The sequence below is a fragment of the Shewanella sp. SM74 genome, from assembly GCF_025653725.1.
GTDB classification, from domain to species: Bacteria; Pseudomonadota; Gammaproteobacteria; order Enterobacterales; family Shewanellaceae; genus Shewanella; species Shewanella oncorhynchi.
The window spans coordinates 1-57,671 of record NZ_JAKKRZ010000022.1 but is presented as its reverse complement, the minus strand read 5'-3'; the positions used below and the strand labels follow the sequence as shown (position 1 = coordinate 57,671).

Here is a 57,671-nt window from a genome sequence, read left to right as displayed (position 1 = left end):
AGAATTAAACCTGTAAAAATTCCATGTCATAAAGTGATATCATTATAGGCAAGTATAGGTAAAATATAAATTTTTTATAGTAACCTCGTTTTGCGAGTAATAAACAAGCACTTTTGTTTAAAAAAATAAGACCAAGTCACAGTGTCAAATTTTTGCTGAGTAACAGGCACAAAAATGGAACACTATTTGCTGATAATTCAAACATGACATCGTGTAAGCGACATATGAATCTGCTCTTAAGTGATTCGACCTAACCGAGGAAAATATGCAATTACAAACTAACATATTGAATAACTTTGCGATAAGTCGCTTCAATGAGTACTACTTACCTAGTATTAACCGCCACATGTTTGAGAGCATTGATTCTAAGAGCATTTACGATAAGAAGTTTAAAGCAACATTTTCAAAACAAGACAAACTCAATATTGTAGTTGGGATGGACTCTGGATTATTAGCAAACTATATTCTAGAAGAAGGTATTCCAGAGGGTAGTAAATTTGTTTTTATCGAGTTGTCTTCAATATGCCCTTTATTAGTGATTGACATTCCTTCTGAGTTGCAAAGTAAACTCGTCATTATTGACGAATTAGGATTAGACGACCTATTTAAACAAGAAGATATTAAGCTTTTCATAGCAAAGGGAGAATATACCCTCACATCATCACTTGCAGTAGTGTCAAGACACATGGAAGACTATAACGCACTATTTAATCTTGTAGAGTCAAGATTGCAGAATGAATATTTTGACAACAGAATCAGTTTCACACAAAAAATATTTGTTAAGACACAACTTGAAAATATTGCAGATAATCACACGCAAGTAAAACTCCTTAGAAATACTTTTAATGGAAAAACTTGTATTGTCATTGCTGGCGGACCGTCATTAGACAGTAACATCCAATGGATAAAAGACAACCAAAAAAATATTTTTATCATTGCGGTATCAAGAATTGCAGGAAAGTTAACAAATTTTGGAGTTTCCGTAGATATTGTTGTGTGTGTTGATCCGCAGGATGCTAGCTTTGATGTTAGCCGTGGCATGTTTGATTTAAATGACAAAACTCTACTTGTTCATTCATATCATGTAAGCCCTAAAATTCTTTCACAGTGGTCAGGGAAATGCATGTATATGGGACAGCGTTTTCCCTGGAAAAATGACGCTGACATCGACAATATCACAACAGTTGGGCCTACAGTAACCAACAGTGCCGTTCGTTTGGCTATAGAGATGGGATTTACCAGAATATTGCTTAGTGGTGTTGATTTCTGTTACTCAAAATCAGGATATAGCCATGCCAGTGGAACAATCGAAGCAAGCTTAGGCCCGAGATTAGGGCATAATACAATCTGGGTCGAGACATATGACGGTCATCAAGCTGAAACATTAATACAACTAAAGTATGCAATGGAGTCCCTTGAGTATGAAGCCAAAACCTATACTAATGTTGAAATGATTAATCTTTGCAGTCATGCCGCAAAAATCAGTGGGATCACTTATTGTAACCCCACAACTATTACATTGGATAGTTTTACGACAAAAAAAATAGCGTTAAGTTTACCATCACTAACAGATTTAAAGCTTGATTTATTGAGCACTAAAAATGAGTGTCTAAAAACAGTTAATGATACATTAGAATTATTAACTCTAATAAAAAAAGCAAAAAAATTATCAATAAACCTAAATACTAACTCAATAAAAAAAACCAATGCATTAGAAAAGATAAACACAATAGAAGATAAAATTAACAAAAAATATAGCCAACTAGCTAAGCTATGTAAGCTTTATGGATATTTTGAATTTTCTCACTTCTTATCAACGAGAGATATAGAGAGCTGGACTCAATCTCATATGAATAAGATGACAAAAAAATACTATGATGCTTTTCTAGAAAGTTGTATCAACATACTAAATTTAATTGAAAACTCTAGTTGTAAGTTACAATTTCGACTTACTGAAATGAGCAACACTCCACTTGCAGAATTAGCAAAAAAATGGAAACAAGATAATCAACCAGGAAGAAGTATTATTTGGAAAAATTGGCATCAGCCATGCATTTTATCTTCAGATGAGCAATTAATCTTGGCAGAGTTAGAGCATCTTTTTAAACAAAATCTGACGCAAGTAAGACAAGCTTTTGTTGAAAAGCTAAGTGCAGGGTCTGCGATGGAGAGGATCTACACTAAGATATTACGACTTAATCAGTCCCAAAATCATTACGGCTTATCTCACATAGTCAGTAACTTACACCAAATGATAGAAAATGATTCTGAGGCTAAGCGACTGTATTATTTAGCATTGTCATTTAAGCTCAGTCTTGAGCAACAACCTCAACAAGCCTTAGATGCACTATTAGTATTACCAGAAGATATCTGCACTGAGATGGAGTTAAAGCATATTATTTTACTGGCGCTCAAACTAAGTAACCTTGAGCTTGCAACAGCAACTCTAGTCAAAATTTTGGCTTATAGTGATGAGTACATGCCTCAGTATGCGCATATTTTAAAACTCCAAGGCAAGATTCAAGACTCAGTTAATGTCTACCTAGATTACTTAGAGAAGTATCCATCGGATACACAAACATGGATAAAACTTGGATTATTCATGTTTGAAATCAATCAAGTAGATGCTTCGCACACTGCATTTTCTAATGCAATTAATGCCGATCCCGATAATCAAGTGGCACGTGATTACTTATCTGAACTCACAAGACTAATGAACGTCTCACAATAACAGGCTCAAGATCACCGAACTCGCATATTCGTGTTCGGTGATTTCACTATTACCTCGCTAGACCGTATAATTAGCCTCGTTTCAGCATTGCTCATCTGCATATCCTAGGAGATTTTGTTTGGCTCATACCTATATACCTTTAGAAACTTACCGCCGTAAGTGGATTTTCAACCACAAAGACTTGCCTGTCACTGACGAGGACAAGGTGCATATCCTGCCGTTAACAGATAAAAGTGCGATGGAAATCTGGAATCAATGGATCAGCAACAAGAGTAGTCGTGCGGAACAATTTACTAAGGGAGATTGGGCGGCGAAGGCTGATGCTTGGGTGGAAACAGATCATTGGCAGAGCGCTTGGGATAGTGAAGATAGCAGTTTACCCACCATGTTAGCTGAGTTTATACAATGGCCCGATGAGACGCCGGTGTATTTTTGCTATGAAAAATATCAGATTATTGAAACTCGTTGGGATGTGTTCGTCCGCAATTGGAAGTGTTTTCTTTTCTTTGACGACGGTCCCATTTTGATCTCGCCAAAACAGAAACAAGCGGTGATGTTCGAACAGAGTGGTCAATACAAGCTAGGCACTCGCGGATAATTTATACAGGGCGCTTAACGCTGATGATTTCCCATCGATAGCTTTACGCCAACACTTTTACGCAATAGTTTAGCGCGAGGAGTCATCTTGTTGGCATGCTCATACTTAATGATGAGTATGCCATACTCGAAAGATACTTAAGCACAATTAGCCTATCTCTCCCCTCTTCTTTAGATTAACATCCATTTTCGGTGCCGAGTATTTGAGAAGTTGGGGTCAACTTTTTGCTGTAAATACTCATAAAAATCTGCTTTATACCAATCGAATTAAATATCTGTTCATTCAGCGGGAGTTCAACGCGCTTTAGACAAGGCGAAGGCTTGAAGGCATAGTGGTGCTCTGTCGAAAGCCTTGAACGCAGTATGAAGCGCGTTGAACCCGCCCTTCGGGAGCCTCACAGGCATCCGACTCCGGTGTTGCATTGACTTAAAAGGGAATAACCATTTCTACGTCAATGCACCTTGGATTGGGATGCCTGTGAGGCTCTGAACTGATTAGATATTTATTGTGATTGGTATGAAACCCAATAATTAAAATAGAAAAATGAGGTGTATTATGAAGTTACTCTCCACTCTTACCCTAGCAAGCGCGCTGTTATTACCCCACACATTAATGGCCAAAGAAGTCTCAGGAGTGCAAGTCGCCGAGACAGTGACATTAGATAGCCAAACATTACAGCTCAATGGCGCGGGCGTTCGCAGTAAGTTCTTTATGGATTTATACGTAGGTAGTTTGTATTTGCCAGCAGCATTGAGTAGCACAGCAGCGGTTATTGATGCACCAATTGCGGCAATCCGCCTTAACATTACCTCAGGCATGATCACCTCAGAAAAAATGCGCGATGCGATCACTGAAGGTTTTGAGCAAGCGACGGCAGAAAACACCGCCGATATTCAACCGCAAATAGATACCTTTATGGCGCTGTTTAAGGAAGAAATTAAAGAAGGTGACCAATTTACCTTAGTCGCCAATAAAGCCCGTGGCGTGACGGCCTATAAAAATGGTCAGGAACAAGCCACCATCGAAGGTGAAATGTTCCGTCAAGCACTGTTAAAAATTTGGCTAGGTGATAAGCCAGCCCAGAAAAGCCTCAAAGAGGCCATGCTGGGCAAATAACTGACATTAACGTTAGAATTTGAATTCGATATCCAAGGCCGCTGCGCCTTGGTTATCCATTTCAAGCGCGGCTTGATTTGTCACTTCTAACTCACCATCAAAGTAATAACCAGCATAGAGATTTACAGTTAAAGCAGGCGTTGCTCGCCAACCGCCACGCAGATAACTCACCCATTCGTTCGTTTCCACAGCAATATCATCATCCTCAATAAGGAATCGCTCAGTACGACGTGAACTCCCCAAACCAATATTCCAATCAGGATTGAATTGATAACTGAGCTCTAGTCCTGCTGGACCACTAAAACCAGCTTGGAATGGATTAGCCAGTGTCCAATGTTCATCTATCTGCCAACGCATGGCAAGATAAGGCACAGTGCGAACTTCATCGATATCATTAAGATACGCGACGCCAAAGCCAATCATGTTTCCCGAATCAAATGCATACATGGCCGATGCCACAATATCGTAACTCTGAGCTTGGCTAGCCGATGCAGTATCGGCGTAGGCATATTGGATCTGCGGCGCTAAAAAGAAGGCCCAATGTTTATCCATGCGATAATTTAACGACACTCCGGCACGGTAACGATTAATATGATCCCAATTCTGTCCGTCGGTGCCAAACAGCGGTGCGACATTGTTTGCGCCAGTAAGCGTGATGTTACGCCAGTCATAATCAAGTCGGTCATAGCCCACACGAAAGCCTAGCGACCATTGCTTATCCAGTGATACATTCATCCCAGCATTCAGTAATAAGCTGTCCCTTTGTAGCTCAGTATTGCCATTAGCTACCTCGGCGCTTTGGGTGCTGATCTGCGTGACACTTAATCTAAAAGGTTTGTATTCCTGCGAAGGTTTATCCGCTGCAATAGCGGCACAGCTCATTAACGGTAACAATAACAAACTGCCTTTCAGCAACCGCTGTTTTACGCTTAATGGTGCGAGTTTTCGATTAGCCACGCTAGCTCCTTGCATTTAAAATAATGGATAAATTTTTGTGCATAATACGCGCTATTGAATAAAAAGGTTCACACTTTCAAAATGAAGATACAAACTAATACCTTTGAAACAAACAAGCCTTTACTCTACCCTATGCGCCCTCAAGAACATGTCAGCACAACCCAATATATAATGATTCCTGTCGTCAAAAAGCTCATCGGCCGCTAACCCCAATTCTAATTTAAGTTTTAGCTCACCAAACAGCATTAAACATAAACGCACTGCACTATGGTGAGCATTACCAAATCGATATTGCCCTAACGCCTCTACAGCGACTAAATAATCCGCCAATAAGCCCACTATGTGTTTAGGGCCCGCGTCAAAGAACAATCGCGACACTTCAGGATGACTTTCGGATTGCGCCACACAGGCTTTGAATACGGTAATAGCTTCAGGACTGACGATCATTTCCCCAAATTGCAAAGCAAATTGGGTTAATGCCGATTCCGGCTTAGTGGGATCACTTAACAAATCATCATTAAGATTATGGCCAACACACTTAGATTCAATTGCCGCAACAAATAATTCATCTTTGCTGCCGTAATGGGAATATACGGTTTGTTTCGACACGCCCGCAAGCTTTGCAACCTCATCCATACTGGTATGAGGGAAACCTTGACGACAAAACAAATCAATAGCAGCCACAAGGACTTGCTGACGTTTTTGTTCACTACGGCTCAAAGGTAATTGCGTCTCAGAGGAATGCGTCATATCAACTCTCAAATAGATAGACATAATTAATTGGCATTAGTTAAGCACAAAATAGACTAGACAGTCTAGTTTTGTACAACTAGACTGGAAAGTCTAGTTACATAGTATTAACGTTTAACTTACAGCGGAAGCCTTTAAAATGGATCGAACTGCCCGACTTTCTTGGCGCACTCTTAGCGTCTGCGTGTTTGCTTTAGCCACATTATCCGCCTGTCAAAAGGAAGTGACTGAACACGCTACGACAGCCACGCTACCCACAGTCACAAGCCAAGCGTTGATCCAGACCCCAAGTTATGAACACTTTCAGACCTTCACTGGCACTATCCGTGCAGGTAACACCACAGGTGTAGGCTTTGAACTAGCAGGAAAGTTAAACAATTTACTGGTCGATTCTGGGAGTAAAGTTAAGCAAGGACAAATACTTGCAGTTCTCGATACCCGACTACTCGAAGCCGAGCGTCAAGAGATCCAAGCAAGTCTGGCACAAACCCAAGCCGATGTTGATCTGGCCACCAGCACTCTAAAACGTAATCAAGAATTAAAGAAATCGGGCTATGTCTCTGAACAGCTATTAGATGAAAACCGCTCACAATTAAATAGCTTAGCCGCAGCGAAAAACCGTCTACTCGCCTCGCAGCATGCCAATCAACTTAAGCTCGATAAATCCATCTTAGTGGCGCCCTTTGACGGCACCATAAGCCAAAGGCTACATAATCTTGGCGAAGTGATTGCCGCGGGCAGTCCTATCTTCACCTTAGTGGGTAACATCAATCCTGAAGCTTATATTGGTGTTCCTGTTGCGCTAGCGGAGCAATTTAACACCGAACAGCAAGTGCAAGTTAGTGTACGAGATCAAAACTTTACAGCTGAAATTGCCGGTATTAGCGCTGAAGTCAATCCCATCAGTCGTACCCTACAACTGAGAATAAGCCTGCCAAATGATGCCCATGTAATCAATGGCGAAATTGCGTATCTGCATCAACAACAGCAAATCCCGCAACCGGGCTATTGGGTACCCATTTCCGCACTGACGGATGGTATTCGCGGATTATGGAATCTCTATGTCATCGCAAACTATGAACAGCAATCCATCATAGAGCGCCGCGATGTGGAAATCCTCTACACCACCCAAGACATGGCCTACATTCAAGGCGCGATTCAGCCTAATGAAATCTATGTCAGCCAAGGGCTGCATAAGCTGGTCGTAGGCCAAACTGTATCTCCCATTGCTGCAGCTACGAGGTAATTATGATTAAAGCCTTTGTTGAAAACGGCCGCTTAGTCAGCCTCGTTATTGCGCTATTACTTGTCGCAGGCTTTGGTGCGATATCGAGCCTACCGCGTACTGAAGATCCCCACATAACTAACCGTTTCGCCTCTGTGATCACCCCTTATCCTGGCGCCTCAGCCGAGCGGGTCGAAGCCTTAGTGACTGAAGTCATTGAAAACCAGCTTAGACGTTTGGAAGAAATTAAGTTGATCCAATCAACCTCTCGACCAGGGATTTCAGTTATACAGTTAGAATTGAAAGACACAGTTAAAGAAACTGCTCCCGTATGGTCTCGAGCACGGGATTTATTGGCCGATACGAAAATTAATTTACCTGAGGGCATACAATCTCCCACACTCGATGATCAAATTGGTTATGCCTACACCGCCATCTTAAGTTTAGTGTGGAATAGTAATACGCCCGTACAAGTCGACATGCTAAACCGCTACGCAAAAGAATTACAGAGTCGGCTCAGGCTGTTATCGGGCACGGATTTTGTCAAACTTTACGGCGCACCGACCGAAGAAATGCTAGTGCAGCTTGATGGTAACAAGATGAGCCTGTTACAGCTCTCTCCTGCGTCCATCGCCCATATTCTCAGCGGCGCCGACAGTAAAATTGCTGCCGGTGAAATCAACAACCGTGAATTTCGCGCCTTAGTTGAAGTCTCCGGCGAGCTTGATTCTTTAACCCGTATTCGCCAAGTGCCGCTTAAAATTGATAGCCAAGGGCAAATTATTCGCCTCGGCGACATAGCCACTGTGATTCGCCAAGCTCAAACCCCAGCGGATAGCATAGCGTTAGTCGATGGTGAACAAGGCGTAATGGTTGCAGTGCGAATGATCGATAATACCCGTGTTGATCTTTGGCAAGCACAAGTCAATAACGTCGTTGACGAACTCAATCGCGAAGTTCCCGCTAATATCCAGATCCAATGGCTATTCGAGCAAAACAGTTACACCAGCGAACGACTTGGCGGGCTAGTGGTTAACCTGCTGCAAGGATTTGTCATCATCTTACTGGTATTACTCCTCACCCTAGGCTTAAGAAACGCCATCATAGTGGCGATTTCATTGCCGCTCACAGCGCTATTTACCTTGGCGTGCATGAAATATATCGGCCTGCCGATACATCAAATGTCGGTGACAGGACTCGTCGTCGCCCTTGGGATCATGGTGGACAATGCGATAGTGATTGTCGATGCCATATCGCAAAGGCGTCAGCAAGGAATGAACCGTTTAGCCGCAGTGAGCGAAACCTTACACCACCTTTGGCTGCCCTTAGCGGGATCGACTATCACCACTATTTTGGCTTTTGCGCCCATAGTACTCATGCCCGGTGCTGCGGGGGAATTTGTCGGTGGCATTGCCATGTCAGTGATGTTTGCGCTGCTGGGCTCTTACGTGATTTCCCATACGTTAATTGCAGGGCTCGCGGGACGTTTTAGTCATGAAGGTAAACAGGATGTCTGGTATCAACACGGGATCAACCTCCCGCTAGTGAGCCAATATTTTCAAGCGAGCCTGAGAATTGCCCTTAAACGCCCTATCGTCAGCGCGCTGCTTATCGGCATTACACCAGTATTAGGTTTTTTCGCCTCGGGTAAGATGACGGAGCAATTCTTTCCGCCATCGGACAGGGACATGTTCCAAATTGAAATCTATCTTGCGCCCCATGTGAGTTTAGAAAACACCTTGAACCAAGTGCAGTTGATGGATAAAAAACTCCACGCAGTCACAGGGATCACTCAAGTCGATTGGGTGGTGGGCGGTAATACGCCCTCATTTTATTACAACCTGACGCAGCGCCAACAAGGGGCGACTAACTATGCACAGGCCATGGTAAAAGTGACTGACTTTGAGCGTGCCAATGAGTTAATCCCCGAATTACAACAGCAATTTGATAGCGCTTTTCCCGAAGCGCAAGTACTAGTACGAAAACTCGAGCAAGGCCCGCCCTTTAATGCGCCAGTGGAGCTAATGATCTTCGGCCCGAATCTAGATACTTTGCGATCATTGGGCGACGACGTTCGTAATATTCTCGCGCAAACGCCGGACGTACTTCACACACGTGCTACCTTAAGTGCCGGTGCACCTAAGCTGTGGCTACAGGTAAATGAAGATGCCAGTCTAATGAGTGGGTTAAGCCTGACGGACATTGCCAAACAGATCCAAATGTCAACCACAGGCGTTATCGGTGGCAGCGTGCTTGAGCAAACAGAATCGTTACCCGTACGAGTTCGCCTTACTGATGACAGTCGCGAGCAGGTGAGCCGCCTTTCTGAAATTCAATTAATGACACCTTCGGGTGAGTCTGTTGCATTATCCGCCCTCGCCCACAACGAAGTGCAAGTGAGCCGCGGCGCCATTCCAAGGCGCAACGGCCAAAGGGTTAATACCATAGAAGCCTACATCGTCAGTGGGGTATTACCTGCTCAAGTACTTAATGATGTTAAAGATAAAGTGGCTCAATTACCGTTGCCATCGGGTTATCGAATTGAAATCGGTGGTGAAAGTGCTAAGCGTAACGAAGCAGTCGGTAATTTACTGTCCAATATGATGTTGGTCGTCACCTTGTTATTAGCCACTGTAGTGCTGTCGTTCAACTCCTTTAGGCTCACGGCGATTATTCTATTGAGCGCGATACAATCGGCAGGACTTGGCCTATTAGCCGTGTTTGTGTTCGGTTATCCCTTTGGATTCCCGGTCATCATAGGACTGCTTGGATTAATGGGACTTGCCATTAACGCTGCGATTGTGATCTTGGCCGAACTAGAAGATATGCCGAGCGCTCGGCTCGGCGATATGGAAACCATAGTCTCTACCGTCAGCAGCTGTGGTCGTCATATCAGCTCAACGACCATTACCACCGTGGGCGGTTTTATTCCGCTCATCATTGCTGGCGGCGGGTTTTGGCCTCCCTTTGCCATTGCTATCGCGGGCGGTACCCTGCTGACGACTTTACTTTCTCTGGTATGGGTTCCAACTATGTATTTGCTGCTGATGAAAACCCGTACGGCAAACACCCCATCCGCGATTCAAGCTCAAATCGCATCATGAACTAGATATTGGTACAGTTTATCTTTAAGGTTTAATCGCTCTAATTTTAACGCTAAAAAGTGCTCATCGGCGGTGGGCACTTTTGTTAACTCCAGCGCCCTAATTTTATTATCGAGTTCATGGTAACGACTAGCCATGGTCGCGAAGACTGTATTATTGACTTTTAAATGCTTAATTTGATCGACAAAATCAGGAAACTCATAAACCAACGCATGATTCTCACCTAGCATATACACTTCTCCTATAATGTGGTTCTAACACTATGAACTCCATTTACCTTAAGCAGCTTAGTCTATACCCTCAGAATACAGCCAGTACTTGGGCATGTTATCTGCTAACATTTCTGCAAAATAAGCCGATGAGTCCAAGTCTAAAACTGCAAAAATATCAACGAAATGAGTTTAAAATTGCAGAAGTTTTAGACCCACATCAAGACTACAAAGTAAAACTTAGGCTACATTGATGTAACCGTTACCTATAGGATCTTACGATGAATTATAAAAATTGGCCTATTGCAAAACAAATTGGCGCCCTCGCGTTTATTCTCACTCTTCTCATCTTTGGCGTATTGAGTACCGTCTCCTATAAAGCCGCTTCAAATGTATTAGAAGATAAAGGTATCAGTGCCATGAAATCTGAAATGCGTGCAGTTTCAGACATGTTAGAGCTGCAGTACGATAGTCTTCTGCAACTTGCGAGACGCAACGCCGATGTTTTTAAGGAAATGTATCCTGGACAATTTAGTCTGCAAAATAAAACTGTCAATGTGATGGGAGTTGGCTCTCCAGCCCTAATGCATGAACAAGAACAAGTGAACTCATCAAAAAGTAAAGTCGATCGTTTTGCTAATCTAACTGGCGGTACCGCTACGGTATTCGTGCGTGATGGCGATGACTTTATGCGAGTTTCGACTTCGCTCAAAAAAGCCGATGGCAGCCGTGCACTAGGTACTTCCCTTGGCAAAACACATCCAGGCTATCAAGTGCTGATCAGCGGTAATGAATACGAAGGTTATGCCAAACTTTTCGGCAAAGACTACATGACAGTCTATCGTCCAGTGAAAGACACACAGGGCAAAGTTATTGGTATCTTATATATTGGCTTCGACATCACCAGTTCCTTAAAACAATTACAAGAAGCAGTTAACAGAATCACCTTAGAAGAAAGTGGCCATTTTCTATTAGTACGCAAAGCAGACAATGTGTTAGTCGCCCATCCTAAGTTCAATGCAGGTGACATCATCACCGAAAGTATGCTTGATGGCTTAAGTGTTGCAAATGCCACCCAAAATGATGCGGAATCCCATTACAGCAATAGTAAAAATGAGCCTATGTTTGCCTATAGCCAAACCGTAACAGGCTGGAATTGGGTGCTAGTGGGTCAAGTCAAGGCAAGTGAGCTTAATGAAGAAAGTATGCAATTGCTCACCATCAACGCTATCGTTGCTATCACTGGGATCGCGCTGATCACAGCGCTATTATCAGTTGTCTTAATTCGCGCACTCAAACCTTTGCATGCCCTCCAAGTGCATATGGAAAATTTAGGCAGTGGCGATTTTAGCCATCACTTAGCGCCATCAGAGCCACAGAGTCAAAACGAAGTAGATCGAATTACGACCAGCGTATCAACTATGTCCTCAGAGCTCAGGCAATTGATTATTGCATTGCAGGATTCAGTCATGAGTCTAGAGCAACAGGCCTCCAAGGCACAGAGTATCGCGAAGCAAAATGGTGAAGAAGCTCAAGCTCTAATGCTACAAACGGATCAAATCGCAACTGCCATCGAAGAAATGTCGACCTCGATCCGTGATGTAGCTAATCATGCCCAAGATGGCGCAGTTCAAAGCCAGCAAGTGGATGCCGCAGCCAAAGAAGGTCAAAACCAACAGACGAAAGTGGTGCAGGATTTACTCAAACTCAGTCAGCAACTCAGCAACAGTCATCAATCGGTTGAAAAAGTCAGCCATGAAAGTGAAGCGATCAGCAAGGTGACCGAAGTCATTAACAGCATTGCCGAGCAAACTAATTTACTCGCATTAAATGCAGCGATTGAAGCGGCGCGCGCAGGCGATCAAGGTCGAGGCTTTGCTGTCGTTGCCGATGAGGTGAGGACTCTCGCCCAGCGGACCCAGTCATCCATTGTAGAAATTGGCCAAACAATTGAAAAGCTGCAAACTCAAGTGAAAAGCACCACAGAACAAATGAGCCAAAGTCATCAATTAGGAATGGAATCTGCAGCACAGGGGGAAGCAACGGGTGAACAACTGAAGGAAATCACCCGTAGGATTGGCGAACTCGCGATTAGCTCACGCAATATTGCCTCGGCTACTGAGCAGCAAAGCAGTGTTGCACAAGAGATAACCCACAATTTGCATCAGATCAGCGAACTCGCTAACGAAGGCGAGCACCGTGCCACTGAAACAGTGCATTCTGCCAATGAACTGTCTTCCTTAGCCGCTGCCTTAAAACGTCAAATAAGCCAGTTTAAGGCCTAACTCAAATACGGACTTAGATAACCTGAGCTCGGGATAAGCAGAGCCGCTGAATAGGCATCTTTTCGGGCCTCTCTGCGTTGCTCTGCCTAACCATAGCTCGCTATGGCGTACGACAGAGCGCCTTGATATGCGCAAAAATCTGCGCATTCAGTCAGGAAATAGATTTTTCGCTTTAAACGAATAATTTTATACCATTGATTTTATTTGTTAAATTTAGATTTTTCGACACTCGTTATCCCGAGTTCAGGTTAGATACAGAGTTAGTGCTTTATCAAACGTTAAATGCTGCCCTAACTGGGCGGCATTTTTTATAACAGCACTACATCAAAACGATAGCAGCCACATTTAAGAAAGGGATTTGGGACTTGGGACTTTTATTTAGGAGCCTGACGTAAAGGAGTAATGGAGAAAATATCTTAAACCACGCGAGCAAGCATCTGCAGAGAGCACAATCAAAAAGCGATGATATCAGTCCTATTCGCTACAGTTACATCAACACTCTGCTGCGAAGTTAACTGCTTGGCCTAATACGATAGCCTAGCTCTGCCTCAAATTTAAATAACCTCAGCCCATCAAAAAATCGCAATAAAAAACCCCGCTGATGCGAGGTTTTTAAATCGAGTTTAGACGTTACTCGGCATCTTCTGCCGATCTGTCCATGTTCTCTGTATTCTCAAGCCACAGGGCATTGATAATCCCGAAAGAACAGGCCAACAAAACCCCTAATATCCACGTAAAATACCACATAGCAGATGCTCCTTAATGCCTAATAGAGTGAGGCTTTGTTATCTTCAATATGCTTACGGCCGATACGACCAAACATCTTGTAGTAAGTCCAGACAGTGTAGCTCAACACTATAGGTACGAAAATCGCTGCAGCAGCAGTCATAACACCTAAGGTCATTTTACTGGCTGTTGCATCCCACATAGTCAAACTGACGTTAGGGTTAAGTGATGATGGCATGACGAATGGGAACATTGCTGCACCGCAAGTCAAAATCACCATAGCCACAGTGAGTGAGCTGAATAGGAACGCAAAACCTGAACGGTTAAAGCGGCTAACCAAAATCACTAGTAGAGGCAATGCCACACCTAAGATAGGGAACAGCATAGTGATGGGGTATTTGTCATAGTTGGCAAGCCAAGCACCCGCTTCAATTGCGACGGTTTTCATGGCTGGGTTAGAAACCGCATTATGGTCCAGTACTGAAGTCACTACATAACCATCAATACCATTGGCTAACCACACACCCGCAGCAGCAAACAACACAGCCACTAACAATGCGAAGAATTGCGTGGCTTTTGCAGCACGAACACGCAGCTCACTGTCAGTCTTCATTTGTAGCCAAGAAGCGCCTTGCATCATAAACATGCTCACGCTCACAAGACCTGCCAGCAAACCGAAAGGATTCAACAGGCCGAACAGACCACCGTGATAAGTCGCACGTAGGAACTCGTCGAATTCAAAAGGCACACCTTGCAACAAGTTACCAAAGGCCACGCCTATGATCAGCGGTGGCACAAAACCACCGGCAAACAAGGCCCAGTCCCACGACTTACGCCACTTTGGATTTTCGATTTTAGAACGATAATCGAATCCGACTGGACGCATGTAGAGGGCAAACAGCACTAACATCATGGCGACATAGAAGCCAGAGAAAGACACTGCATACACCATAGGCCAAGCGGCAAATAACGCACCGCCTGCTGTGATTAACCACACTTGGTTGCCGTCCCAATGGGGAGCAATAGTGTTAACCATGATACGGCGTTCAGTATCGTCTTTGCCTATAATTGGCAGTAACGCACCGACACCCATGTCAAAACCATCAGTAACCGCAAATCCGATGAACAGTACGCCGATCAGAGCCCACCAGATAACTCTTAATATTTCATAATCAAACATAATGAAATCCTCTGCTTAGGCTTCTAGGTTCTCGAAATGATAACGACCAGTTTTCAAACTGCTCGGACCAATGCGGGCAAACTTAAACATCAAGAACATCTCAATCACCAGCAGTACAGTGTAGAACAAGGTGATAGAAAGGATACTGAACCATAAGTCGCTAGTCGTTAAGCTTGACGCAGACATAAAGGTCGGTAGTACCTCAGAAATCGTCCAAGGTTGACGACCATACTCAGCCACAAACCAACCACACTCAATCGCGATCCAAGGCAATGGCAAGCTATAAAGTGCAGCTTTAAGTACCCATTTTTTCTCGGCGATTTGATGACGTGTGCTTTGCCAGAATGCCGCAGCAAATACGAACAACATGATAAAGCCTAGACCTACCATCACACGGAAGCTCCAGAAAATCGGTGCTACGTTCGGGATAGAATCTTTAGCTGCTGCTTTAATTTGCTCTTCAGTCGCATCGACCACTTTGTCTGTGTAGCGTTTCAGTAAGAAACCGTAGCCTAAGTCGACTTTCGCTTCTTCAAAAGCAGCACGTAGTTCAGGTGTTTCTTCACCCGCACGCAGTTTCACTAGCATGGCATAGGCTTTCATACCGTTACGGATACGCACTTCATGCTCAGCAATCAAGTCATGAATACCAGTCACTTCTTCATCCAACGAGCGTGTTGCCACTATACCCATCGCATAAGGAATTTTGACTGCAAAATCTGTTTTCATGGTTTCTTGATTCGGAAAACCGACAGCAGTAAAGGCTGCTGGAGCAGGCTCTGTATGCCACTCAGCTTCAATCGCTGCTAACTTAACGCGCTGTGCTTCACCCACTTTATAGCCAGATTCGTCACCTAACACGATAACCGACAGAATCGCCGCCATACCAAAGCTTGCCGCAATCGCGAATGAGCGACGGGCAAAAGGTAAGTCACGTTTCTTGAGGATGTAATAAGCACTGATCGCCAGTACAAACATGGCACCCGCCACATAACCCGAAGCGACGGTGTGAACAAACTTCACCTGCGCGACAGGGTTAAACACAACCTCAGCGAAGCTGGTCATTTCCATACGCATGGTTTCGTAGTTGAACACTGAACCCACAGGGTTTTGCATCCAACCGTTTGCCACTAAGATCCACAATGCCGACATGTTAGAACCAAAGGCCACTAACCAAGTCACGACTAAATGCTGACGCTTAGTGAAACGATCCCAACCGAAGAAGAACATACCCACGAAGGTAGATTCAAGGAAGAAGGCCATTAAACCTTCAATAGCCAGAGGCGCACCAAAGATGTCCCCTACGTAATGCGAATAGTAAGACCAGTTAGTACCAAACTGGAATTCCATTGCCAAACCTGTGGTAACCCCCAAGGCAAAGTTAATACCAAATAACTTACCCCAGAACTTAGTCATATCTTTATAAATTTGTTTATCTGTCATCACATACAGTGATTCCATGATAGCCAGCAAAAATGCCAACCCCAAAGTCAAGGGAACAAATAGGAAGTGATACATGGCTGTCAGCGCAAACTGCAACCGCGATAGCTCAACAACCTCTTCAACAATCATCGGTGACTCCTTACTTGGTGCGTCCAATTGCTATGACAAAACCCGCGTCAATCACAGCAAGTGCCTTTGTAGGATAGTGAGTTTTCATTTTGTGTTTATATCTGCGACAACAGTATAAACCGTTAAATTTAATCTTTTGCATTAGTTCGAAGCAGCAAGGGCTAAAAAGTACCAATATCTGTTGCATATTGAGACGCGAGTCACACTATCGCAAGTAACTGAGACCGACACCCTACCACTCACTCAATCAAATGATTTCATCGATATAAATATCAGATAGTTAAGATATTTATTCATTTTCATTTGTGGCTATTTTATACCACCTCGCTTTGATGCAAATCAATCAAACTCAGGGGTTTAGGTGGGTTTTGCGGTGAGGCACACACTTCCCCACCAGAGAGGATTGACAATCGATAAAAACAAGAGTAGTGAGCAACCATTAATTGATATAAAGTTATACTTTCACTAACTAGGAAGCAAAAATTAGCTCTAATCATCAAAAAACCAATAAATAAATAATACTGCAACAAATTAACTAAAAAATATTGTCACAAATTTAAGTGATCCATGATTTAAAACCTTTAAAATCAAATATAAATACATATAAATATAAAAAATCACAATAACACACTCTAAAATGCATTAGTTTTAATAATGAATATTTGTATTTTTTCTCGTTTGAGAAGCTAACCTAAGTTGTTTAATATATGTCCTGTGTTAAGGAGACAATTTGGTAGAACTGGTGTCGTAGCCCAGCCAAGACCAACTTCGCGCACATAGGTACTAACTTTTGGTGTGGAGATATCGATATGACTAAATTATTTGAACGTCTGGTTAACAGCTACAAGCGTGTTTTTGTTGAACTTTATACAGCTAATGAGCTGAAATAATCCCCAGAATTACTCGTGAAATTGATTGCATTTATGTGAAGTTTTGTTAGCGCAAAACGGGCCCCCATCTCCCTGAGATTGGGGGCTTTTTCTATATTAAGACCCTAGCATCCCCCAACAACTCCAGAACCCCATAAAACACCACGCCCCGTATCAAATGCGCAACATACCTATTAATAGGTATTTACCGATTAAAGTGGCTATTTTGCCACTTTAGTCCATTAGATTATTTGCAATAAGCGTTAATAATTTAAAATACAATCACTTCCATAAAATGCATTTTATATATAAAAAAAGGAGCGAAATTATCGCTCCTTTTTTACGCTTTCATTAACCTGCTTTTGCCCCTCAACAAAGGCAAAAGCCATTGACTTTAAACGCTTAACCTAAGGTCACTCGTGCATTACGGAACATACGCATCCAAGGGCTATCTTCACCCCAAGCATCCGGATGCCAAGAGTTCGCCACAGTTCTGAACACACGTTCGGGGTGCGGCATCATCAAGGTTACGCGGCCATCGGTGGTACAAATCCCAGTCAAGCCATTTGGCGAGCCGTTCGGGTTTTGTGGATACTGAGTCGCGATATTCCCCTTACCATTGACAAAACGCAGCGCAATCGTGCCTGACGCTTCGGCAATCGCCAGCGCTTCAGGGCTAGCAAACTCAGCCAAACCTTCACCGTGGGATACAGCAATGGGCATACGTGAACCTGCCATACCTTGGAAGAATAACGACGGGCTCTGTTGCACTTCAACTAAGCTAAAACGCGCTTCAAAACGCTCTGAGCGGTTACGCACAAAACGTGGCCAGTGCTCGCTGCCTGGGATAATTTCCTTCAGGTTCGACAGCATTTGACAACCATTACACACGCCAAGGGCGAAACTTGAGTCACGTTCAAAGAAACGAGAAAACTCATCGCGAGCACGCTCATTAAACAAAATCGACTTAGCCCAACCTTCACCCGCACCTAATACGTCACCGTAGGAGAAGCCACCACAGGCCACTAGGCCTTGAAACTCACCTAGGCTGATACGGCCAGATAAAATATCCGACATGTGTACGTCGCGGCTTTCAAATCCGGCACGATCAAAAGCAGCGGCCATTTCTACGTGGGAGTTAACGCCCTGCTCACGCAAAATCGCCATCTTAGGCGCAGCGCCCTTAAGAATATAAGGCGCGGCAACATCAGTGCTTGGATCAAAACTTAAGTTAACGGTTAAGCCTAAATCGGTTTCGTCTTGCTTAAGTTTGAACTCTTCAAGCGCGCACGCTGGGTTATCACGCAGAGCTTGCATACGATACGTGGTTTCTGACCACACAGTACGCAGCGCTACACGGGTATCACTGAAGATTTCACGCGCGCCATCTTTAATAGTGATGCGTTGATCGTCGGCTAGAGTTCCGATCACATGGCAAGGCACGCCAGCGATAGCGAACTGAGCGGCAATTTTCGCAGCATTGTCACGGCTCACTTGCAGTACAGCGCCGAGCTCTTCATTAAAGAGTCGTTCTAAATCAGTGCCCTGCAAGTCTTCTACATCTATGTCTAAACCTGTATTACCAGCAAAAGCCATTTCCACTAAGGTAGTGAATAAACCACCGTCGCTACGGTCGTGGTAAGCGATAACCGACTTCTTAGCCACCAGATTTTGCATGGTTTCGAAGAAACCGCGCAGCAGTGCAGCATCGTCAAGATCCGGCGCAATATCACCCAGCTCACCAAACACTTGAGCTAAACAAGAACCGCCTAAACGATTTTTGCCCGCACCTAAATCCACTAACAGTAAAGACGTTTCGCCTTTATCTGTGCGTAGCTCTGGCGTCACTGTATTGCGAATATCTTGCACCACACCAAAGGCGGTAATGACCAATGACATAGGTGAGGTCACGGTTTTATCCGCGCCATCTTGTTGCCATGCGGTCTTCATCGACATAGAGTCTTTACCGACCGGAATGGTCAGGCAGAGCTCTGGACACAGTTCTTCACCTACGGCTTTCACCGCTTCATAAAGACCCGCATCTTCACCTGGGTGACCCGCGGCAGACATCCAGTTGGCAGAAAGCTTAATACGCTTAAATGAACCGATATCGGCACCAGCGATATTCATGATTGATTCAGCCACAGCCATACGGGCAGAGGCGCCAAAATCAAGCAGTGCCAGCGGTGTACGTTCACCCAGTGACATAGCTTCACCGGCGTAGGTATCAAAGCTTGCCGCAGTCACAGCGCAATCGGCCACAGGCACTTGCCATGGACCCACCATTTGGTCACGGTTCACTAAACCCGTGACTGTGCGATCGCCAATAGTGATAAGGAAGGTTTTATCCGCAACTGTAGGCAAGCTCAGTACGCGTTTAACCGCTTCTTTAACATCAATCTTGTTTTGTTCGAGCGCTGGCGATACGGCTTTGGCCGATACCACATCGCGGCTCATCTTAGGCGCTTTGCCTAATAAGACTTCGAGCGGTAAATCGATAGGATTATTGTCGAAATGGCTATCGCTAAGCGTTAAATGTTTCTCTGCCGTCGCTTCACCCACAACCGCAAAAGGCGCGCGCTCACGCTCACAGATGGCAGTAAATAGTGCGAGGTTTTCAGGGGCAACTGACATCACATAACGCTCTTGTGATTCGTTACACCAGATTTCCAGCGGGCTCATGCCAAGCTCATCCGAAGGCACGTTACGCAGATTGAATAAACCGCCACGCTCGCCGTCATTCACGAGTTCAGGGAAAGCGTTCGACAAACCGCCCGCGCCCACATCGTGGATAAATTGGATCGGGTTTTTATCGCCAAGCTGCCAACAGCGGTCAATCACTTCCTGACAACGACGTTCCATTTCTGGGTTTTCACGTTGCACAGAAGCAAAATCTAAGTCTTCACTCGATTGACCCGATGCCATAGACGAAGCGGCGCCGCCGCCCAGACCTATGTTCATCGCAGGGCCACCGAGCACAATCAGCTTAGCGCCAACAGTAATTTCGCCCTTTTGTACGTGTTCTTCACGAATGTTACCTAAACCACCGGCTAGCATAATAGGCTTGTGGTAACCACGGACTTCAACGCCGTTGTGGCTGCTGACTTCCTGCTCATAGGTACGGAAATAACCGACCAGTGCCGGACGACCAAACTCGTTGTTAAATGCCGCGCCGCCGAGTGGTCCTTCGGTCATGATATCCAGCGCGCTCACGATTCGCTCTGGCTTGCCATAGTTACCTTCCCATGGTTGAACAAAACCTGGGATTTTTAAATTGGATACACTAAAGCCTGTTAAACCCGCTTTAGGTTTAGAACCACGGCCTGTCGCGCCTTCATCACGGATTTCACCACCCGAACCGGTTGCAGCGCCAGGATATGGGCTGATGGCGGTTGGATGGTTGTGGGTTTCCACTTTCATCAGGATGTGCATAGGTTCAGTGTGGTAGTTATATACCCCATCAGGATCGGGGAAGAAACGACCCGCAACCGAACCTTCCATCACAGCAGCGTTATCTTTGTAGGCAGATAACACGTGATCAGGCGTGGTTTCAAAAGTGTTCTTGATCATCTTGAACAATGACTTAGGCTGAACTTCACCGTCAATGGTCCAATCTGCATTAAAAATTTTATGACGACAATGCTCAGAGTTCGCCTGAGCAAACATCATCAATTCGATGTCATGGGGATTACGGCCTAAACGGACGAAGTTCTCGACTAAATAGTCGATTTCATCTTCGGCTAAGGCAAGCCCCAATGCAGTGTTAGCCACTTCAAGTGCGCGGCGACCTTCGGCAAGAATATTGACGCTCTTAAACGGCGCAGGCTCAGTGCGTTTGAACAGCACATCGGCTTTGGTAAAATCATCGAGGATAATTTCAACCATGCGATCGTGCAGCAACGCATTTAAGGCTTGTTGCTGAGGCGCTGTCAGTGCATCTGACTCGACATAATACGCAACGCCTCGCTCCAAACGCTTCACTTTACCAAGGCCACAATTGTGCGCGATGTCAGTAGCTTTTGAAGACCAAGGAGAAATAGTACCGGGGCGAGGAGTGACAAACAGGAGTGAACCTTGGGGGATATGAGCTTCTATCGCAGGTCCATAGGTGAGAATTTTTTCAAGTTGCTGGCGTTCATTTGTGTCGAGCAACTCGCTCAAATCCGCTAAATGGACATACTCAGCATAGATTTGGCGTACCGGAAGCGCCGCGTTTTCGCAGGCCTCCATCAGCTTTTGCACCCTAAACGTCGAGAGTGCAGGGGCTCCGCGGATGATCTCCATCACGTCTATTCACCTTATTATTTATTATTGCAGGGGTCAGAGGTGGCGCTATTATAAGGAAATGTCTGTCACAAATCACCTGCGACCTTACGCAAAACAGTGTTTCCTGTGATATAAAAAGCCCAGTATTGTGTCGACTGCACTTTCCCCCAGAATGATTTTTTTTCGAAATCGCAGACAAACGGATATAATCCCACCAATGTCAGCCAGTTCACCACTAATGCCCCACTGTTAACTCGCTATCTATAATATTGATTTTATTTACTATAAGTACATTTAATGACTCGATTTCTGTTCGCTCTTATCTTAGGTTTCCTACTGACTGCCTGTCAGCAGGTGACCGTGGACGAAACAGAATTCGTGCCAAAAAAATTAACTGAGCTAAGAGTCGGTACACTTTACGGCCCACAGATTTATATGACCTCGGGCCAAGGTGATAGCGGTTTCGATTACGATATGGCGGTATTGTTTGCCGAATACTTAAATGTGCCCTTAAAAATGGTGCCCTACACAAACCGTATCGAGTTGTACGAAGCCCTCAAAAAGAATGAAATCGATATTATTGCTGCAGGCATGACAGAAACACCCACAAGGCGAGAACAGTTCCGCTTAGGTCCACCGCTATACCGGGTGAATCAAGTGTTGGTGTATCGCGAAGGCATGCCAACCCCAAAAGACATCAGTGATTTAAAAGGCAAGATCACCGTTATCGCCGACTCTTCCTTCGTCGAGACCTTGACCCAGTTGCAAAAGCATTATCCAACGCTGGTGTGGGATCAAATTACCGACAAAGACAGTGAAGAGTTGTTGGCTATGATTGCCAACAAAGAAATTGACTACACTATCGCCGACTCCAGCAGCGTACAGATCAACCGTCGCTACCTGCCCGACCTACGCTCAGGCCCTGTGCTAGAAGAAAAACTCGATGTGATCTGGCTATTACCTCCCACTCACAGTGATGAACTTATGAGTAAATTGCTGGCCTTTTGGCACCAAGAGAAGCTTGCCGGTACGCTGGATCATCTCAACGAGAAATACTTTGGTCATGTAAAACGCTTCGATTATATCGATACTCGCGCATTTATCCGTGCCATTGAGACAGTATTGCCGCGTTATCGACAATTATTTGAAACCCATGCAGGCAATTTAGATTGGCGTAAACTGGCAGCAACCAGCTATCAAGAGTCACATTGGAATCCTAATGCCCGCTCGGCCACAGGAGTGCGTGGCATGATGATGTTGACTCAGCCAACCGCCAAAGAGATTGGGATCACCAACCGACTCGATGCCGAAGAAAGTATTCGCGGCGGCGCGGCGTATTTGAACGATATGATCAATCGCCTGCCAGAATCGATCCCCGAGAGTCAACGCATGTGGTTTGCGCTGGCCTCTTACAACATAGGATATGCCCATATTGAAGATGCACGTAAGCTTGCGGAATCGATGGAGTTAAATCCCAATGCTTGGCGAGATTTAAAAAAGGTACTACCGCTACTGCAAAAGCGTAAATATTATCAAAAAACACGTTATGGTTACGCCCGAGGCAGTGAAGCCGTTCATTACGTCGACAGCATCCGTCGCTACTATGACACGTTAGTCTGGGTGGATAATCAGTCGAAACAACCTGACCCCGATGAAGACTCGAGCGATCTTACTGCGGAAGAACCCGTACTTCCTGCGGGAACGTTAAGTCCTGATCAACCTAAATAGCTTAACTCGTTAGCGCTCAGGTGCATGGGCCAAACGACAATCCAACAACTCACTTCTTATATATCAAGTACAGAGTTTTACGCAATTAGAACATCAACATAAAAACATCAAGATGTACGTAGATGTCTTCAACAAGGTCAGATACTAAGCAACAGGCAAGCTGAATTAAGGTTTGCCAACCTAACTCAAATTTGCGATTAAAAACATCGTTTAGTTCAGCTTATCTGACCAGTGCTATTGCTGCACTCCTGTGCAACTGCTACTGTCTTGGGTTATGACCTAAGATAAATCTCTGTAGGGCATCGATAATAACAATTAATGGGGTCAATATGAGAAGAAAAACCATCAACAATACCGTTGCGCGTCGTCGTACTTTGCTAAAAATTCGTCATCGCCGTATTTTAAATCGTCAAAAACTCTTCTTTACTTTTATTCAGTCTCAGGATTAATCCTGTCACGTTAATCGTCACTTACCCAATAGCTTGCTGCGCCTTTTGAGCCTGTTTCAGGGCTTTTTTCTCTTCCCTGCGGCGTTTAAAAAAACGACTCAATTGCGCGCTACAAGCATCGGCCAGCACCCCCGATGTGACTTCAACTTGGTGATTAAACGCCGGATGTCGCAATAAATTCACCACAGTACCCGCTGCACCCGTTTTTTCATCGCGTGCGCCAAATACCACACGAGCAATTCTGCTATGCACCATAGCGCCCGCACACATAGCGCAAGGCTCGAGGGTGACATATAAAGTCGCATCTAAAAGACGATAGTTTTCGACCAAACGCCCCGCTTCCCGCAAACATAAAATTTCCGCATGGGCGCTAGGATCGTGCTGGCTAATGGATAAATTGTAACCCGTCGCAATCTGCTGACCGCCTTTGACCAATACCGCACCTACTGGCACTTCGCCCTCGGCCTCGGCTTTTTCTGCCATCTCCATCGCGACTTGCATCCAATGTTCATCTTGCTGAGATTGTTCGTCTTGTTGCGTTTGCACCACTTACACCTTTATCTCTTTTAGCAAAAAATAAAGCCGGATTATATCAGTCAAGCACAGATATTTCACGGCTGACTCATTAGCCTAAGTTAATCCATCGAACAACAAAAAAGGCGCACTAGGCGCCTTTTAATCGTTAATTCAAATAATTAACTTATTCCCATTCGATAGTCGCTGGCGGCTTGCCAGAGATATCGTAAACCACACGGGAAATGCCATCGACTTCGTTAATGATACGGTTTGATACGCGACCTAAGAAATCATAGGGCAGATGTGCCCAATGGGCTGTCATAAAATCGATTGTTTCCACGGCGCGCAGTGATACAACCCAGTCATATTTACGGCCATCGCCCATAACACCGACTGAGCGTACAGGTAAGAACACAGTAAAGGCTTGGCTGACTTTATTGTATAAGTCGGCTTTATGCAGTTCTTCAATGAAGATAGCATCGGCGCGGCGCAGCAAGTCACAGTATTCTTTTTTCACTTCACCTAATACGCGTACACCAAGACCTGGTCCTGGGAACGGGTGACGATAAAGCATGTTGTATGGCAGGCCTAACTCAAGACCAATTTTACGCACTTCATCTTTGAACAGTTCACGCAGAGGCTCGACTAAACCAAGCGCCATATCGGCTGGCAAACCGCCAACGTTATGGTGAGATTTAATCACATGGGCTTTGCCTGTGGCACTACCGGCAGATTCAATCACGTCTGGATAAATCGTGCCTTGCGCTAACCATTTGGCATTGGCGCATTTTTTCGATTCTTCATCGAAAATTTCCACGAATACGCGGCCGATGATCTTACGCTTAGCTTCTGGATCGGCTTCGCCTTTCATCGCATCGAGGAAACGGTTTTCCGCATCAACATGGATGATATTCAGGCCGAAATGATCGCCAAACATTTCCATCACTTGCTCGGCTTCATTCAAACGCAATAAACCGTTATCAACGAATACGCAGGTCAGTTTTTTACCGATAGCACGGTGTAGCAGCATAGCCACAACCGAAGAATCAACACCGCCCGATAATCCTAAAATCACTTCATCATCACCGATTTGCTTCTTCAAGCGCTCAATCGCATCTTCGATGATAGAGGAAGGTTTCCAGTTCGCCGCACAGCCACAAATATCTAAGGCAAAGTGCGATAACATGCGCATGCCTTGGCGAGTGTGGGTCACTTCTGGGTGGAACTGTACGCCGAAGAATTGCTTCTCTTCGTTTGCCATAGCGGCAAATGGACAAGTGTCCGTTTTAGCGACCGCCACAAACCCTTCAGGAATAGCCGACACTTTATCACCGTGGCTCATCCATACGTCGAGTAAGGGTTTGCCGTCACTGCTAACCGCATCTTCAATGCCTTTGAATAGCAATGAATCTGTCAGCATTTCAATTTGAGCGTAGCCGAATTCACCTTCGCCCACACCTTGGATCACTTTACCGCCCAACTGCTCAGACATAGTCTGCATGCCGTAACAAATGCCCAGTACCGGCACACCTGCGGTAAAGACGTATTCAGGCGCACGCGGCGAGTTTTCAGCCGTAACACTTTCTGGTCCGCCCGCAAGAATAATGCCGTTCGGGGCAAATTCGCGGATTTGGGCTTCTGTTACGTCCCAAGCCCATAATTCACAGTAAACGCCGATTTCACGGATACGACGGGCAATCAGTTGAGTGTACTGGGATCCAAAATCGAGGATCAGTATCTTGTGCTCATGAATATCGCTCATGGGTAACCTTTATCTCATCTATTGTTTTAACATTGCTCAAAGCAGCGACTGCCAGCTTTAAGTATTGGATCATACGTTTTACAAAGAGGCGGCTTACGCCGCCCCTCTTATCAAACGATTAAGAACCTGAACGGTAGTTGGGCGCTTCTTTCGTGATAGTCACATCGTGTACATGGGATTCGCCCATGCCCGCTGAAGTCACTTTCACAAATTGGGCTTTTTCATTCAGCTCTAGAATGGTGGCGCAACCTGTTAATCCCATGCAAGAACGTAGGCCGCCCATATGTTGATGGATGATTTCCTTCAACTTGCCTTTATAAGGCACGCGCGCCTCTACACCTTCGGGGACTAACTTGTCTGCAGCGTTGTCCGATTGAAAATAGCGGTCAGATGAACCTTGAGACATAGCACCTAATGAACCCATACCACGGTAGGATTTATACGCACGGCCTTGATATAACTCAGTTTCACCTGGTGCTTCCTCAGTTCCCGCAAACATTGAGCCCGCCATAATGCAAGATGCACCCGCGGCTAATGCTTTGGCTAAATCGCCAGAGAAACGAATGCCGCCGTCGGCAATCACAGGAATACCTAGGCTCTTCATGGCTGCGGCAGCATCGGATACCGCAGTAATTTGTGGTACGCCAACACCTGTCACGATACGAGTCGTACAGATAGAACCAGGGCCAATACCCACTTTAACTGCGTTAACACCCGCTTCGACTAAGGCTAATGCACCTTCAGCCGTAGCAACGTTACCACCGATAATTTGCAAATCAGGATGTTTAGCGCGAGTTTCACGAATGCGTTGTAAAACGCCTTCGGAATGGCCATGGGAAGAATCGATAAGTAAAACGTCAACACCGGCTTTAACCAGAGCGTCAACACGCTCTTCATTACCAGCGCCCGCACCTACGGCGGCACCAACACGTAAACGGCCTAACTCATCTTTACAGGCATTCGGTTTACGTTCGGCTTTTTCGAAGTCTTTAACTGTGATGAGGCCTTTCAGCTTATAGTTATCATCAACCACAAGAACTTTTTCGATACGATGTGAGTGCATCAATTTTTGCACTTCATCTAATTTAGTGCCTTCGGCAACAGTGACTAAACGCGCTTTAGGCGTCATCACTTCTTCTACCGTTTTGCTCCAATCTGTCACGAAACGTACGTCACGACCAGTGATGATACCGACCAGCTCGTTGGCTTCGTTGACTACGGGATAACCCGCAAAACCATTCTTCAGTGTTAACACTTTCAGATCGGCTAAGGTCGTTGATGGGGTCACAGTCACAGGTTGTTGAACCACGCCCGCTTCGTAAATTTTTACTTTACGAACTTCTTCGGCTTGTTTTTCAATGCTCATGTTTTTATGAATAAAGCCTAAGCCGCCTTCCTGCGCCATCGCGATCGCAAGACGAGCTTCGGTAACTGTGTCCATAGCGGCAGACACAAGTGGGATATTCAATTCAATGGTATTGGTCAGGCGAGTTTTTAGAATGGCGGTATTTGGGAGTACAGTCGAATGCGCAGGAACAAGCAACACATCGTCAAAAGTAAGCGCTTCTTTAATTAAACGTAGCATATGCAACATCTCCCCAGTTGAGTAGGATTTAGAGGTGAAATATTGCGGCGGGATTATACCTTGCATATCGCCACTGGTAAATGGAAAATAGTAAATATCCCCATTTTATTGAGTTATTCGATGCAAGGCACCAAAAACAACATTTATACTGTCTCGCGGCTCAATGGTGAAGTCAGACAAATTCTCGAGGGGCAACTGGGTAAAATCTGGCTCAATGGCGAAATATCCAACTTTTCCTCCCCCAGCTCAGGGCATTGGTATCTCACTTTAAAAGACCACTCTTCGCAGATCCGTTGCGCCATGTTTAAAGGCCGTAACCAGACGGTCAGCTTTAAGCCCATCAATGGTCAGCAAGTGCTGGTCAAAGGCGCGATCAGCGTTTATGAACCCAGAGGCGACTATCAATTATTAATTGAGTCCATGCTGCCCGCTGGGGATGGATTACTCGCCCAGCAGTTCGATGCACTCAAGATGAAGCTAGCCGCAGAAGGATTATTTGCCGCCGACACCAAAAGATTGCTACCGAAGAATATTCAGCGCATTGGCGTTATTACGTCACCTACGGGTGCAGCGATCCGTGATGTGTTACATGTATTGGCAAGGCGCGATCCTTCCATCGAAGTCATTATCTATCCGACCCAAGTTCAGGGCGAAACCGCAGCGCAGAGTATTTGTCAGGCAATCAATATCGCCAACCAACGTTTAGAAGTCGATGTATTATTGCTCACCCGCGGCGGCGGTTCGCTTGAGGATTTATGGTGTTTTAACAGCGAAGCCCTCGCCCACACGATTTATAACAGCGCCCTACCCATTGTCAGCGCCGTCGGCCACGAGGTTGATACGACTATCAGTGATTATGTTGCTGATATCCGCGCCCCAACACCGTCTGCGGGCGCGGAGCTATTATCACAAGACAGTGATAATAAGGCGCAAAAACTCGCCACAGCCTTATCGCGCCTGCAACAAAGCGCGAAACATTATCAGCTTAAACAAGAAAGACGACTTAGTTTGCTAGAGCACAGACTGCAACGCCAAGACCCTAAACGGACTTTGCAGCAGTTCGAACAAAGATTCGATGAGATGCAATTACGACTAGAGTCCGCGCTGTCGAATCGCTTGCATCTGCTCAGCCGCCGTCAGCAGTTGCTCGCAAGCCGCCTTGAACAGCAATCTCCCAAGCATAAACTCGCCATTGAGGGTAACCGCTTAAGTTATCTTGCGAGCCGCTTACAGGATGCATTGCAGGACAAACTCAGCCAAAATGAACAGCGGATAAAATACGCGGCCCATCAACTCGAAACCGTCAGTCCGCTTGCCACTTTAAGCCGTGGTTACAGCATTACCACTGACATCCACAATCAAGTGGTCGACTCTGCTGATAAACTGGCCATAGGTGATAGTTTGCAGACCCGCTTGCGCCATGGACAAGTGATTTCAACCGTCACTCAGATAAAGCCGCTCGAATAAATCTACATGACGCTGAAATCGTCTTAAAACACAAAAGGAACCCTAAGGTTCCTTTTGTTTCAAATGTGTCTGGTAAAAAACACTATTTGGTTTTTCTGTCTTTGATATGGCTTTGTGCGCGCTTGCGGCGGCGCTCTTGGCTCATAGTCAACTTTTCAGTCTTGTTTTCAAATGGGTTATCACCCTCTTGGAAACGCAGCTGGATTGGCGTACCCACCACTTTCAATGAACGACGGAAGTAGTTCATCATGTAACGCTTATACGAGTCAGGCAGTCTACTCACTTGGTTACCGTGAATAACCACGATTGGCGGATTGTAACCACCGGCGTGAGCGTATTTAAGCTTCACACGACGGCCATTCACTAATGGCGGCTGGTGATCGTCCTGCGACATTTGCATAATACGGGTCAGCATAGATGTGCTGACGCGGCGTGTAGCACTGTCGTAAGCTTCTTCAATCGATTCAAATAAATGGCCAACACCAGTACCGTGCAGCGCCGAAATAAAGTGAATACGGGCAAAGTCGATAAAACCAAGACGACGGTCAAGCTCGCTCTTCACGCGATCTTTAATGCCTTGGTCGATACCATCCCACTTGTTGACAGCAATAACCAAAGCGCGACCCGCATTGAGTGCGAAACCTAACAGACCTAAATCTTGTTCGGCGATACCTTCACGGGCATCGATGATAAGCAAAACCACGTTAGCATCTTCAACCGCTTTCAAGGTCTTGATCACTGAGAATTTCTCAATGACTTGATGTACTTTACTGCGGCGACGAACACCCGCAGTATCGATAATCACGTATTCGCGACCTTCACGTTCCATTGGAATGTAAATACTGTCACGGGTCGTACCGGGTTCATCAAATACCACGACACGCTCTTCACCTAGAATACGGTTAGTCAGGGTTGACTTACCGACGTTAGGTTTACCTATGATCGCCAGCTTGATAGGCAAATCTTGCAGACGCTTTTGCTCAGCTTCGGCTTCTTCTTCGGTATATTCACGCTCTTCAGTAACTTCGTCTTCACCTTGACGCACAATGCCCATCGCTTCGGCATAAGGGGTCAGCGCGTATTCGATCATATTGGTCACGCCACGTCCTTGGGACGCCGCCATTTGGTAAACTTCACCTAGACCTAAAGACCAAAACTCGGCACAAGCAGAATCAGCATCAATACCGTCAACTTTGTTAGCAACCACAAAGGTGGTTTTTTCACGGCTACGTAAGTGCTGTGCAATCGACAGATCCGCGGCGGTTAAACCCGCGCGCGCATCGGTCATAAATAAAACGACATCGGCTTCTTCAATGGCAGCAAGGGATTGCTCAGCCATTTTCGTCTCGATCCCTTCTTCAGTGCCATCGATACCGCCGGTATCGACCACAATGAACTCATAGCCGGATAAGAATGCTCGACCATATTTACGGTCACGTGTTAGGCCAGGAAAGTCAGCAACCAGCGCATCACGCGTGCGCGTAAGACGATTAAATAGGGTGGATTTACCGACGTTCGGCCGACCAACAAGGGCCACTACAGGGATCATGATTTTGCCTCTAAAAAACTTTTCAATAAAAAGCCCCCGGAACACACTTCCAGGGGCTCAGCAAGGATAACACTTTTAACTATGGAAGTGTTACAACAGCCAACTTTCCGCTGCGACCTTGAACATAGATTTTATCATCCACCACTAACGGCTGGCTGTATAATCCTGAGCTGTCCACTTGGACACGACCCACAATCGTCCCTGTACTGCGATCGATGAAGTGTAAATAACCTTCGAAATCACCCACAACTAAATAGTCTTTATATACAGCCGGAGATGTCAGAGTGCGGTTAGCTAACTCAGAATTACTCCACAGTTCCAAACCGTTACGTTTATCAACTGAGTAGATACGGCTGTGATCGTCAACTAAGTACAAGCTTAGGCCCGCTGATGCTAACTCGTTAAAGCTAGAATACTTACGTGTCCACACAACTCGACCAGTGCGCAGTTCCATCGACACTAAGTTACCGTTGTAGCTCACCGCATATAAATTGTCGCCAAGGATCAAGGGGGTCATATCCACGTCGGCCATACGCGTAAACTCGTTACCGCCCGTTGGATTGTAAATCGCCTGTTCCCACGCAGCTTGACCATTGTTTTTAATCACAACAGCCACTTTGCCATCGGCGGTACCTATGAAGAAACCACCCGCTTCGTAAGCTGCAGAACCTGTACCGCGCAGGGTCAGATTCGGCAATTGCATTTCATACACCCACAGCTTAGCGCCAGTATCAACGTTAAACGCTTCGAGTGAACCAGAGCTGGTACTGACCACCACGACGTCATCGGCCACAGTGGGAGCAGACAGTAATTCACCGCCCGCAACGACATGCCATAACACTTGACCATCTTCAGCGTTCAGTGCAGCAAGCAGCCCACTTTCACCACCTAAAAAGACTTTATTACGCGCAGCAGTCACACCAGCAGCAATACGCGCACCTTTATTTTTCGCTAAAGCGTTATCACGAAACTCTTCGCTGAAATCTTTAGTCCAAACGCGCTCGCCAGTGGCCTCATCGAAGGCAACCACTTCACCATAACGGTCGGCGGCAAAAATTTTTCCGTAACTAACGGCGGGGGCGAGGCGAGAATAATAATCTCCAACACCATTGCCGACAGAGGTGCTCCAACTCACTTCAGGAAACACTGTCGCCTGAATGGCAGTTAACTCACTTACCGGTTCTTCTTCGACATCGCTCGACGAACAGGCGGATAACATGGCCAGACTTAATCCAGCGGCTAGCAGGTTTTTGCACCAAGACTTCATCAAGGGATCCCTTATGCCTGATTTAGGCTATCAAGTTTGATTTTAAGCGCAGGGCTTGTCACCACACCACCATTGTCCATGGCAGCTTGATAAGCTGTTTTTGCCTTCTCAACATCACCTTGACGTACTAAGAAATCACCTTTCAACTCATCGCGCTGAGCAAAGAAAGCTTTATCTGTTACTTGATCTAAGGTCGCTAGAGCTGCATCAATTTGACCTTGCTCTGCTTGTACTCGTGCTAAACGCAAAGTCGCAATCACATCTAAACCAGCACCGGGTTTAGCCGTAATCACCTTGTTCAAAGCATCAATCGCTTTTGGATAATCCTTCGCTTCTACCGCAGTTTTGGTCACGATCAGTTCTAACAAGGCTTGATAGCCCTTTTGATCGTGATTTTTAGAAAACTCGGCGACACCCGCAAGCATAGCGGCTTCATCGGCAGATTTAGTGGTCAAATTTTGGAACGCTTTTGAAGCTTCTTCCGCTTGCGCCACTTTAACGTCAGAATAATAATTCCACGCATATAAGCCGCCTAAACCCACTACGGCACCGATTAAAATTGAATTTCCGTAATCTTTCCAGAACTGCTTGATAGCATCAACTTGTTGTTCTTCTGTGCTATAAATTTCCACGCGCACGTCCCCTTTATTTGATCAGTTCAGCCAAAAATGCGCCTAAGGCACTTCGAGCTACCCGTTGTTGTTCGATGTCATTGCGTAAATGTTTAACTGTAACCATACTTTCGGCAAGTTCATCTTCACCTATCAGTAGTGCCACACTCGCACCGCTTTTGTCGGCACGCTTCATTTGTTTCTTCACGTTACCGCCGCCACAGTGACTCATCACTTTAAGGTTTGGCAGTGCGTTACGTAATTCCTGCGCGACCTTGATGGCTTCAACCAGACAGCTATCACCCATGGCCGTGACATACACATCCACTTCTGGCGGAATATCTTTGGTCAGCTCTAAGGTTTCAAGTAGCAAGACAATGCGCTCTAAGCCCATAGCAAAACCGACCGCTGGAGTATCTTTACCACCTAACTGGGCGACTAAACCATCGTAGCGACCACCCGCAAGTACAGTACCTTGTGAGCCTAAACTAGATGTAACCCATTCAAATACAGTGCGATTATAGTAATCTAAACCACGTACTAGACGCGGATTAATGGTGTATTTGATACCCACAGCATCAAGTAGTTCACGCAATTGTGAAAAATGTGTCTTCGATTCTTCACCGAGAAAATCCATTAACTCAGGTGCATCAACCAATATGGCTTGGACATTTTGATCTTTTGAATCCAATACTCGCAGCGGATTGCTGTACATGCGACGCTTACTGTCTTCATCGAGCGCATCTTTATGCAGCTCTAAAAACGCTATTAAGGCATCACGATAAACAGCGCGCTCAGCAGGATCACCTAAGGTATTTAGCTCTAACGAGACGTGCTCGCTAATACCGAGTTTTTCCCACAGACGTGCCGATAGCATTAGGACTTCAGCATCAATATCAGCCGAGCCAATGCCATACACTTCAACGCCAAATTGGTTAAACTGACGATAACGGCCTTTTTGTGGGCGTTCGTGGCGGAACATAGGACCCATATACCAAAGACGTTGCTCTTGGTTATATAGCAGACCGTTTTCGTTACCTGCACGCACTGTCGACGCGGTACCTTCTGGGCGCAGCGTTAAGCTATCACCGTTATTATCTGCGAAGGTATACATTTCTTTTTCAACAATATCAGTTACTTCACCGATAGAGCGTTTAAAAAGATCGGTATTTTCCACTATTGGAGTGCGGATTTCGCTGTAACCGTAAGCACTGACGCTCGAACGTAGTACCGCTTCCACTTTTTGCCATAGAGGACTTTGAGTTGGCAGAATGTCATTCATTCCGCGAATCGCTTGGATCTGTTTTGCCACTGTATCGACTCGTCCGATTTCGCTAAATTAATAAAAATGTCACGCATTATAGGCTTTTGAGCGTAAAACGTAAAACGACCCCGTCGGTTTCGGGGCCTAGCTCAACATCATTAGGCGTAATCTATGCCCAAATGCGGGTACATATTACTCAGTTGTGTCTTTTATTTGAATACGGTTCGCCATTTGACTGGCTTTTGCGCGAATTTTCGCTTCGAGGGAATCGACAATGTTGTCGTTGTCAAAACGTTCTTTTTGACGTTCACCCTCATCATAGTAACCGCTCTTATTGTGCCCACCGGTTAAACCGATGTGCGACACTAAGGCTTCACCTGGGCCGTTAACTACGCAGCCGATAATAGACACATCCATGGCGGTAGTCACGTCTTCGAGGCGACGCTCTAACTCATTGACTGTACTGATCACATCGAACTCTTGACGAGAACAAGATGGACAAGCAATGAAGTTAATGCCACGGCTACGAATACGCAGCGACTTTAAAATGTCAAAACCGACTTTGATTTCTTCGACCGGATCAGCGGCCAAGGAAATACGCAGGGTATCACCTATGCCTTCGGCCAATAACATACCTAAGCCTACGGCCGATTTCACTGAACCAGCGCGCGCGCCACCAGCTTCGGTAATGCCTAAATGCAAGGGTTGGCGAATTTGTTTTGCTAATAAACGGTAGGATTCGACCGCTAAAAATACATCGGAGGCTTTAACGCTGACCTTAAACTGGTCAAAGTTCAATCTGTCCAGAATATCCACATGGCGCATAGCTGATTCAAGCAAGGCTTCAGGTGTGGGTTCTTTGTACTTGTCCATTAGATCTTTTTCTAATGACCCACCATTCACACCAATACGGATGGGAATATTATGGTCACGGGCACATTCCACCACGCTACGAATACGCTCTTCATTGCCTATATTACCCGGATTGATTCGAAGGCAATCGACACCATACTCAGCAACTTTTAAAGCAATGCGATAATCAAAATGAATGTCGGCCACTAAAGGAACATTGACCGCTTGCTTAATGAGCTTAAAGGCTTCAGCCGCATCCATAGTGGGTACAGAGATACGCACTATATCGGCACCGACTTTCTCTAAGGCACGAATTTGAGCAATTGTCGCTTCAACATCTGTGGTCTTAGTATTGGTCATTGACTGAACAGCAATCGGCGCCCCATCACCAATCGGTACATTACCCACATAAATGCGGGTGGAAGGACGTCTTTTTATGGGAGTTTCATTATACATGCTTAATACGCTCTATTTCGGTACGTGCTGCAGATCATTACGCGGTCGTTAGGCTTTAGGCAAGGTTAACCGCGCGACTCGTCCCTTGGGGAAATCCGCTAGGCTAACAATTTGTCCATCTAAGCTTAAAGTCGCTACATGGGGCGCACCTAAAATGACTTTAAACGGCGGTACACCGCTCACTTGCACTGTTGCGCCAGCGCCTTTAACACCATCGACTAATGCTTTACCTTTAGCATCAACAATGTTTATCCAGCAATCACCCGTCAACTGGACATCTATAATCGATTGTCCTGCAACAGCAACCAAAGTACTTGCTGCAGTGGTCGTTGATGTTGTGGTCGGTGAAGGCGTTGCACTAACAGGCTGTTGGACTACAGGAGCTGTCGTTTGCGGAACCGATGGCGTTGTCGTAGTGGCTGCGATTGCTGAACCACCATCTTCATTACTCGTATCAACGGTCTGAGGATAATTATTGTCCGTTGGTCCTGTGCTGACATCAATAGTGCTTGCATCAGTATCTTTAATTGGACCATCGATAGACATTGAGCCGTTTGCGGCAATCTCAGTCAAACGAGGACTGGCATCCGTTTCGGTCAATAACACATCACCTGGAAGCGTCTGATTCGCTGCTGCGACCTCTTCAGCCGTGGGTTGCGACACATCAATAGTGCTTAGCAAGGTCGTTTTTTGCATCCACCAGACGACTAACGAACCGAGTAACACTATGACGATAAAAATACTCAGCCAAGTTAAACGTGTATCGCGAGCTTGATATGTGGTTTTGCGTGAAAAACTTTGCATTGCAGGCTCAGTCACAACTGGCACTTGCTGCACAAGACAAGCTTCAATCAAAGCCGCATCGGCACTGACCATACGCGCGTAGTTTTTCACATAGCCACGTACATAAGTCGATGAGGCAATATTTGTAAAATTGTCAGCTTCAATATCTTCAATAATACGAGGACGTAGATGCAGCTTTACAGCGGCATCTTGAATACTAAGGCCCATTTTTTCGCGGGCGGCTTTTAATAAAGTACCAAGCGTGACATCTAGCGCGACTGATTGCGGTGCTACCGACTCAACTGGCGCATTGGTTTCATGATCTTTCATTGATGCAAATTAACTCTGTATTGCTTGGCCTGAGGTGATGCTGGGAATTTGGCAAGCAATAAAATACCAAATCTCTTCACAGCGGCATCATCATTCACTGCCTGCTCTATTTTGATCCCGAGCGCTAAACTTTCTGGAGTTTGCTCAGCCACTTGGTGATAGCGCGCTAATTGGTTTCGCGCCTGAATAAAGTCACCTTGATCGACTTCTAACTCTGCCAACTCCAGTAATGACACCGAGCGTCTCGGGTCATACTTTAACGCCATCTGAAAATACTGTCGTGCCTTTTCTGCTTGTCCTGCTTCGCGACTACAAAGACCTAAGTTCTCATAGCTTGAGGCAGTGCGCGTATATTTGGGCATTTCAATTGCGGCCAAAAACATTTTTTCAGCTTTGTTGTATTGCTTTTGTTGGCACAAAAACACCCCGAAATTATTCATGGAATCGCCAGAGGCGTCCTTAGTACTAATGGCATTCATGTACGACTCTTCGGTACGCACTAAATCGCCCACGGTTTGATAGTAATAAGCCAGAGCGGTATGCACATCTTCGAGCTCTGGAGCATATTCTAATGCTTTATCAAGATTGTATTTGGCTTGTTCCGTGCTACCTCGATTTAAATAGGTTAAACCGAGCTGCATCCGCTCTCTTGCGGCGGCGACTTTGTCTAACTTTCGTTCCGAAACAGGAATATCTGTCCCAGTATAAGTACGTTCAGTGACGCATCCTGTCATCAATAACGACAGGCTTAAAATCAACGAAAACCTTGGCAATCCATGCTTCATGGGCAAGCCTATAAATCTGTGCAAACAAAGAGTTAATTCATTGTGACTGAAATCTGGTTTTCTTGCATGCGTTTTTTCGCTAAACGTTTCGTTCTGTCGCGAATATCGCCAGCTAACTGACCGCAAGCGGCATCAATGTCATCACCACGGGTTTTACGTACGATGACAGTAAAACCGTATTCCATAAGAACCTTAGAAAAACGGTCGATACGTGAATTAGATGAGCGGCCATAAGGCGAGCCTGGATACGGATTAAATGGGATCAGATTCACCTTACAAGGCGTATCTTTCATTAACTTAGCTAACTCATGGGCTTGGTCTGTGCTGTCGTTGATATGATCTAGCATCACATATTCAACCGTCACGCGGCCGCGGTTAGCATTTGATTTAGCAATATAGCGACGAATACCCGCTAAAAACTCATCCAGCGGATACTTTTTATTGATCGGGACCAGAATGTCACGCAACTCATCATTGGGTGCATGAATACTGACAGCAAGTGCCACATCGATGGCATCGCCCAGTTTATCTAACGCTGGCACTACGCCTGATGTTGATAAAGTCACGCGGCGCTTTGATAAACTAAAACCAAAATCATCGAGCATGATGTCCATCGCAGGGATCACATTGGCTAAATTGAGTAATGGCTCACCCATGCCCATCATCACGACGTTAGTGATCGGACGCTCGCCCGTGTCTTTTGCAAATCCTAAAAAGTGCGACACGCGCCAGATTTGGCCGACGATTTCAGAAACCGTTAAGTTACGATTAAAACCTTGCTGACCCGTCGAGCAGAAAGTACATTCCAGCGCACAGCCAACCTGTGAAGATACACACAAGGTCGCACGATCATCCTCAGGAATATAAACCGTTTCCACTTCTTGGCCTTGGCCAACATTGATTGCAAATTTTATCGTACCATCGGTCGATTTTTGGAAACTCGAAATTTCTGGTGCAACGATCTCGCAGCGGGCCGCCAATTTTTGACGTAACACTTTGTTGATGTTGGTCATCTCTTCGAAGTCACTGACACCGAAATGATATAGCCATTTCATGAGCTGATCGGCACGAAAGGGTTTTTCACCCATTTCCGCAAATAATGCGCGCATCGCCTTACGATCAAGGTCTAATAAATTGATCTTCTTTTCACTCATATAGCTAACCTCAACACCAAAAACCGGATCCTGCAACAGGGCGGCGAATTATACAGACGCAAATAAATTTTAGCCAGTAACTCAATTCACCTATGATAGAATCTCCACGGGCTAATATTGGCCTAAAATACGGAGTTGTAATTCCACCTATATGTTAACCCTCATCATTATAGTGCTTGTCGCTGTCGCTGTTTCTTTTCTGTGCAGTGTGTTCGAAGCTGTTCTGTTATCGGTTACCCCAAGTTATATCGCATCACTCGAACAAACTGACAGTGCCGCAGCCGCGCGCTTACGTAGATTGAAAGAGAATGTCGAAGCCCCTTTGGTGTCAATCCTTACCCTAAATACTATCGCTCATACCGTCGGTGCCGCCGTTGCAGGTGCGCAAGCGGCTAAAGTATTTGGTGACGATATGTTAGGTGTTTTCTCGGGCGTATTAACCTTTATTATCCTGTTTTTCTCAGAAATCATTCCTAAATCATTGGGTGCAAACCATTGGCGTCGCCTCGCACCAAGTGTTTCTGTTGCCGTGCTGTGGATGAAGCGTACCACTAAACCGCTGATCTGGATGTCACAGCAAGTCACTCGCCTAATGGGCAAAGGTGATGAAGGCCACTACATACGCCAAGAGATGAGTGCTATGGCCAAAATTGGCCATGAATCCGGTGAGCTTGATGAGCAAGAGTCAAAAATTTTGACGCAAATGCTGAAGGTGCGAGATATGCCAGTCACGGCGATCATGACGCCGCGCACTGTGATGTTTTCTTTGCCCATAGATCTCACCCAAAATGAGTTTGTGCGCCAATACCGCGACAAGCCTTTTACCCGAATTCCAGTTTACGACCAAGATCATGATGATGTGATTGGTTACATTACCCGCACCGATGTATTGCTAGCAGAGCGTTACACGCCAGAAGCACCGATTGGTGAACTTAAACGGAGTTTATTTGTGGTACCTGAAACCGCAAAAATTCTGCCACTTTTTGAGCGTATGATTAAACGTAACACCCAAATTGCGATGGTGGTCGACGAGTACGGCAGTAGCCAAGGTATCGTAACTCAAGAAGATATCATCGAATCTATGTTAGGATTAGAGATTGTCGATCTAAACGACCCAGCGACCGATATGCAGCAATTGGCACGTAAACTTTGGACTAAGCGCATGAAGCAAAAAGGCATTCGCCTATCCGATGACGGTGATTTTGAAGCCGCATCCGATGATGACGAAGCCAAATCCGGCTGAAGGCTAACCAAGTTTAGTGCTTGTTAATATAAAGGGAGCCTAGCTCCCTTTATTCTTTTAGAATGCGGATGACTCAGAACCCTCTGAAACTCGCATTTTCAGGTTGCTTGGGTATATACTCACCCGCCGTAATAGAGGTAAGTTATGACACAGAGCTACACACTCTCACTCGCGCACATTAATGACACCCATTCGAATTTTGAACCCTGCCGCGTCCAATTTAGCCTTAACATAGGCCAACATAAGCTAGATGTGACCAGCCATAGCGGTGGTTATGCCCGCATCGGCCATCACATCACAAAAGCGCGTCACACCGCTGCACAAACTAATACGCCTTTTATTTTCCTGCATGGTGGTGACAGCTTCCAGGGCACGCTGTATTTCAGCCATTTTAAAGGTAAGGCCAACGCCCACTTACTCAATCTGTTGGCACCTGATGCTATGGTCATTGGCAACCACGATATTGATGAAGGTAACGCCAGACTTGCCGAGTTTGCCAAGCAAATTGATTTCCCATTGCTTGCAGGCAACATGGATTTAAGCCAAGAAGATCTCAACAAACCCGGTTGTCTGCGAGGTTTGCCTAATATATTGGATTATGATCATGAGCAAAAACGCGCGAAATACCTGCTTAAGCCCTTCCACGATAAGACATTAGCCATTGTCGGTATTACCTTAGATCAGATGAAAGAGATCGCTCGTCCCGATCCCGACACCCATTTTGTCGATGCTATCGCCACTACCGCGCGTACGGTTAAGCACCTTAAAAATCAAGGTATTAAGCATATTATCGTGCTCAGTCACTTAGGCTTAGATCAAGATAAACGCCTCGCGGCTGAAGTCGATGGTATTAGCCTTATCGTCGGCGGTCACACACATACACTACAGGGGGATTTTCGCGCCCTAGGTTTGAGCAACCTGCCCTACGGTGAAGTCATCAATAACACACCCATAGTGCATGCGGGTAAATATGCCGAAGTCGTCGGCTTAGCCGAGATAACGTTTGACGCTGATGGGAAAGTGCTGAATTTAAAGGGTGGCAACTATTTCATGCTGGATCAACACTTTATCTTAAGTGCTAACACGGCAGTCGATAACCAAGATTACCAAGCTGTGCGCCAGCAGCTTAATCAGCATCCGAATATCCTTTGGGATGATGCCGATGCCGATATCGATGGTGTGATCCGAGACATCTACAAACCTGCCATCGCAGAGATGGAAAACAAAGTGTTAGCACTGGTGCCGAAGAACTTAGTCCATACCCGCTTACCCTCTAAAGCCCTGCCCCACGGTAGTGAAATAGCACCTTGGGTGAGTCGCAGCATGTTCCAAGAAGCCAAACTGGTCGACCCTAGGGTGAACTTTGCTCTGCATAATGCCGGCGGTGTGCGCCAATCGGTGGCCCAAGGACAATTAACACTAGCCGATGTGATGGGGCAATTACTCCCCTTCGAATTACCATTAGTTAAGTATGAAATTCAAGGTCAGTTTCTCTATCAAGCGCTCGAATCGGCGATTAACGCGGCAACCAACAACAGTGTCCGAGGCACTGGTGCGGGTAGCTTCCCTTACACCTACGGCTTACGGTATTACTACGATGGCCGCCGTCCACTGGGCGAGCGTTTATTCAGACTAGAGATGATGCAGCAAGATAGCCAATCACTATGGTATCCGGTTGAACCTGAGTCACTGTATGTCGGGGTATCGACCTCTTACACTGCTGCGGGTAAGGAAGGCTATCATCCATTGCTGCAAGCCCGCTGGCAGGAGTCGATGGAGTCACTGACTTTGCCACAGGCCTTTATTCGATTCTTGAATCGCTCACCGAATCTGTCTGATTTATTGTCACAGCATGTGCATTACACCAGCCACAGCCAACGTATAGGTTAGGCGCTATGCTCCTCATGGCGAAAACATTAATGCTGTGAGGAACAAAGTGAGTGGCTACTTACAAAGCGCTAAACAAACCTGAGCTTAAAATTGCCAATCACATTGCGGTAAACGCGCAGTAAACCAATCCTGCGCCTTGCCTTCAGCATATTTACGCCATGCCATAAACACAGCTTGCGTTGGGCGCGGCATTTCCACATGACAAGCCACTAGGCTTCCCGCCGCCAACGCATCTAAGATCAAGTGCTTTGGAATGTAACCCACACCTAATCCCAATTGCTGCGCCTTAATTTTGGTCTGCATGTTCGGCACACGGATCACTTGGCGACTATCAAATAAACCACTTGATCGCTGTGCTAGGGCGGTCGAACTGTCTGCCACCACAATAGAAGGAAATTGCAACAATGCCTCAGTCGGAATTGGGCCAGCATGTTGCGCCAATGGATGCGAAGGATTTAAAGCAAATACAAACTCCAACTCCCCAATTTCCACCACGTGATATTGGCCTTTGGGCAACTCCCCTGTTACGCCGATAGCGATATCGGCACGGCCAGAATAGAGCGCATCCCAGCCGCCACCTAAGGACTCTTCGCTGATATTCACAGTCACTTGCTTACCCAGCTCAGTAAACTCACCAATCAACTGCAGCAGGGGTAAATCCGGCACCACTGTATCTATGGCTAAGGTCAATGAAGACTCCCAGCCTGTCTCGAGTTGACGCACCGCCTCTTCGAGCCTTGATGTTGCCGCAAGGATTTCTCTGCCTTGGCGCAGCACAAGTTGACCGACTAAGGTCAGCTCGGCGCGCTGGCCCTTACGTTCAAATAATTTTGTACCTAAATCGCTTTCCAGTTTCTGCACTGTGTAGGTCAGTGCCGACGGCACCCGAAACAAGGACTCAGCAGCAGCAGAAAAACTGCCTTTTTTATCAATGGCATCGAGCACGATTAATCCATCGAGACTAATAGATGGCAACATATAAACCTTATATTCAAATTATTTGAAATGGACATTGAAAATGTTCCGATTTTCTTTGCCAAAGGTCAAGTCTACACTGCTTAGCAATGGAGACGTTCTTCGGAACTGCAGCCAAACTGACTTAAGACTGAGTGAACAATACCCTTAACTATTCGTTAAATAATTTGAAATGAGGAATATCCCATGAAAGCACTGATCACAAAAACACTGAAATCAGCCCCGAGTTTTGCCCCACTGGCACTGCGCATTCCTATCGGGATCATCTTAATCGCCCATGGTTCACAAAAACTGTTTGGCTGGTTTGGCGGTTACGGCTTAGAAGGCACTGGACAATGGATGGCATCCATTGGTTTGACGCCAGGTTACTTAATGGCATTGATGGCAGGTTCAAGTGAATTCTTCGGCGGCCTGTTCCTATTGCTCGGCCTGCTGACTCGCCCAACGGCCCTCGTATTGTCATTCACTATGGTTGTGGCGATTTTCTCGGTACATATAGGCAACGGTCTGTTCCTTGCCAATAACGGTTACGAATTTGGTCTCGCCCTATTAGCAGCCACAGTCTCATTGACGGTATCTGGTGCTGGCAAATTCGCTGTAGATAACCTATTCGCTAACCGCATCAAATAAAGGGGAAAGCAAGATGATCACATTAAGAAAAGCACAGGATCGCGGTCAAGCAGACTTAGGCTGGCTAAAGAGTCAACATACCTTCTCTTTCTCTAGCTATTATGACCCAGAGCACATGGGGATATCATCCCTAAGAGTCATCAACGATGACAGAGTGGCACCCGGCGCAGGTTTTGATACCCATGGTCATAAAGACATGGAGATCATCAGTTACGTGATATCCGGCACTATCGCTCACAAGGATAGCTTCGGCAATATCAAAACCTTACCCGCAGGAGAGTTTCAATTGATGTCCGCAGGTAAAGGCATTTACCACAGCGAGTTTAATGCCTCTAAAACTGAGCCGCTGCACTTTTTACAGATTTGGATCCGCCCAGATACTTTAGGCATAGATGCGGGTTATCAGCAAAAGGCATTCGAGCAAAGCTCACCACTGACGGCCGTGGTGACACCAAACGGTGAAAATGGCACGCTCAAAGTGCAACAGGATGCGACCCTATATCGTTTAGTGTTGAGTGAAGGCGAAAAAGTAACGATGGACAGAAGCGCCGCTCAAGCAAATCGTCATCTGTATGTTCAATTGATTGAAGGTACGTTGGATATCAATGGCACAACACTCACGGCTGGGGATGGCGCACATCTGACACAACTCGCAAGTGTCGACTTTACTGCAACAAGCGGCCCAGTTACCGCATTAGTGTTCGATTTATCGCCTAATGCGTAATACAAGTGATTTAACAAAGCGATTCAGTAATTCAGCTTCACTATTTATTAGTTATTAGCAAACTACCAAGCAAACGATTGAGTAAGTGATTAGATGCCAGCTTGATAAGCACTGCCACAAGTCATCTTTGGCAGTGTTTTTTATTGGCGCTTCTATGGCGATGTTATAAAGCCGTGCTAACGGCCTCGTTTAGCAAACCAAATCAGCACCTTGATAAGCTGAGTTAGAGGGCGAGTGTCATGCTGAAGTTAACCAACACTTGAGCTTGGCCCTGTGCTTTATCCGTCGCATTCAAAAAACGCTTATGTTCATTACGACGAATACTGCGAAATCCCTGTTTCTCAAAAAAAGGTCGCGCGAGATAGGATGCTTCAACCGTTAATCGTTTCAGCGCTAAGATTTTAACTTCTTCAAACAACGCAAAATACAAAGAGGTAGCCACCCCAGAACGGGCATATTCTGGATGAACAAACAAGCATTCCACTTCGGCAGCGGCTTCAACATCGCTGTCGGCGCCTATCTTAAGATTGATAAAACCCACCAGCATATTATCGGTTTCGGCAACCCAAATAGTGGTGCCCTTTAAGCGTTCAAGCCAATAACTCTCGCTGCGGGTCTCACCTTCGATATAAGCCCATGCAGAGCGCTCGGCGAAGGAGTAAAACTCACCAGAACCTTGCATTACACTCGCCTCAAAGATTGCCGCCAACTGCGAGACATCCGATGGCGTAAATAGTCGAATCTTCATTCTCTGCCCTCCATCTTGAATCATTAATTGACTTAGATTAACCGAATTCTAATTTAAGCTAAACAGTGCTGATTAAGTTAAATAGTGTCACTAAACGGCGTTAAGCTAATGTTTTACTGTGGAATACCTTACATCACTTTCTAGCTGAAACCATAGTAAACGCGCGTTAAATATTCTTTCCTATATTCTTTTCCATATAGAAACCGGGGATCACTTGCCCAAGTTTTTGCTGATAACTGCGCTGTATTTGAATAAATCCCATCCGAGTAAACAACCCTTTAGAGAGATAAGATGCGTCCAAGCTCAAGCGCACATAGCCTTGTGCCTTAGCCCAAGCTTCTAAAACAAGATAAGCGCGCTCACCTAATCCCTGCCCTTGATAATCTGGATGTATATATAAACTATCTAAGTAACCTTGGCGGGGGAAATGGGTTTCGACATTGATAAAACCGCAACAAACTGAAGAAGCAGTCGCTTCATCTATGGCTAAAACCACCCACGCCTTCGAGCGGCTTAACCGTAAATGCCAATGTTTAGCCGATCTTGGCGCCGCAGACCAAGCCATAAGCTGCGCCTGCGAATAACGAACATGGGTAATGCTGTGCACGCAAAGGTGAAATAACTCACTCACTTCACGTGCATAACATGACTGATAAGGCTGGATCTCGAACTGTTCAAACGCCATCACTTGAGTGATCCCCTGCTGAGTAATAACAGCTAGAAAAATAGCCGCTATTTTGCCGCCTTTGTCCCCATCGAGATAGTCACAAACTCAGATTTAGCGGCATTGAACGCTAAAAACAAAAACGGCCTCGAAAGTATCGAAGCCGTTGAATTACAGAGGCGCTCAGGTTAGCGCACTCGATACTGCTGACTATTTCTTATCGATTTGGCCAACAAATAACAGTTTATCAAAGGTGCGGTTCAAGGTTTTGCTGGTGAATTCGTTCATCCACATTTGCTCAACCACAGCCACTTTATCGCCTTTGCTCACTTCAGTTTGAGGACCCGCGGCCCAAAAAGTGGTATCAGCTTCTTTAATCTGTACGTAGGTGTAACCGCCACCGTTCATCGTATCAACAACAGTACCTTCGTGGGTGACACCCTGAGCCCAAGCACTTGACATGCCTAACGCTAAAGTCGCTACTGCCGCTAATTTTACCCATTTTGCCATCATGCCTGCGTTCCTTTTGTTTTGCTAATATGCTGCATTAAAGCATGCTAAAAACAATAAATCGCTAATCTCTATCACGAAATACAACACTTATCGCAAAAGCAGTATTTTTCTTAAAAGAAGGGAACTCATTTCAACAGCGGTTTTAGCATGCCTTCTAAGCCATTAAGTTTGATTTCGTACATTAGGGCTAATTGCTCACCAAGTTTCCCCTGAGGAAAACCTTGCTTATGGAACCACACCAGATAAGGTTCGGGTAGTTCAAGCAACTTACGTCCAGCGTACTTACCAAAGGGCATTTTTTGATTAACAGCATCAATAAGGAGTTGCTGATCCATAGGTTGTTATCTCATACAGAACGTCACGATAATCCTACGGATGCTACAACATAAGCGAACGAATGTCGCCGTTAACTCACGCAAAAGTGACGATATACCCAAGGGCTTAAATACGCGCTAGCTAACACCTAAAAGGCATTCTCACATGAATATCAAGCGATAATTTTTAACAAATTAGGCCCTAAATTAGCGCAGGGAGCATACTGAAAACCATATTCACTACATAAGCGCTCATGCTCACCATGGGCGGTCATACTGACACAAGTTCCCGCACTCGCATGGTCATCAACAAAGGCCATCACCCGCTCAAGTATTATCTTTGCTAGCCCATAGGATTGGTATTCGGGTAAGACAATAAAATCTTCAATCATCAAATGCCCGGGCTTGTTGCCATAAACACACGCCGTTGCCAATAGATTAGACTTAGCGGCCCCAGCGCCGGCATGTTCCAATTCAGTCTTGTCACTTAATCGAATAGAGACCCAGAACAATGCCTGTACATCCGCAAGTTCAACGCCAATAGAAGGGAGGCCAACTGTGGCCCGCAGATTAAGTAGTTCATGAAATAACGGTGCAGTTTCAACGAGTTCAAACTTAATAGGCATAATAGTTTTGATATCCATTTGGCATCCCTTCTCCATGGTTGAAATTTCAAGCGATTTAGACGTCAGTCTATAGAGATGATAAAGCCAGCATTTGGCAGTTTGATGACAAGTGCCTCACCAAACAAGACCACTTTCGACTGAGAAGCTGATAATTTACTCAGATCAGTTAATAACATTTAGAAATATAAAATTAACATTTGTACCAAGGAAGAAATAAAAAACTACACCCTAAGTCCTATGCACAGTTACCGATCACCACAAACAACCCTTTTAGCTGACGGATAACAGATAAAACAATGTAAAACCAATAAGATAAAAAAACATTTTTATAAATCCCTCGTCTCATCTTTTTTGTCAAATTAACGACATATGACCAGATACTGACAGAAAAACGCCTACGACAATTTAATTAAAAAACGTCAAAAATCAGCCAATTGACCGAGATTAACATTAGGTTTACATTCGATTTCGGACATCAATGCGGATAGCTCCAAACACATCAACTCGCTGCACAAGGGTCATCAAAAGAATTAAGGAATGCGTCATGATAGTCTTAATCGGTGGAGAAAAAGGCGGCAGCGGTAAAAGTTGCTTGGCCCAAAATATAGCTGTATTTCTAACCACAGAATGTAGCGCCTCAGTCATTATGGTGGACTGCGATCCCCAGCGCACCACCTCTGACTGGATCCATGCAAGAAACAACAATCCGCAACTTGCCAGCATCAATTGCGTACAGCTTTACGGTAAGATCCGTAATGACTTACTCAGTCTTGAGCAACACTATGATGTAGTCATAGTCGACTGCGGTGGGCAAGATAACCTAGCGCTACGAGCAACCATGTCTGTCGCCTCTTACATTTTAATGCCCTTAAGACCTAAGCGCCGCGATTTAAAAACCGTATGTCATATGGACGATATCGTCGCGACGTGTAAGATGATTAATCCCAAGTTACGGGCTTCTTTTGTGATCACCCAATGTCCAAGTCTACCCAATCAAGCTAACCGAATTTTGGAGGCCAAAGAAGTCTGTAAAACCTATGATATCCATGTCCTTGACGCGATAACTTACTGTCGTAATGTTTATGATGACAGTGAAGAATCAGGATTATCGGTAATTGAAATCGAGCCCGCAGGAAAAGCAGCCGAAGAAATTCGAACTATCGCCTGTGAACTATTCCAAGTCGATTGTGCTGCCAGCTTAGCCAATCTCCTACATCCCGCGTTACACGCTCAGGGGGTGAGTCAAATGCATCATCATTTGACCCATCAAACTCAATCCACTCACACGACTACTCAACGAAGGGGGCAAAATGGGACTCAGCGATCTCAAGAAAAACGCTATGTCATCTAGCAGCTTACAGCACTCGCTTTCGTTAGATGAGTTTATTGAAGCGGCAAACTTGTACGCAATGGGACAAAGTCTGAATAAGATAAAAAGCAATCTAGATCATAAAGCAGATGCAACTGTCACAAAAACCACAGACATGGCGCGGAGCCATTCCAATGTGTTGAGCTTGCACAAACAAAGCCTAGAAACAGACGTATTATTCCCGGCAAAAGTAGAAACTAAAACACACTATCGCAAAGCAACATTTTCCCTCAGTGAAGCGGCTATAACCCATCTTGCTACACTGGCAGAAGAAAGCAGTATATCCAAATCAAAGCTGCTCCGACTCTTGATTGAACAACACTTCGATCTACCTATTGCTTTGAGGCAATTACGAGAACAACAACGCCAACACCGTTAACGATTCACACTACTCCCACCCTTTTCCGGTAACTTAGCTAAGATCGAGTTACCGGCTTTTTGCTCAAAAAGTAAAAAACACAATAAAAATCATCATAAAATCGCGGCATAAGTTCTGATCCCACCTATCCTTAAATATACATAATGCTGAATTAATGATATTAACTCAGAGTCAACACGTAACATTAAGGTGTTATTTTTGTTAAACCAGATCAGATTTATTTTTCTTTGTTTAACCGCAGCGATAATGATGCCCTGTTACGCAGAATTTTCATTGGCACAAATCCCGCCGCTAACAAACAAAACCCCCATTACTTTGGTCGCTGAAAAAGGATTTTGGACCGACTATTTAACCCAAGAAATGTTACCTAAATTCACCGCTAAAACCGGCGTAAAAGTGCAGGTGGTCAGTACTGAATTAGAGGATATGTTTAACTTACAGACCCAGAATTTACTTCAAGGTTCAGGCAAATACGATTTACTCACAATGGAAGCGGGCTGGGCTAAAGAATGGGCTGCCAATGGTTATACAGTGCCCTTAATTGAACTCGCTAAACTTTACGATCCCGATGGCGAAAAGGCCATGGAGAAATACCTAGAACCCTATTACCCATCGCTACTTAACATCTTGTCCTATCAAGGTGAAATCCATGCTATTCCCTATAACAATTATGTTATGGGGAATCATTATCGAGCAGATCTCTTTGATAATAAAACTGAAAAAGCTCACTTTCTGCGTCAGTTTGGCTATCCACTCGCACCAGCAAAAACCTTAACAGAGTTACGAGATCAAGCTCAGTTCTTCACTCGTAAAGCAGGCACTACATTGGCGGATAAAATACTGACTCATGACTTTTACGGTCTAGCGCTAATGTCGGGTGATAAGCCCCATATTAACGATGAATTCTCTAGCATGATTTGGAGCTTAGGTGGCACTTGGATGCAGCCCGTCTATAACAGCCAGAAACAGATCTCCCATTTTGAAGTGCCTACCATCAACCATGAAGCAATTGAAGCGGCCAAGCAATATCGCGAATTAATGCCCTATGCCGTTCCCGCTAACGAGCAGTTTGCTTTCAATGAAGCAGCTAATGCTATTGCAACAGGTCAAGCAGCAATGTGGCCTTTTGCCTACAATAATCTGTGGTATAAATCCTTTAAAGTTGAACAGAACATTCTCGGCGCGCGTCTAGCCGTAAGCCAAGTGCCTGGCGGTTATCCCTACAATGGCGCTTATGCCTTTGCCGTTAGCTACGACAGCAAAAACCCTCAAGCTGCCTATTGGCTGCTCAAATATATGGGCACCTATGAGGCACAACATGCCTATGCTATGGGGGGTGGTAATCCCTGTCGTATGGATGTAGTAACAGCCCCAGAATTTAAAGATGAATCTTTAAGAGGCATAGCTGGCGCATTTGAGGCAAGCCACATAGCCAATATGTTTTGGTCTACTAAGGTCTTATCCTTTGGGCATTTCACCAGTACTGCCATGGGACAAATTTACCCTGAACTCAGCCACGCCTGTTTTAGCGCAAGCCGCAGACCCGCTAACAGTGAAGATATTTTCATTAAATTAAGTGCAGAGATAAAACACCTCCAAAATACCTATGGAGAGGTACCTGCTATTGACAAAGAAAATAATGCCAAGCACTAAACCACTGAAAAGTTTGAAACAAAAAATAACCTCAGCCTTCTATATCATAGTGGGCATGGCGCTATTAAATGGTGTTGTCGCCATACTACTGTCACAGCAACTCAAATCAGAAATTGAACACTTAGTCGGGGTAGATGTGGTAAAAGTCACCACTGCGCTGCAACTGGCAAAAAACAGTGAAAAACTACAAATCATTACTGCACGCTTGAATAATTATTATGATGAAAAACAAAGAACTAGCCTGTTAGGCGAACTTTCCGCACAATGGGAATTACTCATCAATGACTCACGTCTACTGGCCTCAATAGAAACTTCTACTGTCAATAAGCAAGAATTAAATCACGCCTTAGATACTCAACTGTATTACTTACAACAACTGCCATTACTCAACACGTTAACCGATACAGCCTTACAAGCCAATTCACAGGCAGCCAATATTCAAGCCAACTTAACGTCAATGGCGTCGGGATTTAGCGATGAAATGCAAACCCAATTTCAGCGTATTAATACGGACTCTGAACGTCAGCTTAAGCTGAAAAACGTTGACCAGATTGCTTTAAATATCAATACCAATCAGCAGCTATCTTTATTTAGTCATCTAGGAGAACACTTATTTACCCAGTTAACTCAAGTGAATATCATCGACAATCTAGTTGAACTAAACCAAACCCAAAGAGATGCTATGCGACTGCTGTTAAGCATGGAGGCTATGCTTGATAGTATCGGTGGCGATAAAAACTTATATTTTAATTTGTTATCACAAATAAAACAGACCATGGTCGGTGAAGACAACCTCTTTGAACTTTCTCGCAAAGCGATTAGAAGCACTCATATCGCCAATGCGCATTTAGAATACCAAGCAGATGCCGCACAAATCGTTGCGACCTATACGCAGGATCTCGTTAACCAAGTTGAAAATGAAATTCAGCAAACAGGCCGCGAACTTAAAAACGATAGCACCGCATTTATCGTATTGATTTTCTGCAGTGGCATCTTATATTGCTTCTTCATCTGGCTCACCAGTTGGCACTTTATCACTAAGGGAATCATTAAGCCTGTCATGGCGACTCGAGATGCTATGAATGCCATTGCCAATGAAAAACTCGACGCCAGAATGCCTGTCACTGATAACTTAGAGCTCCAGCAAATGGTGAGCTCCTTAGAGACATTAAAAAGCTATGCAGCTCAGGTTAAAGGCATGGCCGAAACCGACGGATTAACTGGCTGCTATAATCGCCGCTATTTAGATTTACAACTCCAAAAAGAATTAGAGTATGCAAGGGACCACAACATGCCCCTAGGTATAATTCTGTTTGATATTGATAATTTTAAACAATTTAACGACAGGTATGGTCATGTCGCAGGCGATCAATGTCTTAAGAAAATCGTTAATGCCACCAAATCGATCTTGAAACAACCCACTTACATGCTTGCCCGCTATGGCGGAGAGGAGTTCATGATAGTACTACCATCGAGCAATCTCGAGGAGGCATATCATTTTGCTGAAGTATTACGCAATAAAATCATCAGTTTAAAAATACCACATGAAGACTCCCCCCATGACGGCATACTGACCATCAGCGCTGGTATTACTTGCTGGGAGCGATCACAACCTATGGATACGAATAGCTTAATTAATCAAGCTGATGAGGCTCTCTATCACGCCAAACTAACAGGTCGTAATCGTACAGAGACACGACTAAACCAACCTGTTCGCTATTCCTAACCATAAAATGCGGCGACTGTTCAGTTTCTTTTTTCACCAGAGGATTGAGTTAAGCTAACTTCACCCCCATTAGCTAATACTAAGTTAATCAGGATTAAGTCAGGGAAGTATGCTCGCTATTGTTATCACGCTTATCCTAGGAGTTGGCGCAATTACCTGGCTACTGTCGAGTCGTTGGCGCAGGACCTTACATCGTCGACGAGTCACGATGAAACCTTTTCCAAAAGAATGGCGCAGCATTCTCAAAAAAAGACTGCCTTACTTCCATGCTCTACCCGCAGATCTACAACTGCAACTCAAACGACATATCCAAATTTTCATCGATGAGAAAGTCTTTATCGGCTGCGATAATTTTGAGATCACGGATGAAGTAAGAGTCACAATCGCGGCCCAAGCCTGTCTACTGCTACTCAATCGTAAAACCGACTTTTACCCCAAACTGAAACAGATTTTGGTCTATCCCGATGCCTTTATCGTCAATAATCAACATAAAGACACTAGCGGTATCGTGTGGGAACAACGCAATGTGCTGGCAGGGGAATCATGGGAATACGGTAAAGTTGTGCTCTCATGGAGAAATACTTTAGACGGCGCCGCCGATCCCCATGATGGTAATAATGTCGTAATCCATGAGTTTGCCCATCAGCTCGATCAAGAAGATGGCCAAGCCAATGGCGCACCCATTCTGCAGCATTTTGCAGACTACAGCACTTGGTCTGAAGTGCTAAGTAGGGAATTTACCCAGTTACAACACAGTGCAAATTTTGGCACCCCCTCATTATTTAATTATTATGGAGCGACTAATCCCGCTGAGTTTTTTGCCGTCATCACCGAGGTCTTTTTTGAGAAACCAGAGGATTTTTACCAACAACACCCAGACTTGTATCGGGAACTGAGCCGCTTTTATCAACTCGATCCGATAAACTGGCATTAACCCATAAAAGTAGAGGCACGCAAATGCTCAAAGACACTCATGCATTCTCAGTTAAAGGTTCCAATATTCATCGCGCTACCTTGGGGTTACTGCTCAGCGCGTTAATGCTTGGCGGCCTTAATGTAAGCGTACAGGCACAGGACTCGCTAACACAAAGCACTCAAACGACTTCGAATCCTGATCAACAAGCGGCGGCTCACGTATTAGATTTACTCAACCAATATTCAAGCGATGCCAATTGGGATAAATACTTTGCCCTGTACCGAAAAGACGGCATTTTTATTGGCACGGATGCGAGTGAGCGCTGGGGAATGGCGGAATTTGAACGTTACTCCCGCCCCACAAAAGGTTGGCGCTATGATTTAACTGAGCGTCATTTAATCCAACACGGCAATGTCATATTGTTTGACGAGTTATTAAATAGTCCAGCCTATGGCGTCAGTCGAGGAACTGGCACTTTAATCAAAACCAATGGCAACTGGGAAATAGCGCAATACCATTTAAGCTTTCCCATTCCTAATGAGGTAGCTAAGCAAATAACTGCCGAGATTAAAGCCGCAAACAAACAATAGCGCAGCACTCCCCAAAATACGGTTTAAAAGAGTGCAATTTCGAAAGAATACAGCTTAAAATTAAATCACTTAAAAACAATCACTTAAAAAACAATCACTTAAACTATATAACTATCTCAAGGACACAGTAAAACACACATTCGCCAATTGGGAGAAGTGGATGAAACTTTGAAAATCCACGTCTTCAAATGCCCTTTCCGAAGGGCCCCTATCCGCATAATAAAACCCGATCACTTTACTATCGACTAATAATGGCGCCAATAAAAAGCCTTGACGTGACACATGTCGCGCTTGTAATTCTTTACACTGCTCTTGCCATTTCTTAGAGCTAGGATCATCTACCCAAAGCGGTAACTTATGCTCCATCGCTTGGTAAAATAATCCCCGCCTATCGCTCAAATCGATAATAAACTCTTGCTTAATGGCATCTGCATCACGACCTAATATCACTCTAGGTTGAAGTTGTTTACGGCTTGGCGACAATAACAACACGCCGCACCGGTCAACGCCAACGCCCTCAAGTATACCTTCGAGAACCGTTTGCATGATTTGGTTAAAATCGGCTTTATTAATGGCGAAGCCTGTTAATTCTCGTAGCTTAGCTAACTGAATATTCAAGTTAACTTGATAGACTGGCATATCTAACGGAATGGGAAGTGGAACAGGTTTAACTGTGACCATACGCTTAGGATCAGGTAGATAGTCTAGCAACACCTTAGCACCATATACTTCAGCTAACTTATGGGTCGCATTCGCGCAGCGTTGCATCCGCACCATAAACTCATTTTCTTCTAGTCCAGTAAAACTCGCCGCTTGCGTGATACGTTTCCCTAATTCCTGCTTATCAAGATTAGGTTGAGATAAAATTTCGCAGAGCTTATCCGCAATAAAAATAGACCGAATTTCAGGTCTTTGGTCTTCAGGATTATTAACTGCATGGACCAACAGTTCTCCCAATCCCCAATTGCGGGCAATACTTTGAGTTAATAGTGAAAAAGAAGTGCCGAGGGCTTCGCGGGTTATACTTCGTTCCTCTGCTGGCGTTGCACATTCACGTAGTTTTAGATCTAACTCTTCGGTGAACTCACCACCAATACTCCAAAAAGCACTCTCACCTATGTGATACAGTAAAGAGGCTATAAAAGCTTCCTCCTGCATTTCTTCGTCATAATGGCTCAACATCATCCGTGCAATCATGGCGGCTTGAAATGCTTTAGCCATCAACTTTATTAATCTTTGATATACGTTAGGTGCCAAATTTTTACTCTCTAACAAGCTTGAGAGTAACTTGGCTGTGATACAGATATTTCGCACCGCATCAAAACCAAGCACTATAGCCGCTCGGCTGACAGTAGAGATTTGGCTACTACCTTTATGGTAAATAGCGCTATTAGCAACTCGAAGAATACGAGAGGTTAAGGCGTTATCGTGCATCACGCTACGCCCGAGTAATGCGAGAGAGGAAACGTCATCCTTGGCGAGCTTTTCTAGCGATTTAACAGTCGAACACAGTGCAGGCATTTCCAATTCACTGATCCGATTTGTCCAATAATCGACCCCTTTATTAGTATTGTTATTAGGCTTCAACCTAAAGTTACCTTAGCGATATAATCTTGTTGTTTTTAGTATAGATAAACGCAAACATTTCGCCTGTTGTCTAAAGCTTGTTTTAGCAAATCATTCATTAATTGCTTAATAATTCAACATTAAGCAATGCCTGCCTATAAAAATGCCCAAGACAAAGCTCAGGCATTTCAGTAAAACAGGAAATCAATCCACACTTAGGCTTTGAGGTACTGCTTAACAACACGCAACACTTTATCTATATCCTGACGGCTGATATCTTTATGAGTCACAAGCCGAAGTGTACGCCCTGGGCTTATCAGGATGCCTTCCGCTCGACAGTGTTTAGCCAATAAGTTCGCATCAATATGGAGTGCTAATGTAACAAATAACATATTTGTTTGTACTGCGGCTAAATTGACGTCGAACTCACTGAATTCTGCCAACTGCCGAGCTAAGTACGCCGCATTATCATGATCTTCACTAAGCCGTTGTACTTGCTCAGTTAAAGCAAGCTTACCCGCAGCGGCAAGTATCCCAGCTTGACGCATGCCACCACCAAGCATTTTACGCCAACGAATGGCTTTCTTAATCAAGCGTTCATCACCTAAGAGTAATGAGCCGACTGGCGCACATAATCCTTTGGATAAACAAATCGACACTGAATCAAAGTGCGCCGTGATATCACTTATCGCAATATTCTGCGCCACCGCAGCATTGGCAACTCTCGCACCGTCTAAATGAATTTTTAATCCGCGATTAAAGGCTAATGCCTGCGCATCCGCCAAATAGCTTTGCGGGAGAACCTTACCGCCAATCGTATTCTCTAAACTAAGCAAACGAGTACGAGCAAAATGGATATCATCAGGCTTAATTGCGGCTTCAATGTCAGCTAATGCAATAGTGCCATCTAATTGATTCATTAAAGGTTGAGGTTGAATGCTGCCTAGGACAGCAGCGCCGCCGCCCTCGAACTTATAATTGTGAGCCTGCTGACCGCATAGGTACTCATCACCACGATCACAATGGGCCATCAGAGCCAATAAATTTGCCTGAGTACCCGAACAGGTAAATAATGCACTTTCAAAGCCAAACATCTCCGCAGCCATATCCTGCAAACTATTTACCGTAGGGTCATCACCGTAAACATCATCACCCACTTCGGCTCTGGACATGGCTAACCGCATGGCTGCTGTTGGCTGGGTAACAGTATCACTGCGTAAATCTATCATCTTGTCCTCAACTTAAAGTTTGCTTGGCGCATAATGGGCTCAAGACTCTAGCGCTAAAGGCTTATTTTGTATAGTTTATCGTCATACTTGTCGACAAATTTACCGATGTAGAACCTCGCTCATGCTTGAAGCAAGTATCGACATACTGACATCTACTAATAAAAACATAAATATACTCAAGATCTTGCCGATATCTATCTGTCGATGTACGGACGCTTGTACGCGTTTAGCTTGGCGAAAAGAGTCTTACTCGTTAGAATGCCACACTAAGATGGTCATGCTACAACAATGCGATCGCTTTAGTAATTTTGACTAATACTTCTCGTTCAATAGGTGATTTGTAGTGAAAAACTCCCAATCTCGATGGATTCAGCTAGCGCTTTTGCTATTAAGTTTAAGCCTAACATCACAGGTATTTGCTTGGTCTGACACTGACCGAGATGGCGTGCCAGATATCAAAGATGCCTGTCCTAACACAGAGCCAAATACACCTGTTATGGCTAATGGTTGTGTGGAAGAAATCGCTGTGGAAATGACTGCATCATCAGTTTGCGATATGAGTCATTCAAATGCTGAGTTAAACACAGATTGTCATAATATTTCTGCAGCTATGGTGTATTTTGAATTTGCCATTGCCGAGGTTGACTTTTCTCAATGGAAAACTTTAGCCTTAGTAAAAGCATTCTTAGAAACAAATGATGCTGAATTAACCTTAGTAGGCCACACAGATATCGTTGGTACACCAGAGTTTAATTATCAACTATCACTTCAACGGGCTCAAAATGTAAAACGTATTTTGGTTGAAGATTATGGCTTTAATCCAAATCGCTTTACCGTAATAGGTAAAGGTATATCTGAACCTGTAGCGGACAACCGTTCTAGCGAAGGGCGCAGTTTAAATCGACGAGTAGAATTTATCGTCAATAATAAATAGTTTTTGTTAGCGTATATTTAGGGAGTTATTCAATGGAAAACCTCGAAGGTTTATTAAAACAAGCACCAGATCTGATTGTGACTTATGGCTTAAAAACATTATTCGCCATTATCATCTTCTTTGTTGGTAAATACTTTGCGGGCGTAGCACAGAAGCTTGTTCGTAAATTACTTAACAGCCGTAAAGTTGATCCGACAGTCGTTTCATTTGTCGCAAACCTCGCTTGGGCAGTGGTATTTGTTTTCGCGGTTATTGCTACGTTAGGCCAAATTGGCGTACAAACCGCATCACTGGTAGCCGTTATCGGTGCTGCAGGTTTAGCAATAGGCTTAGCGCTACAAGGTTCTCTGTCTAATTTTGCATCGGGTGTGTTAATGGTGTTATTCCGCCCTTGCCGCGTAGGTGACTATATTGAAGCTGCAGGTATCGCCGGCACTGTTGATGAAATAACCATATTCTCAACCAAGCTTCGCACTCCTGATAATAAAGTTATCGTAGCGCCAAACTCATCTATCATGAATGGCACTATCACTAACTACTCAGCGATGGATAGTCGTCGTATTGATTTAGTGATTGGCGTATCTTATTCCCCGAATTCAACTCCGAAGTGCGACACTCGACAATTAAGCAGCTAACTGGTGAAACACCACCGCAGGCTGCTTAAACTTCAAACACTTTTTGGGTCGATAGTTAATTCTATTCTGAGCAAATTCGATTAATTCATTACTCACTAGCCTCAAATCAACCCCTTTTTTGACGTACTGCCGCAGTAATCCATTGGCGTTTTCATTCGCACCACGTTCACAAGAACGATAAGGGTGCGCAAAATACACCTG

The 57,671-nt window shown here is 45.0% G+C and carries 46 protein-coding genes and 2 pseudogenes; 20 read left to right on the top strand and 28 right to left on the bottom strand.

Annotated elements, in window-relative coordinates; all coding sequences use genetic code 11:
• Positions 1-265: 265 nt before the first annotated feature.
• Entirely contained in the window at positions 266-2,731 is a 2,466-nt protein-coding gene (locus L5M49_RS19050) for a 6-hydroxymethylpterin diphosphokinase MptE-like protein (protein ID WP_263266645.1), read from the top strand.
• Between the two features lie 118 nt (positions 2,732-2,849).
• Complete coding sequence (locus tag L5M49_RS19045) at positions 2,850-3,329, top strand: DUF2947 domain-containing protein (RefSeq protein ID WP_263177083.1); 480 nt, start codon at positions 2,850-2,852, stop codon at positions 3,327-3,329.
• A gap of 175 nt (positions 3,330-3,504) precedes the next feature.
• Here L5M49_RS19045 and L5M49_RS19040 read toward each other — a convergent pair whose 3' ends face one another.
• Positions 3,505-3,693, bottom strand: coding sequence for a hypothetical protein (locus L5M49_RS19040; RefSeq protein WP_263196120.1), 189 nt, complete (start codon positions 3,691-3,693; stop codon positions 3,505-3,507).
• Positions 3,694-3,884: 191 nt separating this feature from the next.
• Between L5M49_RS19040 and L5M49_RS19035 the strand changes: the two genes are divergently transcribed.
• Positions 3,885-4,445 carry a chalcone isomerase family protein gene (locus tag L5M49_RS19035; RefSeq protein WP_198572645.1) on the top strand — a complete coding sequence of 187 codons (561 nt, stop codon included), beginning with the start codon at positions 3,885-3,887 and terminating at the stop codon, positions 4,443-4,445.
• A 12-nt stretch (positions 4,446-4,457) separates the two neighbouring features.
• Here L5M49_RS19035 and L5M49_RS19030 read toward each other — a convergent pair whose 3' ends face one another.
• Complete coding sequence (locus L5M49_RS19030; protein WP_263266644.1) at positions 4,458-5,402, bottom strand: autotransporter outer membrane beta-barrel domain-containing protein; 945 nt, start codon at positions 5,400-5,402, stop codon at positions 4,458-4,460.
• Between the two features lie 120 nt (positions 5,403-5,522).
• Positions 5,523-6,152: a TetR/AcrR family transcriptional regulator gene (locus tag L5M49_RS19025; protein ID WP_131523683.1), complete on the bottom strand. Its 630-nt coding sequence runs from the start codon at positions 6,150-6,152 to the stop codon at positions 5,523-5,525.
• 139 nt (positions 6,153-6,291) lie between these two features.
• Between L5M49_RS19025 and L5M49_RS19020 the strand changes: the two genes are divergently transcribed.
• Both L5M49_RS19020 and L5M49_RS19015 read left to right on the top strand, forming a co-directional pair.
• Positions 6,292-7,398, top strand: coding sequence for an efflux RND transporter periplasmic adaptor subunit (locus L5M49_RS19020; RefSeq protein ID WP_263266643.1), 1,107 nt, complete (start codon positions 6,292-6,294; stop codon positions 7,396-7,398).
• A gap of 2 nt (positions 7,399-7,400) precedes the next feature.
• On the top strand, positions 7,401-10,481 hold the full coding sequence (locus L5M49_RS19015; RefSeq protein WP_263266642.1) for an efflux RND transporter permease subunit: 3,081 nt from the start codon (positions 7,401-7,403) through the stop codon (positions 10,479-10,481).
• Here the strand turns inward: L5M49_RS19015 and L5M49_RS19010 are convergent.
• Complete coding sequence (locus tag L5M49_RS19010) at positions 10,466-10,711, bottom strand: YdcH family protein (RefSeq protein ID WP_113939445.1); 246 nt, start codon at positions 10,709-10,711, stop codon at positions 10,466-10,468. The two genes, L5M49_RS19015 and L5M49_RS19010, sit on opposite strands and share 16 nt — an antisense overlap.
• A 260-nt stretch (positions 10,712-10,971) precedes the next feature.
• Between L5M49_RS19010 and L5M49_RS19005 the strand changes: the two genes are divergently transcribed.
• Entirely contained in the window at positions 10,972-12,975 is a 2,004-nt protein-coding gene (locus L5M49_RS19005; RefSeq protein ID WP_263266641.1) for a methyl-accepting chemotaxis protein, read from the top strand.
• Between the two features lie 630 nt (positions 12,976-13,605).
• On the opposite strand, the gene cydX is transcribed toward L5M49_RS19005, so the two are convergent.
• The 4 genes from cydX to purL form a co-directional block, all read right to left on the bottom strand.
• Entirely contained in the window at positions 13,606-13,722 is a 117-nt protein-coding gene (gene cydX, locus L5M49_RS19000) for a cytochrome bd-I oxidase subunit CydX (protein ID WP_011788717.1), read from the bottom strand.
• A gap of 19 nt (positions 13,723-13,741) precedes the next feature.
• Entirely contained in the window at positions 13,742-14,881 is a 1,140-nt protein-coding gene (cydB, locus tag L5M49_RS18995) for a cytochrome d ubiquinol oxidase subunit II (RefSeq protein WP_028761243.1), read from the bottom strand.
• A 15-nt stretch (positions 14,882-14,896) separates the two neighbouring features.
• The gene (locus L5M49_RS18990) at positions 14,897-16,453 is read right to left on the bottom strand and encodes a cytochrome ubiquinol oxidase subunit I (RefSeq protein ID WP_263266640.1); all 1,557 of its coding nucleotides are present in this window, start codon (positions 16,451-16,453) and stop codon (positions 14,897-14,899) included.
• A 1,271-nt stretch (positions 16,454-17,724) separates the two neighbouring features.
• On the bottom strand, positions 17,725-21,606 hold the full coding sequence (gene purL, locus L5M49_RS18985) for a phosphoribosylformylglycinamidine synthase (RefSeq protein WP_263266656.1): 3,882 nt from the start codon (positions 21,604-21,606) through the stop codon (positions 17,725-17,727).
• A 279-nt stretch (positions 21,607-21,885) separates the two neighbouring features.
• On the opposite strand from purL, the gene mltF reads away from it, so the two are divergent.
• Entirely contained in the window at positions 21,886-23,316 is a 1,431-nt protein-coding gene (gene mltF, locus L5M49_RS18980) for a membrane-bound lytic murein transglycosylase MltF (protein WP_131523679.1), read from the top strand.
• Between the two features lie 470 nt (positions 23,317-23,786).
• Here mltF and tadA read toward each other — a convergent pair whose 3' ends face one another.
• The 3 genes from tadA to guaB form a co-directional block, all read right to left on the bottom strand.
• Positions 23,787-24,311 carry a tRNA adenosine(34) deaminase TadA gene (gene tadA, locus L5M49_RS18975; RefSeq protein ID WP_411568947.1) on the bottom strand — a complete coding sequence of 175 codons (525 nt, stop codon included), beginning with the start codon at positions 24,309-24,311 and terminating at the stop codon, positions 23,787-23,789.
• 154 nt (positions 24,312-24,465) lie between these two features.
• On the bottom strand, positions 24,466-26,043 hold the full coding sequence (guaA, locus tag L5M49_RS18970; RefSeq protein ID WP_028761248.1) for a glutamine-hydrolyzing GMP synthase: 1,578 nt from the start codon (positions 26,041-26,043) through the stop codon (positions 24,466-24,468).
• Between the two features lie 118 nt (positions 26,044-26,161).
• Positions 26,162-27,628 carry an IMP dehydrogenase gene (gene guaB, locus L5M49_RS18965; protein ID WP_006085677.1) on the bottom strand — a complete coding sequence of 489 codons (1,467 nt, stop codon included), beginning with the start codon at positions 27,626-27,628 and terminating at the stop codon, positions 26,162-26,164.
• 120 nt (positions 27,629-27,748) lie between these two features.
• On the opposite strand from guaB, the gene xseA reads away from it, so the two are divergent.
• Positions 27,749-29,095, top strand: coding sequence for an exodeoxyribonuclease VII large subunit (gene xseA / locus L5M49_RS18960; RefSeq protein WP_263266639.1), 1,347 nt, complete (start codon positions 27,749-27,751; stop codon positions 29,093-29,095).
• A gap of 82 nt (positions 29,096-29,177) precedes the next feature.
• Here the strand turns inward: xseA and der are convergent, their stop codons facing one another.
• The 8 genes from der to L5M49_RS18920 all read right to left on the bottom strand — a co-directional run bounded on the left by der (position 29,178) and on the right by L5M49_RS18920 (position 38,146).
• On the bottom strand, positions 29,178-30,644 hold the full coding sequence (gene der / locus L5M49_RS18955; RefSeq protein WP_006082478.1) for a ribosome biogenesis GTPase Der: 1,467 nt from the start codon (positions 30,642-30,644) through the stop codon (positions 29,178-29,180).
• A gap of 79 nt (positions 30,645-30,723) precedes the next feature.
• Positions 30,724-31,911, bottom strand: coding sequence for an outer membrane protein assembly factor BamB (bamB, locus tag L5M49_RS18950; protein ID WP_028761250.1), 1,188 nt, complete (start codon positions 31,909-31,911; stop codon positions 30,724-30,726).
• Between the two features lie 11 nt (positions 31,912-31,922).
• Positions 31,923-32,543, bottom strand: a complete 621-nt coding sequence (locus L5M49_RS18945) for a tetratricopeptide repeat protein (protein WP_263266638.1) — start codon at positions 32,541-32,543, stop codon at positions 31,923-31,925.
• 13 nt (positions 32,544-32,556) lie between these two features.
• On the bottom strand, positions 32,557-33,834 hold the full coding sequence (gene hisS / locus L5M49_RS18940; RefSeq protein ID WP_263266637.1) for a histidine--tRNA ligase: 1,278 nt from the start codon (positions 33,832-33,834) through the stop codon (positions 32,557-32,559).
• Between the two features lie 144 nt (positions 33,835-33,978).
• Positions 33,979-35,094 (bottom strand): flavodoxin-dependent (E)-4-hydroxy-3-methylbut-2-enyl-diphosphate synthase, encoded by a 1,116-nt coding sequence (gene ispG / locus L5M49_RS18935; RefSeq protein ID WP_105251894.1) that lies wholly within the window; start codon positions 35,092-35,094, stop codon positions 33,979-33,981.
• Between the two features lie 48 nt (positions 35,095-35,142).
• The gene (locus tag L5M49_RS18930; protein WP_131523674.1) at positions 35,143-36,207 is read right to left on the bottom strand and encodes a RodZ domain-containing protein; all 1,065 of its coding nucleotides are present in this window, start codon (positions 36,205-36,207) and stop codon (positions 35,143-35,145) included.
• On the bottom strand, positions 36,204-36,992 hold the full coding sequence (gene pilW / locus L5M49_RS18925) for a type IV pilus biogenesis/stability protein PilW (protein ID WP_028761255.1): 789 nt from the start codon (positions 36,990-36,992) through the stop codon (positions 36,204-36,206). The genes L5M49_RS18930 and pilW overlap by 4 nt, the downstream gene beginning before the upstream one ends.
• Before the next feature lie 32 nt (positions 36,993-37,024).
• A complete protein-coding gene (locus tag L5M49_RS18920; protein ID WP_028761256.1) occupies positions 37,025-38,146 on the bottom strand; it encodes a bifunctional tRNA (adenosine(37)-C2)-methyltransferase TrmG/ribosomal RNA large subunit methyltransferase RlmN in 1,122 nt (373 codons plus the stop codon).
• A 151-nt stretch (positions 38,147-38,297) separates the two neighbouring features.
• On the opposite strand from L5M49_RS18920, the gene L5M49_RS18915 reads away from it, so the two are divergent.
• Positions 38,298-39,389, top strand: a complete 1,092-nt coding sequence (locus tag L5M49_RS18915) for a CNNM domain-containing protein (RefSeq protein ID WP_028761257.1) — start codon at positions 38,298-38,300, stop codon at positions 39,387-39,389.
• Positions 39,390-39,533: 144 nt separating this feature from the next.
• Entirely contained in the window at positions 39,534-41,279 is a 1,746-nt protein-coding gene (locus L5M49_RS18910; protein WP_263266636.1) for a bifunctional metallophosphatase/5'-nucleotidase, read from the top strand.
• Between the two features lie 84 nt (positions 41,280-41,363).
• On the opposite strand, the gene L5M49_RS18905 is transcribed toward L5M49_RS18910, so the two are convergent.
• Positions 41,364-42,257 (bottom strand): LysR substrate-binding domain-containing protein, encoded by an 894-nt coding sequence (locus tag L5M49_RS18905; RefSeq protein ID WP_113939435.1) that lies wholly within the window; start codon positions 42,255-42,257, stop codon positions 41,364-41,366.
• Between the two features lie 183 nt (positions 42,258-42,440).
• Here L5M49_RS18905 and L5M49_RS18900 point away from each other — a divergent pair, with 183 nt between their 5' ends.
• Positions 42,441-42,884: a DoxX family protein gene (locus tag L5M49_RS18900; protein ID WP_028761260.1), complete on the top strand. Its 444-nt coding sequence runs from the start codon at positions 42,441-42,443 to the stop codon at positions 42,882-42,884.
• 13 nt (positions 42,885-42,897) lie between these two features.
• Positions 42,898-43,608, top strand: coding sequence for a pirin family protein (locus L5M49_RS18895; RefSeq protein ID WP_028761261.1), 711 nt, complete (start codon positions 42,898-42,900; stop codon positions 43,606-43,608).
• Between the two features lie 223 nt (positions 43,609-43,831).
• Here the strand turns inward: L5M49_RS18895 and L5M49_RS18890 are convergent, their stop codons facing one another.
• From L5M49_RS18890 to L5M49_RS18870, 5 genes are all read right to left on the bottom strand, one after another.
• Positions 43,832-44,356 carry a GNAT family N-acetyltransferase gene (locus L5M49_RS18890; RefSeq protein ID WP_263266635.1) on the bottom strand — a complete coding sequence of 175 codons (525 nt, stop codon included), beginning with the start codon at positions 44,354-44,356 and terminating at the stop codon, positions 43,832-43,834.
• 166 nt (positions 44,357-44,522) lie between these two features.
• Positions 44,523-45,044: a GNAT family N-acetyltransferase gene (locus L5M49_RS18885; RefSeq protein WP_113939433.1), complete on the bottom strand. Its 522-nt coding sequence runs from the start codon at positions 45,042-45,044 to the stop codon at positions 44,523-44,525.
• Between the two features lie 186 nt (positions 45,045-45,230).
• The gene (locus L5M49_RS18880; protein ID WP_006082493.1) at positions 45,231-45,533 is read right to left on the bottom strand and encodes a hypothetical protein; all 303 of its coding nucleotides are present in this window, start codon (positions 45,531-45,533) and stop codon (positions 45,231-45,233) included.
• A 125-nt stretch (positions 45,534-45,658) separates the two neighbouring features.
• Positions 45,659-45,868, bottom strand: coding sequence for a DUF3820 family protein (locus L5M49_RS18875; RefSeq protein WP_006082494.1), 210 nt, complete (start codon positions 45,866-45,868; stop codon positions 45,659-45,661).
• Positions 45,869-46,020: 152 nt separating this feature from the next.
• On the bottom strand, positions 46,021-46,491 hold the full coding sequence (locus L5M49_RS18870) for a GNAT family N-acetyltransferase (RefSeq protein ID WP_105251887.1): 471 nt from the start codon (positions 46,489-46,491) through the stop codon (positions 46,021-46,023).
• 526 nt (positions 46,492-47,017) lie between these two features.
• Between L5M49_RS18870 and L5M49_RS18865 the strand changes: the two genes are divergently transcribed.
• The 6 genes from L5M49_RS18865 (at position 47,018) to L5M49_RS18840 (ending at position 53,106) form a co-directional block, all read left to right on the top strand.
• Positions 47,018-47,824 carry a division plane positioning ATPase MipZ gene (locus L5M49_RS18865; RefSeq protein WP_263203456.1) on the top strand — a complete coding sequence of 269 codons (807 nt, stop codon included), beginning with the start codon at positions 47,018-47,020 and terminating at the stop codon, positions 47,822-47,824.
• The gene (locus tag L5M49_RS18860) at positions 47,784-48,221 is read left to right on the top strand and encodes a CopG family transcriptional regulator (protein WP_263209609.1); all 438 of its coding nucleotides are present in this window, start codon (positions 47,784-47,786) and stop codon (positions 48,219-48,221) included. The genes L5M49_RS18865 and L5M49_RS18860 overlap by 41 nt, the downstream gene beginning before the upstream one ends.
• A 249-nt stretch (positions 48,222-48,470) precedes the next feature.
• Positions 48,471-49,874, top strand: a complete 1,404-nt coding sequence (locus tag L5M49_RS18855) for an ABC transporter substrate-binding protein (protein ID WP_263162281.1) — start codon at positions 48,471-48,473, stop codon at positions 49,872-49,874.
• Complete coding sequence (locus L5M49_RS18850; RefSeq protein ID WP_219250970.1) at positions 49,861-51,600, top strand: GGDEF domain-containing protein; 1,740 nt, start codon at positions 49,861-49,863, stop codon at positions 51,598-51,600. Before L5M49_RS18855 ends, L5M49_RS18850 begins: the two co-directional genes overlap by 14 nt.
• Before the next feature lie 109 nt (positions 51,601-51,709).
• The gene (locus L5M49_RS18845; RefSeq protein WP_263142356.1) at positions 51,710-52,534 is read left to right on the top strand and encodes a zinc-dependent peptidase; all 825 of its coding nucleotides are present in this window, start codon (positions 51,710-51,712) and stop codon (positions 52,532-52,534) included.
• Positions 52,535-52,557: 23 nt separating this feature from the next.
• Positions 52,558-53,106 (top strand): nuclear transport factor 2 family protein, encoded by a 549-nt coding sequence (locus L5M49_RS18840; protein WP_263266634.1) that lies wholly within the window; start codon positions 52,558-52,560, stop codon positions 53,104-53,106.
• Positions 53,107-53,217: 111 nt separating this feature from the next.
• Here the strand turns inward: L5M49_RS18840 and L5M49_RS18835 are convergent, their stop codons facing one another.
• The gene (locus tag L5M49_RS18835) at positions 53,218-54,693 is read right to left on the bottom strand and encodes an HDOD domain-containing protein (protein ID WP_263266633.1); all 1,476 of its coding nucleotides are present in this window, start codon (positions 54,691-54,693) and stop codon (positions 53,218-53,220) included.
• Between the two features lie 194 nt (positions 54,694-54,887).
• Positions 54,888-55,901 carry a low-specificity L-threonine aldolase gene (ltaE, locus tag L5M49_RS18830; protein WP_263266632.1) on the bottom strand — a complete coding sequence of 338 codons (1,014 nt, stop codon included), beginning with the start codon at positions 55,899-55,901 and terminating at the stop codon, positions 54,888-54,890.
• A gap of 343 nt (positions 55,902-56,244) precedes the next feature.
• Here ltaE and L5M49_RS18825 point away from each other — a divergent pair, with 343 nt between their 5' ends.
• On the top strand, positions 56,245-56,835 hold the full coding sequence (locus tag L5M49_RS18825; RefSeq protein WP_263266631.1) for an OmpA family protein: 591 nt from the start codon (positions 56,245-56,247) through the stop codon (positions 56,833-56,835).
• Between the two features lie 32 nt (positions 56,836-56,867).
• Positions 56,868-57,425, top strand: a pseudogene (locus tag L5M49_RS18820) (mechanosensitive ion channel family protein); the annotation flags it as partial.
• A 33-nt stretch (positions 57,426-57,458) separates the two neighbouring features.
• On the opposite strand, the pseudogene L5M49_RS18815 reads toward L5M49_RS18820, so the two are convergent.
• Positions 57,459-57,671: pseudogene (locus L5M49_RS18815) on the bottom strand (IS30 family transposase); the annotation flags it as partial.

Bases quoted from the DNA above. Each gene is read 5' to 3' on its own strand.
- L5M49_RS18880 (WP_006082493.1), bottom strand. From the start codon at position 45,533: ATGATGGCAAAATGGGTAAAATTAGCGGCAGTAGCGACTTTAGCGTTA.
- L5M49_RS18860 (WP_263209609.1), top strand. From the start codon at position 47,784: ATGGGACTCAGCGATCTCAAGAAAAACGCTATGTCATCTAGCAGCTTA.
- ispG (WP_105251894.1), bottom strand. From the start codon at position 35,094: ATGTATAATGAAACTCCCATAAAAAGACGTCCTTCCACCCGCATTTAT.
- pilW (WP_028761255.1), bottom strand. From the start codon at position 36,992: ATGAAGCATGGATTGCCAAGGTTTTCGTTGATTTTAAGCCTGTCGTTA.
- L5M49_RS18990 (WP_263266640.1), bottom strand. From the start codon at position 16,453: ATGATTGTTGAAGAGGTTGTTGAGCTATCGCGGTTGCAGTTTGCGCTG.
- L5M49_RS18850 (WP_219250970.1), top strand. From the start codon at position 49,861: ATGCCAAGCACTAAACCACTGAAAAGTTTGAAACAAAAAATAACCTCA.
- L5M49_RS18855 (WP_263162281.1), top strand. From the start codon at position 48,471: ATGCCCTGTTACGCAGAATTTTCATTGGCACAAATCCCGCCGCTAACA.
- L5M49_RS18865 (WP_263203456.1), top strand. From the start codon at position 47,018: ATGATAGTCTTAATCGGTGGAGAAAAAGGCGGCAGCGGTAAAAGTTGC.
- L5M49_RS18915 (WP_028761257.1), top strand. From the start codon at position 38,298: ATGTTAACCCTCATCATTATAGTGCTTGTCGCTGTCGCTGTTTCTTTT.
- xseA (WP_263266639.1), top strand. From the start codon at position 27,749: ATGCAAGGCACCAAAAACAACATTTATACTGTCTCGCGGCTCAATGGT.
- L5M49_RS18930 (WP_131523674.1), bottom strand. From the start codon at position 36,207: ATGAAAGATCATGAAACCAATGCGCCAGTTGAGTCGGTAGCACCGCAA.
- cydX (WP_011788717.1), bottom strand. From the start codon at position 13,722: ATGTGGTATTTTACGTGGATATTAGGGGTTTTGTTGGCCTGTTCTTTC.
- L5M49_RS19025 (WP_131523683.1), bottom strand. From the start codon at position 6,152: ATGACGCATTCCTCTGAGACGCAATTACCTTTGAGCCGTAGTGAACAA.
- ltaE (WP_263266632.1), bottom strand. From the start codon at position 55,901: ATGATAGATTTACGCAGTGATACTGTTACCCAGCCAACAGCAGCCATG.
- der (WP_006082478.1), bottom strand. From the start codon at position 30,644: ATGATCCCTGTAGTGGCCCTTGTTGGTCGGCCGAACGTCGGTAAATCC.
- L5M49_RS18845 (WP_263142356.1), top strand. From the start codon at position 51,710: ATGCTCGCTATTGTTATCACGCTTATCCTAGGAGTTGGCGCAATTACC.
- guaB (WP_006085677.1), bottom strand. From the start codon at position 27,628: ATGCTACGTTTAATTAAAGAAGCGCTTACTTTTGACGATGTGTTGCTT.
- L5M49_RS19020 (WP_263266643.1), top strand. From the start codon at position 6,292: ATGGATCGAACTGCCCGACTTTCTTGGCGCACTCTTAGCGTCTGCGTG.
- L5M49_RS19035 (WP_198572645.1), top strand. From the start codon at position 3,885: ATGAAGTTACTCTCCACTCTTACCCTAGCAAGCGCGCTGTTATTACCC.
- L5M49_RS18895 (WP_028761261.1), top strand. From the start codon at position 42,898: ATGATCACATTAAGAAAAGCACAGGATCGCGGTCAAGCAGACTTAGGC.
- L5M49_RS18840 (WP_263266634.1), top strand. From the start codon at position 52,558: ATGCTCAAAGACACTCATGCATTCTCAGTTAAAGGTTCCAATATTCAT.
- L5M49_RS19015 (WP_263266642.1), top strand. From the start codon at position 7,401: ATGATTAAAGCCTTTGTTGAAAACGGCCGCTTAGTCAGCCTCGTTATT.
- L5M49_RS18900 (WP_028761260.1), top strand. From the start codon at position 42,441: ATGAAAGCACTGATCACAAAAACACTGAAATCAGCCCCGAGTTTTGCC.
- bamB (WP_028761250.1), bottom strand. From the start codon at position 31,911: ATGAAGTCTTGGTGCAAAAACCTGCTAGCCGCTGGATTAAGTCTGGCC.
- L5M49_RS18920 (WP_028761256.1), bottom strand. From the start codon at position 38,146: ATGAGTGAAAAGAAGATCAATTTATTAGACCTTGATCGTAAGGCGATG.
- L5M49_RS18910 (WP_263266636.1), top strand. From the start codon at position 39,534: ATGACACAGAGCTACACACTCTCACTCGCGCACATTAATGACACCCAT.
- L5M49_RS19050 (WP_263266645.1), top strand. From the start codon at position 266: ATGCAATTACAAACTAACATATTGAATAACTTTGCGATAAGTCGCTTC.
- mltF (WP_131523679.1), top strand. From the start codon at position 21,886: ATGACTCGATTTCTGTTCGCTCTTATCTTAGGTTTCCTACTGACTGCC.
- L5M49_RS18870 (WP_105251887.1), bottom strand. From the start codon at position 46,491: ATGGATATCAAAACTATTATGCCTATTAAGTTTGAACTCGTTGAAACT.
- L5M49_RS19010 (WP_113939445.1), bottom strand. From the start codon at position 10,711: ATGCTAGGTGAGAATCATGCGTTGGTTTATGAGTTTCCTGATTTTGTC.
- L5M49_RS18875 (WP_006082494.1), bottom strand. From the start codon at position 45,868: ATGGATCAGCAACTCCTTATTGATGCTGTTAATCAAAAAATGCCCTTT.
- L5M49_RS18905 (WP_113939435.1), bottom strand. From the start codon at position 42,257: ATGTTGCCATCTATTAGTCTCGATGGATTAATCGTGCTCGATGCCATT.
- guaA (WP_028761248.1), bottom strand. From the start codon at position 26,043: ATGAGCGATATTCATGAGCACAAGATACTGATCCTCGATTTTGGATCC.
- purL (WP_263266656.1), bottom strand. From the start codon at position 21,606: ATGGAGATCATCCGCGGAGCCCCTGCACTCTCGACGTTTAGGGTGCAA.
- L5M49_RS18890 (WP_263266635.1), bottom strand. From the start codon at position 44,356: ATGAAGATTCGACTATTTACGCCATCGGATGTCTCGCAGTTGGCGGCA.
- cydB (WP_028761243.1), bottom strand. From the start codon at position 14,881: ATGTTTGATTATGAAATATTAAGAGTTATCTGGTGGGCTCTGATCGGC.
- L5M49_RS19005 (WP_263266641.1), top strand. From the start codon at position 10,972: ATGAATTATAAAAATTGGCCTATTGCAAAACAAATTGGCGCCCTCGCG.